At 65.8% G+C, this 57,214-nt stretch carries 46 protein-coding genes and 1 riboswitch (2 of these 47 only partly in view); of the genes, 31 read left to right on the top strand and 15 right to left on the bottom strand.

Annotated features, from left to right (window positions below):
* On the bottom strand, nucleotides 1–4,774 hold the 5' portion of the coding sequence (locus MH112_RS08890) for an alpha-2-macroglobulin (RefSeq protein ID WP_296566677.1). It extends 314 nt beyond the left edge of the window; only the first 4,774 of its 5,088 coding nucleotides appear in the window; it begins with the start codon at nucleotides 4,772–4,774; its stop codon lies beyond the left edge, outside the window.
* Between the two features lie 209 nt (nucleotides 4,775–4,983).
* Between MH112_RS08890 and MH112_RS08885 the strand changes: the two genes are divergently transcribed.
* Nucleotides 4,984–6,504, top strand: a complete 1,521-nt coding sequence (locus tag MH112_RS08885) for a pilus assembly protein (RefSeq protein WP_296566676.1) — start codon at nucleotides 4,984–4,986, stop codon at nucleotides 6,502–6,504.
* A 62-nt stretch (nucleotides 6,505–6,566) separates the two neighbouring features.
* Here the strand turns inward: MH112_RS08885 and MH112_RS08880 are convergent, their stop codons facing one another.
* Together MH112_RS08880 and MH112_RS08875 are read right to left on the bottom strand one after the other, a co-directional pair.
* Nucleotides 6,567–9,044, bottom strand: a complete 2,478-nt coding sequence (locus MH112_RS08880) for an ATP-binding protein (protein WP_296566673.1) — start codon at nucleotides 9,042–9,044, stop codon at nucleotides 6,567–6,569.
* Between the two features lie 85 nt (nucleotides 9,045–9,129).
* Nucleotides 9,130–10,065, bottom strand: a complete 936-nt coding sequence (locus MH112_RS08875) for a 2-oxoglutarate and iron-dependent oxygenase domain-containing protein (protein ID WP_296566672.1) — start codon at nucleotides 10,063–10,065, stop codon at nucleotides 9,130–9,132.
* Between the two features lie 114 nt (nucleotides 10,066–10,179).
* On the opposite strand from MH112_RS08875, the gene MH112_RS08870 reads away from it, so the two are divergent.
* The 4 genes from MH112_RS08870 to msrA all read left to right on the top strand — a co-directional run bounded on the left by MH112_RS08870 (nucleotide 10,180) and on the right by msrA (nucleotide 13,012).
* A complete protein-coding gene (locus MH112_RS08870) occupies nucleotides 10,180–10,854 on the top strand; it encodes an OmpA family protein (protein ID WP_296566670.1) in 675 nt (224 codons plus the stop codon).
* Between the two features lie 104 nt (nucleotides 10,855–10,958).
* Nucleotides 10,959–11,690 carry a CoA transferase subunit A gene (locus MH112_RS08865; RefSeq protein WP_296566667.1) on the top strand — a complete coding sequence of 244 codons (732 nt, stop codon included), beginning with the start codon at nucleotides 10,959–10,961 and terminating at the stop codon, nucleotides 11,688–11,690.
* Nucleotides 11,690–12,334: a 3-oxoacid CoA-transferase subunit B gene (locus MH112_RS08860; RefSeq protein ID WP_296566663.1), complete on the top strand. Its 645-nt coding sequence runs from the start codon at nucleotides 11,690–11,692 to the stop codon at nucleotides 12,332–12,334. Before MH112_RS08865 ends, MH112_RS08860 begins: the two co-directional genes overlap by 1 nt.
* A gap of 75 nt (nucleotides 12,335–12,409) precedes the next feature.
* A complete protein-coding gene (gene msrA / locus MH112_RS08855) occupies nucleotides 12,410–13,012 on the top strand; it encodes a peptide-methionine (S)-S-oxide reductase MsrA (RefSeq protein WP_296566660.1) in 603 nt (200 codons plus the stop codon).
* Here the strand turns inward: msrA and MH112_RS08850 are convergent.
* Complete coding sequence (locus tag MH112_RS08850) at nucleotides 12,987–14,549, bottom strand: glycosyltransferase family 39 protein (RefSeq protein ID WP_365786728.1); 1,563 nt, start codon at nucleotides 14,547–14,549, stop codon at nucleotides 12,987–12,989. The genes msrA and MH112_RS08850 overlap by 26 nt on opposite strands.
* A gap of 215 nt (nucleotides 14,550–14,764) precedes the next feature.
* Between MH112_RS08850 and MH112_RS08845 the strand changes: the two genes are divergently transcribed.
* From MH112_RS08845 to MH112_RS08830, 4 genes are all read left to right on the top strand, one after another.
* Nucleotides 14,765–18,109 carry a TonB-dependent receptor gene (locus tag MH112_RS08845; RefSeq protein WP_296566658.1) on the top strand — a complete coding sequence of 1,115 codons (3,345 nt, stop codon included), beginning with the start codon at nucleotides 14,765–14,767 and terminating at the stop codon, nucleotides 18,107–18,109.
* Nucleotides 18,110–18,272: 163 nt separating this feature from the next.
* Entirely contained in the window at nucleotides 18,273–19,277 is a 1,005-nt protein-coding gene (locus MH112_RS08840) for an agmatine deiminase family protein (RefSeq protein WP_296566656.1), read from the top strand.
* Complete coding sequence (gene aguB / locus MH112_RS08835; RefSeq protein ID WP_296566653.1) at nucleotides 19,277–20,155, top strand: N-carbamoylputrescine amidase; 879 nt, start codon at nucleotides 19,277–19,279, stop codon at nucleotides 20,153–20,155. The genes MH112_RS08840 and aguB overlap by 1 nt, the downstream gene beginning before the upstream one ends.
* 18 nt (nucleotides 20,156–20,173) lie before the next feature.
* Nucleotides 20,174–20,704 (top strand): GNAT family N-acetyltransferase, encoded by a 531-nt coding sequence (locus MH112_RS08830; RefSeq protein ID WP_296566650.1) that lies wholly within the window; start codon nucleotides 20,174–20,176, stop codon nucleotides 20,702–20,704.
* A gap of 10 nt (nucleotides 20,705–20,714) precedes the next feature.
* On the opposite strand, the gene MH112_RS08825 is transcribed toward MH112_RS08830, so the two are convergent.
* Complete coding sequence (locus tag MH112_RS08825; RefSeq protein WP_296566645.1) at nucleotides 20,715–21,602, bottom strand: MaoC/PaaZ C-terminal domain-containing protein; 888 nt, start codon at nucleotides 21,600–21,602, stop codon at nucleotides 20,715–20,717.
* A 198-nt stretch (nucleotides 21,603–21,800) separates the two neighbouring features.
* Between MH112_RS08825 and MH112_RS08820 the strand changes: the two genes are divergently transcribed.
* Complete coding sequence (locus MH112_RS08820) at nucleotides 21,801–22,613, top strand: SapC family protein (RefSeq protein ID WP_296566642.1); 813 nt, start codon at nucleotides 21,801–21,803, stop codon at nucleotides 22,611–22,613.
* Between the two features lie 30 nt (nucleotides 22,614–22,643).
* Here MH112_RS08820 and MH112_RS08815 read toward each other — a convergent pair whose 3' ends face one another.
* A complete protein-coding gene (locus MH112_RS08815; protein ID WP_296566639.1) occupies nucleotides 22,644–23,036 on the bottom strand; it encodes an acyl dehydratase in 393 nt (130 codons plus the stop codon).
* A gap of 146 nt (nucleotides 23,037–23,182) precedes the next feature.
* Between MH112_RS08815 and MH112_RS08810 the strand changes: the two genes are divergently transcribed.
* Together MH112_RS08810 and MH112_RS08805 are read left to right on the top strand one after the other, a co-directional pair.
* Nucleotides 23,183–25,291: a protein-disulfide reductase DsbD domain-containing protein gene (locus tag MH112_RS08810; protein ID WP_296566636.1), complete on the top strand. Its 2,109-nt coding sequence runs from the start codon at nucleotides 23,183–23,185 to the stop codon at nucleotides 25,289–25,291.
* Between the two features lie 50 nt (nucleotides 25,292–25,341).
* Nucleotides 25,342–25,962, top strand: coding sequence for a thioredoxin family protein (locus tag MH112_RS08805; RefSeq protein WP_296566634.1), 621 nt, complete (start codon nucleotides 25,342–25,344; stop codon nucleotides 25,960–25,962).
* A gap of 4 nt (nucleotides 25,963–25,966) precedes the next feature.
* Here the strand turns inward: MH112_RS08805 and MH112_RS08800 are convergent, their stop codons facing one another.
* A complete protein-coding gene (locus MH112_RS08800; RefSeq protein WP_296566631.1) occupies nucleotides 25,967–26,431 on the bottom strand; it encodes a hypothetical protein in 465 nt (154 codons plus the stop codon).
* Between the two features lie 145 nt (nucleotides 26,432–26,576).
* Here MH112_RS08800 and pgi point away from each other — a divergent pair, with 145 nt between their 5' ends.
* From pgi to hisG, 4 genes are all read left to right on the top strand, one after another.
* Complete coding sequence (gene pgi, locus MH112_RS08795; protein ID WP_296566628.1) at nucleotides 26,577–28,193, top strand: glucose-6-phosphate isomerase; 1,617 nt, start codon at nucleotides 26,577–26,579, stop codon at nucleotides 28,191–28,193.
* Between the two features lie 299 nt (nucleotides 28,194–28,492).
* Entirely contained in the window at nucleotides 28,493–29,968 is a 1,476-nt protein-coding gene (gene hisS / locus MH112_RS08790) for a histidine--tRNA ligase (RefSeq protein WP_296566626.1), read from the top strand.
* Complete coding sequence (locus MH112_RS08785; RefSeq protein WP_296566623.1) at nucleotides 29,968–31,110, top strand: ATP phosphoribosyltransferase regulatory subunit; 1,143 nt, start codon at nucleotides 29,968–29,970, stop codon at nucleotides 31,108–31,110. The genes hisS and MH112_RS08785 overlap by 1 nt, the downstream gene beginning before the upstream one ends.
* Nucleotides 31,110–32,066 carry an ATP phosphoribosyltransferase gene (gene hisG / locus MH112_RS08780; protein ID WP_296566620.1) on the top strand — a complete coding sequence of 319 codons (957 nt, stop codon included), beginning with the start codon at nucleotides 31,110–31,112 and terminating at the stop codon, nucleotides 32,064–32,066. Before MH112_RS08785 ends, hisG begins: the two co-directional genes overlap by 1 nt.
* Before the next feature lie 336 nt (nucleotides 32,067–32,402).
* Here hisG and MH112_RS08775 read toward each other — a convergent pair whose 3' ends face one another.
* Together MH112_RS08775 and MH112_RS08770 are read right to left on the bottom strand one after the other, a co-directional pair.
* Entirely contained in the window at nucleotides 32,403–34,490 is a 2,088-nt protein-coding gene (locus MH112_RS08775) for a M13-type metalloendopeptidase (RefSeq protein WP_296566618.1), read from the bottom strand.
* Nucleotides 34,491–34,585: 95 nt separating this feature from the next.
* Nucleotides 34,586–36,220, bottom strand: a complete 1,635-nt coding sequence (locus tag MH112_RS08770; RefSeq protein WP_296566616.1) for an acyl-CoA synthetase — start codon at nucleotides 36,218–36,220, stop codon at nucleotides 34,586–34,588.
* A gap of 166 nt (nucleotides 36,221–36,386) precedes the next feature.
* Between MH112_RS08770 and MH112_RS08765 the strand changes: the two genes are divergently transcribed.
* Together MH112_RS08765 and MH112_RS08760 are read left to right on the top strand one after the other, a co-directional pair.
* Nucleotides 36,387–38,162 (top strand): cation:proton antiporter, encoded by a 1,776-nt coding sequence (locus tag MH112_RS08765; protein WP_296566613.1) that lies wholly within the window; start codon nucleotides 36,387–36,389, stop codon nucleotides 38,160–38,162.
* 502 nt (nucleotides 38,163–38,664) lie between these two features.
* Complete coding sequence (locus MH112_RS08760) at nucleotides 38,665–39,852, top strand: OmpA family protein (RefSeq protein ID WP_296566609.1); 1,188 nt, start codon at nucleotides 38,665–38,667, stop codon at nucleotides 39,850–39,852.
* An 80-nt stretch (nucleotides 39,853–39,932) separates the two neighbouring features.
* Here the strand turns inward: MH112_RS08760 and MH112_RS08755 are convergent, their stop codons facing one another.
* Entirely contained in the window at nucleotides 39,933–40,496 is a 564-nt protein-coding gene (locus MH112_RS08755; protein ID WP_296566607.1) for a TMEM165/GDT1 family protein, read from the bottom strand.
* Between the two features lie 16 nt (nucleotides 40,497–40,512).
* Nucleotides 40,513–40,693: riboswitch (yybP-ykoY riboswitch) on the bottom strand.
* 319 nt (nucleotides 40,694–41,012) lie between these two features.
* On the opposite strand from MH112_RS08755, the gene MH112_RS08750 reads away from it, so the two are divergent.
* From MH112_RS08750 to MH112_RS08740, 3 genes are all read left to right on the top strand, one after another.
* A complete protein-coding gene (locus tag MH112_RS08750) occupies nucleotides 41,013–42,899 on the top strand; it encodes a ribonucleoside-diphosphate reductase subunit alpha (protein ID WP_296566604.1) in 1,887 nt (628 codons plus the stop codon).
* 181 nt (nucleotides 42,900–43,080) lie between these two features.
* Nucleotides 43,081–43,932: a lipid A-modifier LpxR family protein gene (locus MH112_RS08745; protein ID WP_296566601.1), complete on the top strand. Its 852-nt coding sequence runs from the start codon at nucleotides 43,081–43,083 to the stop codon at nucleotides 43,930–43,932.
* 166 nt (nucleotides 43,933–44,098) lie between these two features.
* Complete coding sequence (locus MH112_RS08740; protein WP_296566598.1) at nucleotides 44,099–45,142, top strand: ribonucleotide-diphosphate reductase subunit beta; 1,044 nt, start codon at nucleotides 44,099–44,101, stop codon at nucleotides 45,140–45,142.
* 57 nt (nucleotides 45,143–45,199) lie between these two features.
* On the opposite strand, the gene htpX is transcribed toward MH112_RS08740, so the two are convergent.
* Nucleotides 45,200–46,138 carry a zinc metalloprotease HtpX gene (gene htpX / locus MH112_RS08735; RefSeq protein WP_296566597.1) on the bottom strand — a complete coding sequence of 313 codons (939 nt, stop codon included), beginning with the start codon at nucleotides 46,136–46,138 and terminating at the stop codon, nucleotides 45,200–45,202.
* A 115-nt stretch (nucleotides 46,139–46,253) separates the two neighbouring features.
* On the opposite strand from htpX, the gene MH112_RS08730 reads away from it, so the two are divergent.
* Complete coding sequence (locus MH112_RS08730; protein ID WP_296566594.1) at nucleotides 46,254–47,705, top strand: AMP nucleosidase; 1,452 nt, start codon at nucleotides 46,254–46,256, stop codon at nucleotides 47,703–47,705.
* Nucleotides 47,706–47,707: 2 nt separating this feature from the next.
* On the opposite strand, the gene MH112_RS08725 is transcribed toward MH112_RS08730, so the two are convergent.
* Nucleotides 47,708–48,463: an alpha/beta fold hydrolase gene (locus tag MH112_RS08725; protein ID WP_296566592.1), complete on the bottom strand. Its 756-nt coding sequence runs from the start codon at nucleotides 48,461–48,463 to the stop codon at nucleotides 47,708–47,710.
* Nucleotides 48,464–48,539: 76 nt separating this feature from the next.
* On the opposite strand from MH112_RS08725, the gene MH112_RS08720 reads away from it, so the two are divergent.
* The 4 genes from MH112_RS08720 (at nucleotide 48,540) to MH112_RS08705 (ending at nucleotide 52,855) form a co-directional block, all read left to right on the top strand.
* Nucleotides 48,540–49,313, top strand: a complete 774-nt coding sequence (locus tag MH112_RS08720; RefSeq protein WP_296566588.1) for a tyrosine-protein phosphatase — start codon at nucleotides 48,540–48,542, stop codon at nucleotides 49,311–49,313.
* Nucleotides 49,314–49,493: 180 nt separating this feature from the next.
* Nucleotides 49,494–50,666 (top strand): alanine--glyoxylate aminotransferase family protein, encoded by a 1,173-nt coding sequence (locus tag MH112_RS08715; protein WP_296566585.1) that lies wholly within the window; start codon nucleotides 49,494–49,496, stop codon nucleotides 50,664–50,666.
* A gap of 39 nt (nucleotides 50,667–50,705) precedes the next feature.
* Nucleotides 50,706–52,088: an anthranilate synthase component I family protein gene (locus MH112_RS08710; protein WP_296566582.1), complete on the top strand. Its 1,383-nt coding sequence runs from the start codon at nucleotides 50,706–50,708 to the stop codon at nucleotides 52,086–52,088.
* Nucleotides 52,085–52,855, top strand: coding sequence for an aminotransferase class IV (locus tag MH112_RS08705; RefSeq protein WP_296566580.1), 771 nt, complete (start codon nucleotides 52,085–52,087; stop codon nucleotides 52,853–52,855). The genes MH112_RS08710 and MH112_RS08705 overlap by 4 nt, the downstream gene beginning before the upstream one ends.
* A gap of 14 nt (nucleotides 52,856–52,869) precedes the next feature.
* On the opposite strand, the gene MH112_RS08700 is transcribed toward MH112_RS08705, so the two are convergent.
* From MH112_RS08700 to MH112_RS08690, 3 genes are all read right to left on the bottom strand, one after another.
* Nucleotides 52,870–53,400, bottom strand: a complete 531-nt coding sequence (locus MH112_RS08700; protein ID WP_296566578.1) for a TadE/TadG family type IV pilus assembly protein — start codon at nucleotides 53,398–53,400, stop codon at nucleotides 52,870–52,872.
* The gene (locus MH112_RS08695) at nucleotides 53,400–53,969 is read right to left on the bottom strand and encodes a TadE/TadG family type IV pilus assembly protein (RefSeq protein ID WP_296566577.1); all 570 of its coding nucleotides are present in this window, start codon (nucleotides 53,967–53,969) and stop codon (nucleotides 53,400–53,402) included. The genes MH112_RS08700 and MH112_RS08695 overlap by 1 nt, the downstream gene beginning before the upstream one ends.
* 83 nt (nucleotides 53,970–54,052) lie before the next feature.
* Nucleotides 54,053–54,433 (bottom strand): pilus assembly protein N-terminal domain-containing protein, encoded by a 381-nt coding sequence (locus tag MH112_RS08690; protein ID WP_296566569.1) that lies wholly within the window; start codon nucleotides 54,431–54,433, stop codon nucleotides 54,053–54,055.
* A gap of 317 nt (nucleotides 54,434–54,750) precedes the next feature.
* Here MH112_RS08690 and MH112_RS08685 point away from each other — a divergent pair, with 317 nt between their 5' ends.
* The 5 genes from MH112_RS08685 to cpaB all read left to right on the top strand — a co-directional run.
* Nucleotides 54,751–54,918, top strand: coding sequence for a Flp family type IVb pilin (locus MH112_RS08685; protein WP_293319658.1), 168 nt, complete (start codon nucleotides 54,751–54,753; stop codon nucleotides 54,916–54,918).
* Nucleotides 54,919–55,190: 272 nt separating this feature from the next.
* Complete coding sequence (locus tag MH112_RS08680; protein WP_296566563.1) at nucleotides 55,191–55,358, top strand: Flp family type IVb pilin; 168 nt, start codon at nucleotides 55,191–55,193, stop codon at nucleotides 55,356–55,358.
* A gap of 268 nt (nucleotides 55,359–55,626) precedes the next feature.
* Nucleotides 55,627–55,794 carry a Flp family type IVb pilin gene (locus tag MH112_RS08675; RefSeq protein WP_293319658.1) on the top strand — a complete coding sequence of 56 codons (168 nt, stop codon included), beginning with the start codon at nucleotides 55,627–55,629 and terminating at the stop codon, nucleotides 55,792–55,794.
* A gap of 201 nt (nucleotides 55,795–55,995) precedes the next feature.
* The gene (locus tag MH112_RS08670; RefSeq protein ID WP_296566753.1) at nucleotides 55,996–56,520 is read left to right on the top strand and encodes a prepilin peptidase; all 525 of its coding nucleotides are present in this window, start codon (nucleotides 55,996–55,998) and stop codon (nucleotides 56,518–56,520) included.
* Between the two features lie 127 nt (nucleotides 56,521–56,647).
* Nucleotides 56,648–57,214, top strand: the 5' portion of a protein-coding gene (gene cpaB / locus MH112_RS08665) for a Flp pilus assembly protein CpaB (RefSeq protein ID WP_296566559.1). It continues 306 nt past the right edge of the window; 567 of the gene's 873 nt are visible here — the first part of the coding sequence; the start codon lies at nucleotides 56,648–56,650; its stop codon lies beyond the right edge, outside the window.

Raw genomic sequence — 57,214 nt, 5'->3', positions numbered from 1 at the left:
TGGACCTGGCCTGTTGGGCGCGGCCAGAGACCACCACGATCACCCGGTCGCCCTGAGTCAGACTGGCGGGGTCGACGGGTCCGCCGGTGAAGCTCAATAGGCGCTTCTGGAGGGTGAGGCCGTTGCTGGCCGCTGCCGGGGCCGCGACAGGAGCCCCGGACACCGTGACCGTCCGCCAGACGGCGCCGGCACCTGCATTGACAAAGCGGGACTCCGCCAGCTTGCCCACCGCCCAGCGGGGTCCGCCGGCGACCGCCGCCAGGGGAATGGCCCCCGCGCCCTCGATCTTCAGGGGACCGGCTGCGGCCATCATGGCGTTGGCGGCTTGCAGCAGCCGCGCCTGTTCCTGGGTGTTGAGGGCCTCGGGGTCTTCGACGGCGTTCTCCAACCGCCCCTGCAGCTCCCGGGCGATGTCGGTTTCGCCGGCCTCATAGGCCAGGGCGATCACCGCCGCCAGGTCCCGTAAGGGGCTCTGGTACCAGTCGCTCTCCTCGCGATAGTTGAGCGACCGGACCGCCTGACGGAAGGCCGAGCGCGCCCGGGCCTTGTCCCCCATCAGGGCCAGACCCGCGCCCACATGCGCCTTGGCCAGGGGCGAGGCCTCGGTCTTCATCTGCACATCGTGCCACCACCGCAGCCGGCCCAGATCGCCCCGTCCCCCCTTGGCCAGGACATAGAGAGCATAGGCCGAGGCCCGTCGACGCATGGTCGCCGTGGCGGTCTCTGAGGCTTCAGGCGAGCCCGCCCACCAGCTGGGATACTCCAGTCGGTAGGAGATATTGGCCCAGCCCTCGGGGCGGGAGATGTGCCGCATGGCGCCTAGGGCCCGCTCCAGGGCGGCCGCCGGGACCGGGGCCCCGGCTTTCTGGGCTTCCACCAGGAAGTCGGTGGCGTAGGCACCGAGCCAGGCGTCAGCCTCCCCATCCCCGACCCGCCACATGCCAAAGGCACCGTCCAGGGTCTGGCGGTCCAACAGGCGGCTGACCGCCTGGTTCAGGGCCAGACTGGAGCGCCTGGCCTTGGGGTCTTGGGAGACATTGGCCGCGTAAAGCAGGGGATAGGCCGCCGACACCAGCTGTTCGGTGCAGCCATAGGGATAGCGCAGCAGGGACACCGCGATCGGCCCGGGGTCAAAGCCCCGGAACGGTGAATAGCTGACCTGCAGGGTCGCATCGCCGGCCGCCAGCCCGGCCAGCAGGTCTGGCGCAGGGGTGTAGGCGCTACCCGGCTGTTGCAGGGCCACGGTGGTCCGGGTTACCCGGCTCCAGCCCAGGCGGGTCTGGAGCGGATAGTCCCGCGTGCTGGTGAACCCTGGCCCGGTGACGGTCAGACTGACCTTGCCGATGCCCGCCGTCCGTGGGGCGTCCAGGGGAACCCGCTCGGCCAGACGCTGGCCCACAACCAGCTCATAGGCCTTGCGGAAGGGGGCAAGGAGGCCGCCCTCTCCGGTGAGCTGGGCGATGTATTCCCCGGCGCGTCCCTCGATATTGTGCAGTTCAAGGGTGGCGAAGGCCTTGTCCCCTGGCGCGAGGAAGCGGGGCAGGGCCAGCTCCGCCACCACCGGCTCGCGCACCAACAGGGGCTTGGAGGCCGAGCCGACGGCGTCGTCGGTCCAGGCCACCGCCATCAGTCTCAGCTCGCCGTTGAAGTCGGGCGCCGGCAACTGGATGGTCGCCTTGCCGTCCCGCCCGGTTTCGACCACCCCAGACCACAGGGCGACCGTCTTGATCGGGGTGACGGTCAGACCCTCACCGCCAATCTCGTCGCCCCCGAAGTTCACATTGGCCGGTGCCCCCAGATTGGGATCCAGCAGGCGGCCATAGTCGTCTCTGTAGTCCACGCCCAGGGCGCGCTTGCCGAAGTACCACTTGGCGGGATCAGGGCTGTCGTATCGGGTCAGGCGCAATATGCCCTCGTCCACGGCCGCCAGGGTCACCCGGACCCGCTGTCCCAGGCCTGCGCCCTTGACGGTGATCGGCACGGACAGGGCCTCTCTGGCCCCGGCCTTTTCGGGCGTGCCCAGATCCACTTCCAGCTTGCGGCCCTTGGGATCGAGGGGAACATAGACAAGACCGAGGGCCCGCCTGGGCTTGGGGGTCCGCACCGGGTCCCGGGGCTGGACGACGGTGACCATTACGTAGGCCCCGCCCCCCCAGCTGGCGTCACTCTGGAAGCGCACCGTGGCGCCGTTTTCACCGACGGTCAGGGTGCGGAAATCGAGCACCCGATCGGTGGCCACGGCCACCTGGACCTCGCCGGCGTAGGGCGGTTTCAGGGTGATCTCCACCGTGTCGCCCTGGGCATAGGCCTTGTCGCCGGCGCTGACCCGGACGATGTCGGGGGCCTCGGCGTCTTCGGCGGGCGCCCCCCAGCCGGAGGTGAAGCGGATCACGCTGGCTGCGCCGTCCGGCCCGGTCAGTTCAATGCGATAGTCGCCCCAGCCGAGCCGCCGGCTCAGGCGGGCGGGGTCTGCGGCGGCGAGATTAATTTCGCCCTGGGCCACCAGGGCGTCTCGGCTGGTGCGCCGCCATTGCCAGCGGCCGTCCTGCTGGAACCAGTCATAGTCCCAGTTCTCTGAAACCAGCCGCCAGGTGACGCCCGGGGCGGCCACCCGTCGTCCGGCACGATCAACGGCGATCAGGTCGAGGCTGACCGTGGGATCGCCCCCCCGGGCGCCATCGGCCTGGCTGACCTTGACCCCGAGATAGGTTGCGCGGGGGCGGATCTTCAGATCCAGGGACTCCCGCACCGGTCGGCCCCCAGGCTCGAAGACGCTGACCGTGGTGGCCGCTACCAGGGGCTGGGCGCTGTCGGCAGCCTGGGGCGGCAGGGTGATGATCGCCCGGCCCTCCCCGTCGGTGACCGTCCGGCCCAGATCGACGAAGGCTTCCTGGAACGGCGTCCGCTGGTCGCCCCATTGATAGCCTTCGAAGGCGGGGAAGGGGTCGTTGTCGACGCGCAGCCGCGCCTCGCCCTCGGCCTGCAGGCCCGAACCCGGCGCCCCGTAGAGGAAGCGTGCGTTGATATCGAGATTGCGGCTCTGCCCAGCCGCAACGGGGCTGGCTTCCTGGCCAGTCAGGGTCACCGCCAGCCGTTGTGGGGCAAAATCCTCGACGGCGAAGGTGATCTCCCCGGCCGGGCGCTCCAGGCCCTCGATCTCCAGACTGACCCGCCAGCGCCCCCGGGGCGCGCTGCGCGGCAAGGCGATGTCGGCGGCGACTGAGCCCAACGGCGCGCCGTCAAAGGCAAGGCGCTTGAACTCGACCCCAGACGGTCGGCGCACGACGATGGCACCCTTGCGGCCCTTGACTGCCCGAGCCTCTTGATCGCGCAGGAGTGCGTTCAGGTGGACGGTCTCGCCAGGCCTGTAAACCCCTCGATCGGTATAGACATAGGCGTCCACCACAGCTGCCGCCGTGCGCCCGGCGGTGCTCGGGGCCGTCTCGGTGATCCGACCCCCGACCCCCAGCCGCGACAGGTCCGCCGGCGGTCGGTCGAGGTCGAGGAGCGCAAGATCCCCCTGTGGCCCATAGGCCATGATCATCTTGGCCCGCAGGGCACCCTCGCCCTGGGTCAGGGCGGCGGCGAAGCGCGCGCGGCCCTGGCCATCGGTACGCGCTTCGGCGAGATCTTCGCCATTGGCGGCCACCAGGGCCACCCGAATCCCGGACTGTGGACGGGCGCTTTTCAGAGAGCGGACCACGACATCGGTCGCCTCTGTGCCGGTGTAGGCGCTCAGGGCCATGTCGGTGAAGATGATCCAGCGACGGGCCTGGGCCGGAGGATTGGAGTCATCCCCCGCAGTCAGGGTTCGCCCCCCCGAGGCGTCCCGAGCCTTGATCACATAGCCGCCGGGCTTCATCTCCCGCAGGACAGCCCCCAGGGGGAAGACGGTGGTGGCCCGTCGGCCGGCCTCACTGGTGACGTCGATCTCGCCGCTCCAGACCTTTTGGCCCTCCTGGTCAGGGCTGTCGGACCCCCAGTCATAGGCCCATTCGCCTTCGGCGGTCGGCTCGGGCGCGCTGATGGAGGTGCGGACAAGGTTGCGATCCGCGACCCGCCAGACTTCGATGCCCAGGCGGGTCACATTGACGGTTTCGATCCCGACCCCGTCAGACTCCTCCCGGGGCAGGATCACCCCGTCCCCGGCAAACCCGACGAAGGGCGGCTTTTCTCCAAAGGTGAAGTCGATGTCGGCATTGGCCTGCAGGGTCTCCCCGCCCCGCCCGGGCAGGCCCTTCAGCAGGGTCACCCGGCGCTCGGTAAAGCCCAGGCCGGCCACGCAGAGTTCGGCCCCGTCCACGGCGATGGCAGGGGTCTCGCCGAGATCGGGCGAAACCAGGACATAGTCCGCATAGGCCACCTGCGGATCGAGCGGGCGGCTCATCTCTATGCAGGCGCGGGGCTGGGCTGTGCTGGTATCCACCCGCGTGCGCCAGACGGCGAAACCCTCTGGGGCCGGCGCGCCACGACGCGGGGCGTCCGCGCCCCGGGGGCGACCAAACAGGGACCAGCCCTCAGGCGCAGTATCCGCGCCTGACACCGCCAGCCGCGGGATCCGCAGGACGTCTACCCCTTTGGCGGTCAGGAAGCCGCCTCCAAAGGCCGCAACGATCAGGACGCCCGCCAGGACGACAGGTGTCCGACCCTGGGTCAGTCGGCTGCGCAGCCCTCGCCACCAGGGTGCCTTGGCTGGTGCCGCCTCGGGGGGCTCGGATTGAGGTGAGGTGGGCTCGGGGGCCGCGGGATCGTGCGTGTCATCGTTCGACGTCATCAGCTTTATCCCGATCTGGCCGCGCAGCGAGATTGACTGGAAGGCGGACCCCCGTCGCCGTCAATCATCCAATGCGGGTTATCATCGCGCGCCTGGGCTTCTGTTTACCCTGTTCTGCGGACGGTTCGTTTACCCTGAGCCGCCATAGTCCCCGTCTGATTGTGAACTTCAAGCGGGGCGCAGACGTGCGAACCTCTATCCTCAAGGGCATGATCGCCCGTCTGAGAACAGGCGCCCGCGATGAGAGCGGTGCCGCCGCGATCATTTTCGCCATGGCCCTGGTTCTGCTGGCCCCGCTGACCCTGGGGGTCTTCGATGTCTATATCGGGGCCAACCAGCGCCAGAAGCTCCAGGACGCCCTGGACGCTGCGACCCTGTTTGCCGCCCGGTCCTCGGCCCAGACCCAGGAGGATATCAATGAGGTTGGGCAAAGGGCGCTGCTGGCCAATCTGACCAGCTATCCCGGCGCAAGCCTGGTTAGTTCAAGCTTTGTGCTCGATGGCCCAAAGGTGGTGGCCTCGGCTGAAATGAAGCCCATGGCGGTGGCCACCGGTTTCTTCCAGCACGCCAATGTCAAGGCCGGGGCCGAGGCCCTGCGGGCCATGGACCGATTGGAAGTCGCCCTGGTGCTGGACAACACCGGCTCCATGAGTGGAACCAAGCTCAGCACGCTCAAGACGGCGGCCAAAGATCTGGTGGACAAGCTGGAGTCTGCGGGCAAGCGCAGCACAGCCAAGGACCCCATACAGATTTCCCTGGTGCCGTTTTCCAGCACGGTGCGCGTCGCCGAGAACGTCAGCGTTACAAACTACAACACCACCACCCGCACGGGCCCAGGCATCCCCAGCTGGCTCGATAGCCGAGCCCTCGGGCACAATGCCGCTGGTGTCGATATCTTCACCACCGCCAATACTGACCGGTTCGCCGTCCTCAAGTCGATGAAAAACAATCAGGTCTGGGGGGGGTGTGTCGAAAGTCGACGCCAGCCCTTTGACGTCCAGGATACGGCACCATACTCGGCGAACAACGACAGCTTCTTTGTGCCTTATTTTGCGCCAGACGAGCCTGACAATACCTGGAATCCGAACAATTATTTGAACGATGGTGTTTCAGGAAATGCCTGGGTACGCCAGGGCAATGTCGCCAAGTACAACAACGCGACGCCCAATGGTGGCGGGCCAAACAATGGCTGTAATCTTGAACCGATCATGCCGCTCACGACCAACATGAGCAATCTGAAGAGCGCTATCGACTCGATGAATGCAAATGGAACAACTAACATTGCTATGGGATTGGTCTGGGGCTGGCACACGATATCACCGAATGCGCCTCTTGCTAACGGCGTTGCGTATGGAACGAAAAATCACCGCAAGATCATCATCTTGATGACTGATGGTGATAACGTTGATAACGCCCTAAGCAATCATAACATGTCGTATTACAGTGGTTTGGGTTATATCTGGCAGGGCTTGCTGGGAATTACCTCGGGCAATGGTACGGCACGCAGAAATGTTATGAATGATCGTCTCTCGCTTCTTTGTGAGAACATCAAAGATAAGGAAATTGTTCTCTACACGGTGCGCGTTGAGGTCAAGACAGGATCCAGCAGTTTGCTGAGAAACTGCGCCACAGATCCTGACAAATTTTATGACGTGCAGAACGTCTCACAACTGGGTGCAGCCTTCGACGCCATCGCTGGCTCGATCGACAACCTGAGACTGACCAAATAGTGCGAAGGCCTGCGGGACTGGGGTGGCCGATCGGTCACCCCAGACCTGCGGCAAGCCGCAGATCAGCGGGCCCCGGTGGACTTCAGGGCGGGTTTGACAGAGGTCGCCGTGGTCTGAGCCGCAGCCCAGACGTCCTCTACCGCAGACAGCAGGCGCTCGGCGGTAACCGGCTTAGTCACATGACCATCAGCGCCAGCGACGGCAGAGGCCAGCCCGTGTTCGGGCATGGCGTTTGCCGTCAGCGTGTAGATCGGCGTACGGCGCAAGTCGCTGGCCTGCTCACGCCGCCGGATTTCTCCAATGGCAGTCAGGCCGTCCATGACGGGCATCTGCATATCCATCAACACCAGGTCAAAGGCTCCGGTCTCCCAGGCTGACACGGCCTGGGCGCCGTCCTCGACGCAGGTCAGCGCAACGCCGGCCGCCCCCAGGATCAGTTCAACCACACGACGGTTGGTGGGATGATCCTCGGCCAGCAGCACCTTCATGCCGGTGAGTGGGGAAAGGTGTTCGGTCGTCTCGGCCTCAACTTGCCAAACCTCTACCGCCCCGCTGCTGCGGGGCAGGTCGAGTTCGAGGATGAAGTCCGAGCCCTCACCGTGACGTGACTCTGCCGAGAGCCTGCCGCCCATGGCTTCGGCCAGGGAGCGGGAGATGGCCAGACCCAGGCCCGTGCCCCCGAACCGTCGGGTAATGGAGCCGTCGGCCTGTTCAAAGCGGCTGAACAAGCGCTGGCGGGTCTCTTCGTCAAAGCCAATGCCTGTGTCAGACACCTTGAAGATCAGCCGCGAACGCGTCTCATCGCGCGCGCCCATCACGTCCAGGCAAACCTTGCCCTGGCTGGTGAACTTGACGGCGTTGCCCAGCAGATTGGCCAGGATCTGGCGCAGCCTTGCGGCGTCGCCCTGGTAGGTGCCTAGGGCGTCTGGGTGAATTCTGACCTGAAAGCCTAGACCCTTGGCTTCGGCGCTAGGTCGGAACAGGGCTGCGCAAGCCGCCACCGAGGCGCTCAGATCAAAGGGCTCGGGTCGAAGTTCCAGGCGACCCGCTTCAATCCGGGCCAGGTCCAGTATGTCTGAAAGCAGCGCCTCCAGGGTCTGGGCCGAGGTCTCGATCAGGCCCACCATCTCGGCCTGACGGTCGGTCAGGTCGGTGCGGGCCAGGGCCCCGGCCACCCCCATGACACCGTTCAGAGGTGTCCTGATCTCATGACTCATATTGGCCAGGAATTCGCTCTTGGCGCGGTTGGCGGCCTCGGCGGCCTCCTTGGCCTTCAGCAGCTCGAACTCGTTATGCTTCTGACTGTCGATGTCTCGAATGACGCCCACAACCCGCGCGATCTGGCCCGACTCATCCTTGAAGGCCCGGGCCGCCGAACTGGCCCAACGGGACTGGCCACCATCGGGCGGCACCAGCCGATAGGTCTCATGGAATGGCTCATCGTGTCGCAGATGGCGGTCCCAGGCGGCCATCAAGCGAGGGCGGTCGCTCTCATGCACCGCCTTCCAGATGCCAAGCTCTACGTCCTTAAAGGTCGCGCCCTTGTGCAAGCCCTGGGCGCCGGCCGCCGTCAGGACACTGCGCCCGTAGTCCATCTCCCACATCTGCAGGTCGCCGATTTCCAGGGCGAACTTGAGTCGGTCTTCTGAACGGCGGGCCTCTTCCAGTGCGCGGACCGAGTCGGTGATGTCCACCGACATGATCAACAGGCCGCCGACGGCGCCCAAGCCGTCCCGCCAGGGGGTGATCTCCACCCGCAGCCAGCGTTGCTCACCGTCGAGGTTTGTCACCGCCACCTGCTCATGGTGGGTCGTATGGCCCTGCAGGCAGTGGTTATAGACCTCGCGCCACTGCACCGTCCGCGGGTGCACGTCATAGAGAATCTTGCCCTGGGGCTCGCTCACGCCCCGATCGCTGCGCCACCTGGGGCTGGCCTGGATGATCCGCATGTCGGCATCAGTCAGGCAGATGGCCACCGGGGCGGTTTCCACAAAGGCCGCCATGAGGGTACGGGCAGCCTGAGTCTGCAGGTGGGCCTGGGCGAGGTCGTTGAGTGCCTGGCGGCGACCGCACTCGCCGGCTGCCATGGCCGCAAGGTCCCTCAGACAGTCTGCCAGATCAGCGTCGAACGCTCGAACCTCTGGGCCGGCAACCACCACAGCACCCAGAACTGAGCCATCCTGAAGGGTGATCGGTGCGCCAGCAAAGAACCGCACATGCGGATCAGCCACCACATAGGGATGATCGAGGAAGCGGGGGTCTTCCCGGACATCGCAGACCCACTGAACGTCCTGGCTTTGGGCGACCTGGGCGGCGAACGACTGACCCGTCGGGATGCGCCTGGAAAAGCCGTCATCGGCGCTGGCGTGCCAGGTGAGGTCGCCGTTGATGAGGATCACGTCACCCAGACCGCCGTTCACCAGGGCCCGGGTGAGCCGGGCGATCCGCTCAAAGGGGGCTTTCAGGGCTAGGAGGTCCAGGGCCCCCATCGCCGCCATACGATGAACACCTGCCTCGATGGCGGCTGGGAAGTCGACCATGACCCTAAGCGTCTGCCCTCTGGTGGAAGGGAAGACTCGCCCAGGTTAAGTTAAATTTTGGCGCCCTACAAAAATCACCGTTCGGCTAAAGCAGTTTTATCTCGCGCAGGCGCTGCTGGAGATAGCCGTCAGCTGTGATCGGTTCAGGGTAGCGATCAGGTTGGGTCGCATCGACACAGCTGGGCAGGGTGCGGATCTCATAGTCCGGATTGAAGTGCAGGAAGAAGGGCGTCGAATAGCGGGCGACGCCACGCCGCTCTGGCGTTGGGTTGACCACCCGATGCGTGGTGGACGGCAGGCGGTGGTTCGTCAGCCGCTGCAGCATGTCGCCGATGTTGCAGACCAGGGAGCCGGCCGGCGGGTTGATGGCCAGCCAGCTGCCATCCCGACGCAGCACCTCAAGCCCGGCCTCTTCGGCCCCCAGCAGCAGGGTGATGACGTTGATATCTTCATGGGCTGCGGCCCGGATGTGGGGGCCCTCTCCTGCAGTTGGCGGGTAGTGGAGCAGCCGGAGCACGGAATTGCCCTGGTCGACGGTGGGGGTGAAGAACGACCGGTCCAGCCCCAGATAGACCGCCAGAGCCTCCAGGACCTTCAAACCCATGGTGTCGAGGGCGCCGTAGAGCCAGGTGACCTCGTTCTGGAACGCCGGAACCTCGGCGGGCCACACATTGGGCGGCATCACAGCCCCGTAAGGATGGCCCGGGGGCAGATCCCGGCCCATGTGCCAAAACTCCTTCAGATCGTGGTGGGTTTCCCCCTTGGCGGTCTCAACGCCAAACGGGGTGTAGCCCCTTTGCCCCCCTTGGCCGGCCACATAGGCACCCTTGGTGGCCTCCGGCAGGGCGAAGAACGCCTTGGTGGCGGCCAGCGCCCCCTCGATCCGGTCCTGGGCCAGGGGGTGATCGGCGATCACGGCGAATCCATAGCGCGTGAAAGAGTCCCCCAGGGCCTGGGCGAACCCCTCAAAGTCGGACTCATAGGCGTCAAATGAGACGGGATTGATCGATTCTGCTGACACAATGGAGCTCGTGGGGTCGGATGAGGTCGCCGTGACGGACTTAAATCCGCCATAACGGAACTTCGTAAGAGGGCCTAGCGTTGCTGTAGACATAACCACTCTTGGAGAGACCTCATGCGTCTTCTGACCGCAGCCTCAGTGGGGCTCCTCGGCGCCTTCGCCCTGGCCGCCTGCACCACCACCGATCCCTATACGGGCCAGCAGGTCCGCAACAACACCGGCACGGGTGCCCTGGCCGGGGCCCTGGGCGGGGCGGCGCTCGGCTACCTTACCAACACCAACAAGAGCTCCGAAGGCCGTAAGAACGCCCTGATCGGTGCCGGCGTCGGTGCCCTGGCGGGCGCTGCGGCCGGCAATTACATGGACCGCCAGCAGGCCGAGCTCCGCCAGCAGATGGCCGGCACGGGCGTCGATGTGATCCGCCAGGGTGACAACATCATCCTGAACATGCCCAGCGACGTGACCTTTGCGGTCGATCAGTCTGACATCCAGCCGCGATTCTATACCGTGCTCGACGACGTGGCCCGGACCCTGAACGCCTATCCCCAGACCCTGGTGGACGTGGTGGGTCATGCCGATTCCACCGGTGCCGACGCCTATAATCAGGCCCTCTCGGAGCGCCGGGCCGGGTCGGTGGCGGGCTACCTCGTCAATCGCGGCCGGCTCAATCCGGACCGCATCTATGTGGAGGGCCGCGGCGAGAGCCAGCCCCGCGCCACCAATGCGACCCCTGAGGGCCGCGCCCAGAACCGCCGGGTGGAGATCATCCTGCGTCCCCTGACCAACTGATGGCGTCTTAGCCCCAGCGAACGGCTCCCTGGGCGATGGCCCTGGGGAGCCGTTTTGCTGTCAGGAGGTTCCCAAATGCTGCGCTGCGGCGTAAAGGGATGGCTATGGCAAACAAGGTTCGCAAAGACGCCGCCGAGGCCCTGGACGGTCTCCTGTTCGACGGCATGACCATCATGGCCGGGGGCTTTGGCCTCTGCGGCATTCCTGAGAATCTGATCGCAGCGATCCGCGCCCATGGGGTGAAGGACCTGACGGTGATCTCCAACAACTGCGGGATCGATGGCTTCGGCCTCGGGGTCCTGCTGGAGAACCGGCAGATCAAGAAGATGATCAGCTCCTATGTGGGGGAGAACAAGCTGTTCGAGCAGCTCTATCTCTCCGGGGAGCTGGAGCTGGAGTTCAACCCGCAGGGCACGCTGGCTGAGCGTATCCGGGCAGGCGGCGCGGGCATTCCGGCCTTCTTCACCAAGACGGGCGTCGGGACCCTGGTGGCCGAGGGCAAGGAGGTCCGCGAGTTTGACGGCGAGCTCTATGTCATGGAGCGCGGCCTGACCGCCGATCTCTCGATCATCAAGGCCGATGTGGGCGACACCGCCGGCAATCTGGTGTTCCGCAAGACCGCGCGAAACTTCAATCCCATGATGGCCACAGCCGGGACGCGGACCGTTGTCGAGGTCGAGCGCCTGATGGTGCCAGGCGACCTGGATAAGGACCACATCCATACGCCGGGCATTTATGTGGATGCCATTTTCCAGGGGGCGGTCTTTGAAAAGCGCATCGAGCGGGTGACCACCCAGCCTCGCGTGGCCCAACCCGCCGCCGGGGAGACCGTCTGATGGCCTGGACCCGAGACGAAATGGCCGCCCGGGCCGCCCGCGAACTCCAGGACGGCTTCTATGTGAACCTGGGGATTGGCATTCCGACCCTGGTGGCCAACTACATCCCCGAAGGCGTCGAGGTGACCCTGCAGAGCGAGAACGGCATGCTGGGCATGGGCCCCTTTCCCTATGAGGGGGAGGAGGACGCTGACCTCATCAATGCCGGCAAGCAGACCATCACGGAGCTGGATTCCTCGTCCTATTTTTCGTCGGCCGATAGCTTCGCCATGATCCGCGGCGGTCACATCGACCTGTCGATCCTGGGCGCCATGCAGGTGGCGGCCAATGGGGATCTGGCCAACTGGATGGTGCCGGGAAAGATGGTCAAGGGCATGGGCGGGGCCATGGACCTGGTGGCTGGCGTCAAGCGCGTGGTCATCGTCATGGAGCACACCGAGAAGTCCGGCGCGCCCAAGCTGGTCAAGGCCTGCAACCTGCCCCTGACCGGCCAGGGTGTTGTGGACCTGGTGATCACCGATCTGGGCGTTTTCGAGGTGGATCGTGGGCGCTCGCCCCTGCGGCTGGTGCAGCTGGCCGATAGCGTGAGCCTCGACGAGGCCCGCGCCAAGACCGAAGCATCCTTTGAGGTCGCTCTGGCGTAACCCTTTCAGCTGGCGGTGACGAAGGAGAGGGGTAAGGCCCGCTCATCCGACCCGGCAGCTCTGCAAAGGATGCCCATGAAAACCTCGACCCTGGCCGCCATGGTGCTGGCTCCGCTGGCCCTGCTCACCGCCGCTGCCGCGCCGGCAGAGGCCCCTGCGCCCGCCAAGGCCGGCCAGGCCTCAGCGGTGTTCGCCGGCGGCTGCTTCTGGTCGGTTGAGCATGAACTGGAGCAGATCCCCGGGGTGGTGGATGTGGTGGTCGGCTATGCGGGCGGTGCGCGTTCCAACCCCACCTACCGCAGTCATGCCGGTCACCTGGAGGCGGTCCACGTCACCTATGATCGCACCAAGCTCAGCTATGAGCAGCTGGTGACGGGCTTTTTCCGGCGTATCGATCCCACAGATCCCAATGGTCAGATCTGCGACCAGGGCCCGTCCTATCGCACGGCGGTCTTCTATGCCTCGGGGCCTGAGCAGGATACCGCCCAGAAGGTCAAGACCCAGGTGGCCCGGACCCTGGGCCAGCCCGTGGCCACAGAGATCCGCCCAGCCGCCCGGTTCTGGATGGGGGAGGCCTATCATCAGGACTTCGCCGAAAAGAACCCCGGGCGCTATCAGGCCTACAAGGTCGGCTGCGGACGCGAGCGGGCGCTCAGGGCCGTATGGGCAGGCCGGTGACCGGGTCCCGGGGCTGAGGCGCGAAGCCTTCGCCCATGAACATCTCCGCCCGCCGGCTCCGCTCCCGGTCGAGCCAGACATTGACGATCTCGACCTCGCCGACCTTGTGGAAGTCAGCCTTCATCTCGGCGGTGAAATCAGGCTCAAGGCTTATGGCCAGCACGCGGTCGCCGTCGGCGGCGGTCAAGGCGGCCTCGGTCTCGGCCTGGTTCTGCGGCGTCGCGGTCCGCGCCCACATGCGCAGGGGCGCGGCGTCGGCGCGGGCGAAATAGTCCCGACCATAATAGGCCGCCGCATTGAACAGAAACCGGTCATCCACCGCGATGGCGGTGACTCGCAGATCATGCATGGCGCGGTTGGTCAGGGCTTCGGTCATCTGGGACCAGCCCTTGGCCCGCTTGAAGCTGTTGGCCATGCCAGCCCGCTCGGCCAGGTCTGGGGAGATCACAAAAGACAGGAACAGGGCCGCCAACACACCTTGGGTTCCGAGTGCCGCGATCAACCAGCCCTTGGCGCGCCAGCGCAACAGCCAGGCGGTGACCAGGATGACGCCCGCCACATAGCCTGCGGCCGTCCAGTTGGCGTTGGCCCGGCTCAGCAGGGCCTGCAGGGTCACGATCACAAAGGGCGGCAGGGCAAAGCACAGCAGCAGCAGGTCTGGTCCCGTCAGACGTCGACGCCAGATCATCAGGGCTGCGCCACCGATCAGCACCGCGAACGGAATGGGGCCAAACACCCCGAACTGAGATCCCACAAAATCCAGCAGCTCCCCAGGGTGGAACAGGTCGCTGGCGCTCCAGTTGGCATTGGCCGCCGTATGCTGGACCGTCGAGAACCCATGCAGGGCGTTCCAGACCAGATTGGGTGCCATCACGGCGAGCGCCGAGGCAAGCGCTGCGGCGATGACCGCCGGCCGCCATGGCGCGCGCGCTTCCCGGTCCAGAATCAGGTGCAGGCCCACCCCGACCAGGGCGTAGATGGCGGCATATTTCGACAGGAAGGCGAGGCCCAGGAGGGCACCCGCGCCGGCCGCCACACGCCACTGCCGCGGGGCATCGGTACCCGGCAGCTGGACATACAGCGCCAGGGACCAGACCAGGGCCGCCATCAGCGGCGCGTCCGTGGCCACCACCGCTGACGACAGCTGCACGCCGGGGGTCAGGTGATAGAGCGCGCAGGCCGCCAGGGCGACCTCCACCCCATAAAGTCGGCGGGCGAGAACAAACACCCCGAGCGCGGTCGCGGCCTGAAATAGCGGCGCCGAGAGCCTGACGAGGGGCTCGCCGTCGCCGGCCAATGTGGTCGCCCAGATGGCCCAGGCCACCATGGGCGGTTTCGAATAATAGCCAAAGTCCAGGGTGCGGGACCAAAGCCAGTACTGAGCCTCGTCGGGATAGAGCTCCAGAGGCGTGACAAAGATCGTCGCCAGCCGCACGGCCGTCAGGGCCACAGTGATCCACAGGGCCATACGCCAGGCTGCGCTAGCGGGATCGCTAAGCCGATGGGCGGACGGATTGGAGGGCGACAGGCTGGACAAGGGCGGCTCCCGAACGGTGCGGACCGTTGCTCGCAGGCGAGGCGCTGTAAAGGCCTAGGTGCCTCTCGGTGTGGCGCCGTGACAACAGTTTGGCGGCGTCATAAATCCATCACCTACAAGTGCCTCACTTGGCTGTATAGAGCGCCAGACTCGGGTTGTGTGCGTGCTCGCCTGCCCCGGGGCTGGATCGAGAGGGGATTCTCACAATGACGTCAATGAAGCGCCTCGCTGGCGGGGCTGCGCTCACTGCGCTCGTCTGCGCCATGGGCAGCGCGGTCTACGCGCAGGAAACCACGTCGGCCATCCGCGGCCAGGTGTTTACGGAAGCTGGAGCCCCCGTGGGCAATGCCAGCGTCACGGTGGTGCATACGCCCTCCAACACCCGGTCGGTGACCGGTACCAACGCCCAGGGCGTGTTCGACAGCCGCGGTCTGCGGGTCGGCGGCCCTTACACCATCACGGTCAGCGCCCCCGGCTTCGGCGAGCGCACCCAAGAAAACGTGTTCCTGACCCTCGGTGAGACCACCCGCCTGAGCTTCGACCTCTTCTCGCAGGTGGCTGAGCTGGTCGTGACCGCCGCTCCTGGCGAGGACAGCACCGGCGTCCGCCGCGTGCTCGACGAGACCGCGATCGAAAGCGTCGTCTCGGTCACCCGCGATATCCGCGACCTGGCGCGCCGCAGCGCCCTGGTTACCCAGAACACCCGCGGTGACGGCGGCATCTCCATCGCCGGCTCCAACCCGCGGAACAACCGCATCACCATCGACGGTGCCCAGGCCCAGGACGACTTCGGCCTGAACACCGGCGGCACTCCTACCCGTCGGGGCCCCATCTCCCTGGACGCGGTGGAGCAGTTCACCGTCGACGCGGTCCCGGTGGACGTGGAAAACGGCGACTTCTCCGGCGGCGCCCTGGACGTGGTGCTGAAGTCCGGCGAAAACGACTTCAGCGGCAGCGTGTTCCTCAACTATCTGAACGACGGCATGGTCGGCCGCTCGATCCGCGGCAACAACATCGGTTCGCAGGTCTCCCAGACCAACTGGGGTGCCTTCCTGTCGGGCCCGATTTGGCAGGACCGCCTGTTCTTCGCCGCGTCCTATGAGATCTACGAGACCAGCGACCTGACCTCCACCGGTCCCGAGGGCGCTGGCTTTGCCAACTCTGTCCGTGGTGTGAACCAGGCCCAGATCGACCAGGTCACCGGGATCTTCAACAGCAACTATGCCAGCAAGTTTGACGTCGGTACGATCGCCCGCACCAAGCCGGTCCTGGATGAGAAGTACTCGTTCAAGATCGACGCCAACCTGACCGATCAGCATCGTCTGGCCCTGACGGCGCGCTATGCGCTCTCCGAGCTGGTCCAGCGGACCAACATCACCACCTCTTCGGCCGGCCTGGACTCCCAGTGGTACCTCACCGGGGAAGAGGACTATTCCTACACCGGTGAGTTGAATTCAGACTGGACCGACACCTTCTCGACCCAGCTGCGGGTGACCCTGCGCGACTATGAGCGTCGCCAGCTGCCGCCGTCGGGCCAGGAATTCTCCCACGTTCAGGTCTGCCTGGCCCCCACCAGCGGTGGCTCGGTTACCGGCTGTGACCTGGCCGGCCAGGCGAACCCGTCGCTGCTGCAGTTTGGTCCTGACCAATTCCGTCACGCCAATGAACTGGCGACCGACAACCTGACCATCCAGTTCAAGGGCGAATGGGCTCTGGGTGATCACCTGCTGAAGTTTGGTGCGTCAAGCCAAAGGCAGGATGTCGCTAACCTGTTCCTGCCGACCCAGGACGGGATCTACTACTTCGACTCGATCGCCGATTTCGCCGCCGGTCGCGCCAACCGTCTGGGCTATACCGATGCCATTCGTGGTCTGACGGTGGCCGACGTAACGGCTGACCTCACTTACCGACTGAACTCGGTGTTCCTGCAGGACACCTATGACATCAACCCGGACCTGACGGTCTCGGCGGGCATTCGCTACGACTGGTACACCAACGACGATCCGCCGCCCTTGAATACCAATTTCCTGGCGAGAAACGGTTTCTCCAACCAGAAAAGCTATGACGGCCTCAGCGTGATGATGCCGCGCTTCTCGGTGGACTGGCGCGCTTCGGATCGTCTCAAGGTGCGGGTCGGTGGCGGCCTGTTCTCCGGCGGCGTGCCCGACGTTTTGGCCTCCAACTCCTATGGCGGCGGCGCGGGCTTCCTGACCTCCGGCGTGGTGTTTGAGCGAAATGCCGACGGCACTTTCCGCGAAACCACCGGTGCCCCGGGCTTCACCCAGGCGATCGGGGCCTCGGCCCTGAATGTGAGCCGGACGGATGCCCGGACCTTCTATGACATCCCGGCCGATGTCCGGGCCTTCCAGGGCGGCGCCAGCGCATCGCCGACCACCGAGGTCGGGGCTTTTGCACCGGGCTTCAAGTTCCCTTCGGAATGGAAGCTGTTCCTCAACGCCCAGTATGAACTGTGGGATGGCTGGAACCTTGGCCTTGATGTGGTCACCACCCAGGTCCGCGACGGGCTCTATCTCCGCGACACCCGTTCGGCCCCGCTAGTGGTCAACGGTGTGACCCAGCGCACGCCTGATGGCCGCCTGCGCTATGACGGCATCGGTGGGTCTGCGGCCCAACGCGCCGCCGCCGGCATCACCTCGCAGAACCTGGGTTCAGCCCGGGATCTGGTGGCCTACAACACCAACAAGGGGCGTGGTCTGGTTGCGGCGGTCTCCCTGCAGAAGACCTTCGACTTTGGCCTCGACGTGACGGGCAGCTACACCTACCAGGACATTGACGACTTCTCGTCCTCGTTCCGGTTCAGCTCGACCCAGAGCTCAATGTACCAGACTCCGGTGGGCCAGGACCCTGAACAGCCGGCCTACGGCTCCTCTTATGAGGAGATCGAGCACAGCTTCAAGTTCCAGGCGAGCTATGCCCGATCCTTCCTGTGGGATCTGGAAACCCGCGCGACCCTGTTTGCCGAAAAGCGCTCGGGTCGCGGCACCACCTTCACCATGAGCGATGCGACCGGCGGCCGTAGCCCGGTGTTCGGGGTCAACCGCGGCTCTACGCACCTCCTCTATGTGCCGGACATGTCCGGAAATGGCGGCGCCAGCGGCCTTGATTATGGTCTGGTTCGCTTTGCCGACACCTCGACGCGGGATAACTTCATCCGCGCCGTGCAGCAGTTCGGCCTGCCGCAGAACCAGATCGTTCCCAAGGGCTACTTCCAGAACGACGACATCCACATCGTCGACCTGCAGCTCAGCCAGGAGCTGCCGTCCTACTTCGCCGGCCATAAGTTCCGCGTCGTTCTGGACATGCAGAACGTGCTGAACATGCTGAACGACGAGTGGGGCATCGTTGAAGAGTATACCGACGTGAACTCCCTGGTGCGGGTCAACTGCGCCAATGCGGCGGGCACTGCGGTGGCCACAGGTGATCCCTCCTGCGCCCGGTATCGCTACTCCAGCTTCAGCGCCGATGGCCTGCGTGAGAACATCGACAACAACGGCAAGTCGGTCTGGGCCATCCAGGTCGGCCTGCGCTACGAGTTCTGATCTGACGTTCGATCAGACTGAGATTGGGGGGCGGCTTTCGGGCCGCCCCCTTTTTCGTGGGCGTCAGGGCGCGCAAGGCGACGCTTGACCTTGAGGCTGGCTGCGCCCATCTGCGCCGGTTCTGTCTGGGCGGGCGTCGGGCGCCTGCATGAAGGGATCTGGAATGAGCCTCGTTGTTCCCGCCGAATGGGCGCCTCATCGGGCTATGTGGCTGGGCTTTCCCAGCCACGGGGAACTGTGGGGCGACGATCTGGCTCAGGCCCAGACGGAGGTGGCAGACCTGGCCCGCGCCCTGGCTGGGCCTGGCGCCGAGCAGGTGCGCCTGATGACCGGGTCGCCGGCGGGGGAGGCCGACGCAAGGCGCCTGTTGGACGGTGTGGCCGGGATCGAGATCGTGGCCGGCGCCTTTGGCGACATCTGGCTGCGGGATACCGGCCCGATTTTCGCCCGCGAGGGCGAGGGCTTCAGCGCCCGGGGCTTTGGCTTCAACGGCTGGGGCGGCAAGTACGTCTATCCCCATGACGAGACGGTCGCCGGTCAGATCGCCGCCCATGCGGGCCTGCCCTTGGCTGCCAACGGCTTCATCCTGGAAGGCGGCGCCCTGGACCATGATGGCTTTGGTACGGTGCTCACCACCGGCCAGTGCCTTTTGAACCCCAACCGTAACCCCGGCTGGAGCGCCGAGGCCGCCGAGGCTGCCCTTTCTGAGGCGCTGGGCGTCCGCAAGACCCTGTGGCTGGGGGACGGCCTGCAGAACGACCACACCGACGGCCATGTGGATAACCTGGCCCGCTTCGTGGCGCCTGGCGTGGTGGTCTGTCCGGTCGCCTATGGCCGCGGCGACCCCAATATGGACGCCTATGACGACGCCGCCCGCCGGCTGTCTGGTATGGCGGATGCTCGGGGTGAGCGGCTGAAAGTGGTGCGAATTCCCTCGCCCGGCTGGATCGAGAACGCCGAGGGCGACTATGTGCCGGCCTCGCACATGAACTTCATCATCGCCAATGGGGCGGTGATTGTGCCCACCTATGCGCAGCGCCCCGGCGAGATGGCCATGGAGGCCCTCAAGACCGTGTTTCCAGGGCGCGAAGTCATCGGCCTGCCGTCGACCGCCATCCTCACCGGCGGCGGTTCCTTCCACTGCATCACCCAGCAGGAGCCCGCCTGATGGCCCGCATCATCAAGGTTGCCGCCATCCAGACCGCCTATGGTCTGGACCTCGCCGCCAACATCAAGAAGACCGCCGACTTCATCCGCGAGGCTGCCAGCCAGGGTGCCCAGGTGATCCTGCCGTCCGAGCTGTTCCAGGGCCCCTATTTCTGCGTCACCCAGGAGGAGCGCTGGTTCTCCTCCGCCCATCCCTGGCGCGAGCACCCTTGCGTCACCGCCCTTGCGCCCCTGGCGGCCGAGCTTGGCGTCGTCCTGCCGATCTCGATCTACGAGCGGGAAGGGCCGCACTATTTCAACAGCGTGGTGATGATCGACGCCGACGGTTCCCCCATGGGTGTCTATCGCAAGAGCCACATCCCCGACGGGCCGGGCTATCAGGAGAAGTACTATTTCCGCCCCGGGGATACGGGTTTCCGGGTCTGGGACACCCGGTTTGGCAAGGTCGGCGTCGGCATCTGCTGGGATCAGTGGTACCCGGAGGCCGCCCGCGCCATGGCCCTGATGGGCGCCGAGGTGCTGTTCTATCCCACCGCCATCGGCTCTGAGCCCCATGATGAGACCCTGGACACCGCCGCCCCCTGGCGGCGTGCCATGCAGGGGCATGCGGTCTCCAACGTGATCCCGGTGGTGGGGGCCAACCGCATCGGCTTCGAGCCCTGGGAGAATTACCCCGGCGGTGGCCAGCGGTTCTATGGCGCGTCGTTCATCGCCGACCATCGCGGGGATCTGGTGGCTGAGTTTGGGGCCGACGAAGAAGGCGTGCTGAGCGCCGCGTTCGATCTCGACTTCCTCACCACCCACCGGGCGGCCTGGGGCTTCTTCCGCGACCGCCGTACCGACCTCTATGGAGCCCTGAGCAGTCCGCGCCCGGCCTGAATGCTGTAGGCTTGCGCCATGATCGAAACCGAGCGGCTGATCCTGCGTCTATGGCGGGAAGAAGATCTTGACCCGCTTGCGGACATGTCCGCCGACCCTGAGGTCATGCAGTGGCTGGGGGGCGTGCTCACGCGGGACGGCGCTTTGGCCTTTATGGACCGCGCCCAAGACGCCTTTGCGCAACTGGGCATGGGAAGGTGGGCCATCGAACGGCGGTCGGACGGCGCCTTTCTCGGCGCCTGCGGCCTGATGCCCTCCCATCCAGCGGTCCCGCTGCCACCCTTTATCGATCTGGGTTGGCGGCTAGCGCGAGCGGCCTGGGGCCACGGCTATGCGACGGAGGCGGCCCGCGCGGTCATGCGAGATGGCCTTGCGCGCCTGGAGCTGGCGGAGATCACCGCCAAGACCGCGAAGATCAACCTGCGCTCCCGCGCAGTGATGGAGCGGCTGGCCATGGTTCGGGACGCGGCCAGCGACTTCGAGGAACCGGTGTACGGGGAAGACGACCCGATGCGCCCGACGGTGGTCTACCGGGCGTATCGGGCCTAGCGTTTGACTCTTACCGAAGGACGGCGAGGCCGTTCTTGATCACCGTGGCGTTGCGGGCCTGAACCCGGGCCTCGAAGCTGATCTCCTTGCCGTCTTTCCAGATGTCCACCGTGATGGTGTCGCCGGGGAAGACAGGCGCAGAGAAGCGGGCCTCGTGGCTCTTGATCTGGTCGGGATCAAAATCTGTTACCGCCTGCAGGATGGCGCGGCAGGTGATGCCATAGGTGCACAGGCCATGCAGGATCGGTCGCGGGAAGCCCGAGCGCTTGGCCGAGTCCGGATCGGAGTGCAGCGGGTTGCGGTCACCGTTCAGCCGGTAGAGCAGGGCCTGGTCCTCGCGGGTGGTGAAGTCCACCGACATGTCCGGCGCCCGGTCCGGGGCCTTGTGGGGCTCAGGGGCACCTTCGGTGGGGCCGCCAAAGCCGCCGTCGCCGCGGGCGAAGGTGGACGAGGTCAGGGTGGCGACCTTTTCGCCCTTTTCGTCGGTCCAGACCGATTCGTTGATGATGACGGCGCCCTTGTCCTTGCCCTTGTCATAGGCGGCGACCGTGCGGCCCTCGACGGTGAAGGTCCCCTTGGACGGCAGGGGCTTGTGCAGCTCCACCTTCTGTTCGCCGTGCACGACCATCAGGAAGTTGATCTGGCTGGGACGGTGGCCTTCCGGCATCGCGGGGGCGGGACCGGCATTGGCCAGGGCGCGGGCGCCGGCGGCCAGAACGGTGGCGGCGGTGGGGATGACCTTCAGATTCTTCTCATAGACGAAGGCCAGCTCCGTCTCGTTCATGGGGTCCTGGCCCATGCCGACGCCCAGGGCGTAGAGCATCACGTCCTTGTCGCCATAGGTGAAGGTGCGCGGACCCGTACGCTGATCGAGAATGTCGGGATAAAAGATAGGCATGTTGAAATGTTCCTCCGGAGCCCGTTCTTGGACGGGGCTGCTCATCTATGGGACTGATTGAACCGGCACAGCGGCCACAAGGCAAGCGTCCCTCCAGGGGTTTGCCGCCCTTGCCATGATCGGTTAGAAGCGCCCGACCGCTCCGTGCGTGGGTCCTCACCGGCCCCGGCTGGGCCCCTGAATCCTCGAAGGTTACCAATGACCGAGACGACCCCATCGGCCGCGGGCCAACTGACCGGCACTGTCCTGTATTACAACCGGCCCGAGCCGCTGAACCCGACCATGCACAAAGGTATGGGCGTCAAGCGCATCGACGGCCCCTTCAGCTTTGCGGCCAAGCACAATCTGGTGCCCCTGACGGCCTCTGAGTTCCAGCTGGGCGTGCTCAATGGCCCGATCATCTTCGTGGGCGAGGAAAAGACCCCCCTGCAGGTGATGGGTCTGAATCACGACGAAAACCTCTTCGTCCTGCCCACCGGCGTGTTCGATGCAGGCGTCTATGTCCCGGCCTATGTGCGCCGTTATCCGTTCGTGTTCGCCAATGACCCCAAGGCCGGTCAATCGATCCTCTGCGTGGACCGTTCGGCGGCTTTCTTCGCCGAAAGCGATCCCGAGCTGGCCTTCTTCGATGAAAAGGGCGAGCCCACCGAGTACACCCAGAACTGCATGAAGTTCTGCAATGACTACGAGATCGAGCGGCAGAAGACCCAGAGCTTCGTTCAGCTGCTCAAGGCGCTCGACCTGTTCGAGGCCAAGGAGTCCTACTACACGCCGAACAATGAAGACGGCACGCAAGGCGAGCCGCTCAAGCTGGCAGACTATTTCGGTGTTTCAGAGGATCGCCTGCGTGAACTGCCGGCCGACAAGTTCATGGACCTCCGCCAGTCGGGCGCCCTGAACCTGATCTATGCCCACCTGATGTCGCTGGCCCAGTGGGACCGTCTGGTCGCTCTGTCGATGAACCGCCAGATGCAGCTGCAGAATCAGGCCCCGCAGGCCGCCAACAGCTGATGATTGCGTCTCCCCGGTAGGCGCCTGCGCCTACCGGGCGAAGATGCTGCGGGTCAGGCAGGAAAACACCAGCCGGCCAGCCTCATCGAGCAGGTCATGCTGGGCGATGACGATGCCCTTGCCCTCGCCCACGGGATCCTTGCCCATGATGGTCATGCGAGCCCGCAGCAGCTCGCCGGGCGGCGGATTGCGCACCCAGCGCAGGGCATCGACCCCCAGGCGCTTGGTCTGAGGCCAGCCTGTGGCAGCCTGTCCGTCCAGCCGGGCCCAGATGGCGAACACCATGGCGTCAGGCGCCCCACGATCTGTGGTCCATCCCGGTGTAAAGGCTGTGATGAAGGCCTCCAGGGCCCGGGCGTCCACGGCAGCCGCCCCCAGGGCGACCACCTGTCCGATTTCGATGTCGTCGAAAGACCCCGGCATTGTCGCCCCTCTGCTGTCTCTCAATGTAACCACCGCCGTCTGCGCCGCGTAAAGCGCAAGGCGACCCACGCCGCGAATCAGATGTTTGCGGGGCAGGTCCATCTGGCCCCATATAGGGACGCCCCCAAACAGGTTCGGACGCCCCTATGACGCCTCGCCTTGCTGGCCTCGTGCTCGCCTTGATGGCCCTGACGGCCCCGCTTGCCCAGGCCGCGGTGGACACCGGTCATCTCCAAGCTGAACTGGTTGCCCAGACCTCGGCCATCGCCCCGGGCCAGACCGTTCAGGTTGCCCTGCGTCAGGAGATCGACAAGGGCTGGCACACCTATTGGCGCAATCCTGGGGACTCTGGCGAGGCGACCAAGATCACCTGGACCCTGCCCCCGGGTTGGACCGTCGGCGACTTTGTCTGGCAGGCCCCTCAGCCCTATCCGGTCGGGCCCTTGGTGAACTACGGCTATTCCGGCGAAGTGCTGCTGCCCATGGCGCTCACCGCCCCGGCCGGTGCCCCGGTGGGGCAGTCGGTGACCCTCCAGGCTCGGGCTGATTTTCTGGTCTGCGAGGACATCTGCATTCCCGAAAGCGCTGAGCTTGAGCTGGTTCTCCCGGTTCAAGCCCAAGCCGCCGAGGCCGCCGGCCGATGGGCTGCCCCCATCGCCCGCGCCCTGGATGCGGCCCCCAAGCGGGCTGACCTGACCGCGCGTTTTGAGAACGGCGACCAGGGCCTAAAGCTGGCGGTCACTGGTGCGGCCCTGGCGGGTCTGGACCTGGCCGGCAGCTACTTCTTTCCCTTTGATGGGGCCGTGATCGATCATGCCGCCCCCCAGTCGATCGAGCGGGGCCCACAGGGCCTGACCCTTGGCCTGACCGCCAGCTACGCCTTTCAAGGGCCAGAGCCGCCCGAGGTCCTGGTCGGTGTGTTGAAGGCCGGGGACGCCTTTTATGAGATCGAGGCGACGGTGGGATCCTTGCCAGTCGAAGCCGCTGGTCTTGGCCCCCCCGCCCCTCGCAGCAGTGGAGGCAGTGGCCTTGGCCTGCCTGTCGCCCTGGTGTTTGCCGCCCTTGGCGGGCTGATCCTCAACCTGATGCCCTGCGTCTTCCCAATCCTGGCCATGAAGGCCGCCAGTCTGGCTGGCCACGCCCATGAGGTCAGGGGTGCCCGCCGACAGGGTCTGGCCTTTCTGGCGGGCGTGCTGGCCACCTTCCTGGCCCTGGCCGGCGTTCTGATCCTCGCCCAGGCGGCCGGCGCTGCGGTGGGCTGGGGCTTCCAGCTTCAGTCTCCGCCGGTGGTGGCCGCCCTATGCCTGCTCATGCTGGCGGTGGCCCTCAACCTCTCAGGGGTGTTTGAAGTCGGAGCCTCGCTGCAGGGGGTTGGGTCAGGTCTCGCCACGCGGGGTGGGCTGAGCGGGGCCTTCTTTACGGGTGTCCTGGCGGTGGTCGTTGCCGCCCCTTGCACAGCGCCATTAATGGCACCGGCTCTGGGCTGGGCCCTGACCCAGACGCCTGCTGCGGCCCTGCTGGTCTTTGCCGCGCTTGGCCTCGGCTTTGCCGCGCCTTTTGTGGCGCTGGCCTTCGCGCCCAAGCTTCTGGCCCGTCTGCCCCGTCCCGGACCCTGGATGACTCATCTCCGCCGGGTGCTGGCCTTTCCGATGTATGGTGCTGCAGCCTGGCTGCTCTGGGTGTTGACCCTGCAGGCTGGCCCCACGGGCATGGCGCGGCTTTTGGCGGCGGCCATTGTGCTGGCGCTGGCAGCCTGGCTCTTTGGCCTCTCGCAATCTCGGTCGGGGGGGATTGGCCTGCGGGCCAGCGCAGCCGTGCTTGCGGGGCTGGCGCTGATCGCCACGGTCTTTCCGACCTATCCTGCGGCCCTGCCCACGGGCGCTGAGCCGTCGGGGCTGGTCGCCGAACTGCCCTACGAGCCCTACAGCGCAGAACGGCTGGCGCAATTGCAGGCGCAGGGCCTGCCCGTCTTCGTCAATTTCACAGCCGCCTGGTGCGTCACCTGCCAGGTCAATGAGCAGGTCGCCCTGGCGCGTCAGGGGGTAGCTGACACCCTGGCCGCCACAGGCACGGTCTATCTGAAGGCCGACTGGACCCGGAAGGACGATGTGATTGCCGCCGAACTGGCGCGCCACGGCCGCGCCGGCGTGCCCCTCTATCTCGTCTATGACGCCAAGGGGTCGGCACCGGTCATACTGCCGCAAATTCTCACCGAGGGCGCTGTGGTCCGCGCCCTGGAGGCCGCCGCCGGCTGACATCAGCTTCGCAGGTCACAATGCCACAATCCCCGCAGGAGACGCCCATAATGCCATTCGCCCCTCACCGCCGCCTGGCCTTGGCTGGCCTGGCCGCTGTCGCCGCCCTGGTCGCTGCCCCGGCCCAGGCCAATCCGACCCTGGGCAAGCCTGCCCCGGCCTTCAGCGTGGTGGATTCCACCGGCAAGACCCGGACCCTCTCGGAGTTCCGCGGCAAAACCGTGGTTCTGGAGTGGACCAATGAGGGCTGCCCCTATGTGCAAAAGCACTATGACGGCGGGGCCATGCAGGATCTGCAGAAGCGCGCCGCCCGGGACGGGGTCATCTGGCTGAGCATCATCTCTTCGGCACCGGGCAAGCAGGGCTACAAGACGCCTGCAGAGGCCAATGCCTGGAGGACCCGCACCGGGGCTGCGCCCGCCGCCATCCTGATCGATCCCAAGGGCCAGGTGGGCCGTGCCTATGGCGCCAAGACCACCCCGCACATGTACATCGTCAATCCTGCGGGGACCCTCGTCTATATGGGCGGCATCGACGACAAGAACAGCGCCGACCCCGCCACCCTGGCCGGGGCGAAGAACTTCGTGGTCGCCGCCCTGGCGGACATGAAGGCCGGGCGGAGCGTGGCCCAGCCGGTGTCGCCCCCCTATGGCTGCAGCGTGAAGTACTGAGGGATCAGCTCGCTTCGAGCGGCGCGATCCCGGAGGCTGGCCCCGGCGGGGCCAGGATGACCTCGATATTGTCGTTGAGCAGATAGATGAGCTCTTTCAGGGCGCTGTCGCGGGTGGTCGGGTCATTGGCCAGCTGCAGGGCTGCGAGCTTCACGGGGAGGTCTTCGGCGATCCCGCGCAGAATGCAGGCCAGGTCCCCATCATTCCCGCGCTCGCGGACGACCTTCTGCCCGGCCATGTCCAGGGCAGCCAGGTCAGCGATACCAGTCTTGAAGGCGTCAGTGGCCGGCGCGTTCGATGAGCCCATGGCCTCAGCCTCGGCCTTCAGGGCGCGGGCGCGGGTGACGATGTCGGCAAACAGCGGCTCCAGAGCTGAGGCGGCTGGGGGCAGGGGGGGCTCGGCCCGCGCCGGAACTGGTCCGGCGGTCAGCCACAGAAGGCTAGAGGCGGCAAGGGCGGCGCAGGGCATGGGTTTGACCTCCAAACGCAGTCTGGGCGGTAGGCGCCCGCCAAATCGCGGCGGAACAGAGACGAGACGCTGGGCTTTTGCTAACCGGCTTTGCCCCGGCGCGTACAGTCAGCATGTATGGCGTCGGTTGAATGGGGGATGAACCATGTCTGATCACCAGGCCGCCTGGCGGCGTCTGCGCGCCGCTGGCGCGGCGGCCGCAGCCCGCCCCATTGCCAGCCTGTTTGACGCCGAGCCTGACCGTCTCGAGCCGCTGACCCTGACCGCCTGTGGTCTTTATCTCGACCTTTCCAAGCAGCCATGGTCGCTGAAGGATCTGGGTCTGGCGCTCGATCTCGCCCGCGCCGCCGAGGTGGAGGTCGCCCGCGATCGCCTGTTCGCCGGTGCCATGGTCAATCCCTCCGAAGGCCGCGCGGCCCTGCACATGGCCCTGCGCGCACCGCAAGGGTCGGCGTTTTTCGCGCAGGGCGAACCTGTGTCCGCCGAGGTGGAGGCTAGCCGGGCGGCCATGGGCGCTTTCGCTGGTGCTATCCGGACCGGCACCCGAACAGGTGCCACAGGCAAGCCTTTCAAGGCAGTGGTCCATATCGGCATTGGGGGGTCGGACTTCGGACCCAGACTGGTGTGGGAGGCCCTGCGCGCGCCGGTTCCGAAGATTGAGCTGCGTTTCGCCGCCAATGTGGATCCCGCCGAAATCACCCAGGCCCTGGCCGGCCTTGAGCCTGCCGAGACCCTGGTGGTCGTGGTCTCCAAGACCTTCACCACCCAGGAGACCATGGCCAATGCGACCATCGCCCGGGCCTGGCTGCGGGATGCCCTGGGGGCGGGCGCAGACAGCCATCTGGTGGCGGTGTCGGCGGCCCCCGACAGAGCCCAGGCCTTTGGTGTGCGCGCCGATCAGGTGTTCGGCTTCCGCGACTGGGTCGGCGGCCGCTATTCGATCTGGTCGGCTGTGGGGCTGTCCTGCGCCATCGCCCTTGGCCCTGAGGTCTTCGAGGCCCTCCTGTCGGGCGGCGCGGCCATGGATGATCACTTTCGGCAGGCGCCGCTTGAGGCCAACGCACCGGTCCTTCTGGCCCTGGCCCATATCTTCAACCGCAATGCCATGGACCGCCCCGTGCGCGCCGTGGTCCCCTATGCCCAGCGTTTGCGGCTCCTGCCCAACTTCCTTCAGCAGCTGGAGATGGAGTCCAACGGCAAGCAGGTGCGGACCGATGGCCAGCCGGTCAGCCAGGCCACGGCGGCCACTGTGTTCGGCGACGCCGGCGCCAATGTTCAGCACGCCTTTTTTCAGCTGATGCACCAGGGCAGCGACGTCATCCCCGCCGACATCCTGGCCGTGGCCCGCAGCGCTGATGGACACCCTGAGTCCCAGACCAAACTCCTGGCCAATGCCTTGGCCCAGGCCGAGGCCCTGATGGTCGGCCGACCAGAGTCTGAGGTCCGTCGTACCCTGGCGCAGGAGGGCCTGAGTGCGGGGGAGATTGAGATCCTGGCCCCTCAGAAGACCTTCCCCGGCAATCGTCCTACGACCTTTCTGCTGATGGAGACCCTGAACCCCGAGACCCTGGGCGCCCTGATCGCGCTCTATGAGCACAAGACCTTCGTCGAGGGGGTGATCTGGGGGATCAACAGTTTCGACCAATGGGGCGTGGAATTGGGCAAGACCCTGGCTGGCCGCATCCTGGCTGACCTGGAGGGCGAGGCCCCGCAGGCCCACGATCCGTCCACCTTGGCGCTCATCGCCCGGCTGCGGAGCTAGGCCTGAAGGCTGGCCTTAAGTCTGCGCCTCGGCTATAGGGCCGCCCATGACCTTCGCCGCCCGCCCTCACGGCCATCATCACCATCCGATCTCCTGCGGGATCGGGCGGGGTTACGTGGCCTGAGATCAGGACGACGACCACGGCTCGAGCCCCCGCAGCGGACGGGGCTCGCCGCTGGATATCCCCGTCCGTCGCACCCCAAGTTTTCGGAGCGACGTATGACCCTAAATGCCTTCACCGTTTCGCCTGAGCCTGCCGCGTCCTTGTGGTGCCCGGCTCCTTCCATTAAGCGCGCCCCATGACCGACGAGACCGCTCCCCTTCGCCCGGAGGCGCGCAGCCCGCGCGGCTTCATCGATCGCCGCGCCCGAGACCTCGTGGCTGAGCGCCAGATCCTCACCGCCGTCTCGGCGGTCTATGAGCGCTACGGGTTTGAGGCCCTGGATACCGGCGCCTTCGAATATGCCGATGCCCTGGGCAAGTTCCTGCCCGACGCCGACCGTCCCAATGAAGGGGTTTTCGCCCTTCAGGATGACGATGAGCAGTGGATGGCGCTGCGCTATGACCTGACTGCGCCCCTGGCTCGGTTCGCGGCCCAGAACTGGGAGACCCTGCCCAAGCCGTTCCGTCGCTACGCCTTCGGCCCGGTCTGGCGCAATGAAAAGCCCGGCCCTGGCCGTTTCCGCGAATTCACCCAGTGCGACGCCGACACGGTGGGATCGGCCAGGCCCGAGGCCGACGCTGAGATCATCGCCATGGCCGCCGAGGGCCTCGCCGCTGCTGGTCTGCCGGCCGGCTCGGCGGTGATCCGCATCAACAATCGCAAGCTGCTCAACGGCCTGCTGGCCACGGCCGGCGTCAGCGACGAGCGCCAGAAGCTGGGGGTTCTGCGGGCGGTAGATAAGCTCGATCGCCTGGGACCTGATGGGGTCCGGCTGCTGCTGGGCGAAGGTCGCAAGGATGAGTCGGGGGCCTTCACCAAGGGTGCCGGGCTGAACGCAGCGGTGGCAGAGGCGGTGCTCGCCTTCACCGCCGCGGGCGGCGGCGACCGCGCTGGCGTCCTGGCCCGGCTGGCCGACATCATCGGCGGCTCGGCTGAGGGCGATGCGGGTCTTGCCGAACTGGCTGCTATCGACGGGGCGTTGAAGAGCCTGGGTGTCGCCGAGGACCAGGCGGTGTTCGATCCTGCCGTCGTCCGGGGTCTTGAGTACTATACCGGCGCGGTCTTCGAAGCCGAGCTGCTGCTGGAGACCACCGACGAAAAGGGCCAGCCCGTTCGCTTCGGCTCCATTGGCGGCGGCGGGCGCTATGACGACCTGGTGGCGCGCTTCACCGGGCAGCCGGTCCCGGCCACGGGCTTCTCCTTCGGCGTCTCACGCCTGGCCGCAGCCCTTCGCGCGGCGGGCCGCGACCTCGCCGCAGAGACGCGGGGGCCGGTGGTGGTCATCGTCTTCAGCCAGGATGACATGGCGCACTATTTTGCCGCTGCTGCGGAGCTGCGCGCTGTGGGTCTCGCCGCCGAGGTCTATCTCGGATCCTCAGGCATGAAGGCTCAGATGAAATATGCTGACCGACGGCGGGCCCCTGCGGCGGTCATCCTTGGGGGCGACGAGATCGCGGCGGGAACCGTGACCATCAAGGACCTCGACCTGGGTCGGGAGCTGGCCGCCGGGATCAGCGACAACAGCCAGTGGCGCGAGCAGCGTCCCGGCCAGATCAACTGCCCCCGGAGCGAGCTTGTCGCCACGGTGGCCAAGATCGTCAGGGGTGTCTGATGCGGGTGGAGCCGACCCTGCCGCCCGCCGTCCTCGCCGCCATCCGCGCGCCCTTTGAGGCCGTGGGGGCCACCCTGGCCGATGTGCCCCTGGTCCAGCCTCTCAACCTGATCCTCGACCTGGCAGGTGAGGGGCTGCGGGCGCGGCTGTTCGTGGTTCAGGCCGAAGGCGGGGCTGAGGCCTGCCTTCGCCCGGACTTCACCGCCCCGGTGGCCCGCAGCCATCTGGAATCCGGGGCCGTCGAAGGGCGCTACATCTATCAGGGCAAGGCCTTCCGGGCCGCGCCGGAACATTCCGAGCGATCCGAGGAGTTCCTGCAGCTTGGCCTTGAACGCTTCGACCCACCAGCCACGGACCCCGTTTCCGCCGACGTCGAGGTCACTGCCCTGGCCTGGCGGGCGGCCAGCGCCGGCGGCCGCGACGACCTGACCCTCTGGCTGGGGGATGCGGCCTTGTTTTCCGCCTTTGTGGAGACGCTCGATCTCGCGCCTATCCTGGCGGCGCGGCTGGTCCGGATCGCCAAGCGCCCCCGTCTCCTCCAGGCGGAACTTGCCCGGGCCGGCCAGGGGATCGCCGAAGCGCCTGGCGGCGGGGAACTGGCCGACCTTCTGGCCGATCTGCCTGGCGAGGGTGCTGCCAATCTCCTTCGGGAGGTCTGGTCCCTGGCCGGTGTCTCTCCGGTGGGCGGTCGCGGCCCTGCGGAGATCGCCGAGCGCCTGGTGGCCAAGGCCCATGCCCGCCGCACCCCGGCTCTCACCGAGGCCCAGGCTGCGGCGATCGTGGGTTTCCGGGCGGTCCAGGGCCCCCCCGATATCGCCCTTCAGGAGATTCGTGCCCTGGCGGGGTCTGCCGGACCGGCCCTTGAGGAAGCGGTGTCGGCCTGGGGCGCGCGTCTGTCGCAGCTGAAGGCCCTCGGGGTGCCCGAGGCCGCCTTCCGGTTCGCCCCAGGGGTCGGGCAGGCCTTCGACTATTATGACGGCCTCACCTTTGAGGTTCGTAGCCAGACCCTGGGTGCTGATCGGCCCGTGGCCGCCGGCGGGCGCTATGACGGACTGCTGGCCAGGCTGGGGGGGGCGTTGGACGCCCGGGCCGTCGGCTGCATGGTCCGGCCCTGGCGGGCCTTCGCGCAGGGAGAAGCCTGATGAACGGGCCTTTGATCATTGCCGTGCCCTCCAAGGGGCGTTTGAAGGAGCAGGTCGAGGCCTGGCTGGCCGATTGTGGTCTCAAGCTTGAGGCCGACGGGGGCTCCCGGGGCTATAGCGGCCATCTGAAGGGGCTCGATGGGGCGCAGGTCCGGCTCCTGTCCGCCGGTGACATTGCCGAAGCCCTGGACGCCGGTGAGGTGCATCTCGGGGTGACCGGCGAGGACTTGATGCGCGAACGGCCCGGGGACCTGTCGTCCCGCGCACTTTTGTTGCGTCCCCTGGGTTTTGGCCGCGCCGATCTTGTGGTGGCGACCCCCAAGAGCTGGCTTGACGTGGTGACCATGGCTGACCTGGAGGAGGTGTCCCACGACATCCTGGCGCGAACCGGGCGCCGGATCCGGGTCGCCACGAAGTACATCCTGCAGACCAGGGCTTACTTCGCCCGGCATGGCCTGGTGGACTACCGCATCGTCGAGTCCGGGGGCGCCACCGAGGGGGCCCCCGCTGCCGGCGCAGCCGAGCTTGTGGTGGATATCACCACCACCGGCGCGACCTTGGAGGCCAATGGCCTGAAGGTGCTGGACGATGGGGTGATCCTCAGGAGCCAGGCCCAGCTCGCCGCGAGCCTGCGCGCGGAGTGGACCCCTGGTCAGATGGCGACGGCCGAGGCCCTGTTGCGTCAAGTCGAGGCGAGGGCGGCGGCGAGGTCCAGCGCGACTCTGACCTGGCCAGCGACCAACGCGGCGGCTGAGGCCGTGGTGGCGGACCTTGTGGCGCAGGGGGCGTCCCGCAGGCCAAATGGACTTCTGGTCGCAGCCCAAGCGGTGGCTGACGCCGGTCGCGCCCTCTCAAGGGCTGGTCTTGGTCCGGTGACGGCAGCTCAACCCGACTTCGTCTTCGAAACAGACTCCCTTGGCTGGAGCCAGTTGAAGGCCGCTTTGCAGAATAATTGACGCATGAGTCAAAAGTCGCGGGAACGTGAGGCGCTTGGCCGCTAAATCTCGGGAAATGGGGGCGAATTTGGCTATGTCGCTGAATTGAAACATTGACACGGGCACGAAATTGCCGTTTTCTCACCCTGCGAGAGACAAGACGGCGACTTAAGTCCTGAAGTCTCCCGGCGTTTCGGGGAGGAAACGCCCTCTAAAACTGAGCGGCAGCTCACAATAAGAACAGGCCCGTTGCGATTATCCCCCGCAACGGGCCATTTCTTTTTGCCCGACCCCTAAAAATTGGCACTTAAGTCAAAAAAGCAAAGGGGCGGACCTTTACGCCCGCCCCTTCTTTTTTCACCAGATGCGGACCCGCGCATCAGGGGCCACGTACATCGGATCTTCCGGGCTGACCCCAAAGGCGTCGTACCAGGCGTCGATATTGGTGATCGGCACATTCACCCGGTAGTGGGGCGGGGAATGCGGGCCAGCGACCAGCTGCCGACGCAGGGCATCCTCGCGATACTTGCCCCGCCAGACCTGAGCCCAGCCCAGGAAGACTCGCTGTTCGCCGGTGAAGCCGTCGATCACCGGTGCCGGCTTGCCCTCCAGCGACAGGTTGTAGGCGTCGAGGGCCAGCAGCACGCCGCCCAGGTCGGCGATGTTCTCCCCCATGCTCAACTGGCCATTGATCGGCAGGCCCGGGATCGGCTCGATGGCTGAATACTGCGCGCCAAGTTTCTGAGCCTGGACGTTGAACTTCTCCGCGTCCTCGGCGGTCCACCAGTCGGTCAGCTTGCCGTCACCGTCGGACTTGCGCCCCTGGTCATCGAAGCCATGGGTGATCTCGTGGCCGATGACCCCGCCGATGCCGCCATAATTGATGGCCGGATCGGCTTCGGGATCGAAGAAGGGCGGCTGCAGGATGGCGGCAGGGAAGACGATCTGGTTCTTGGTCGGGCTGTAATAGGCGTTCACGGTCGGGGGCGTCATACCCCATTCCTTGTCATCCACCGGTTCATTGATCCGGCCGACCCGGAAGGCCCAGTCGAAGGCCGAGGCCCGCTGGACATTGCCATAGAGGTCGTCTGGGCGGATCTCCAGGCCGCTATAGTCGCGCCACTCCTCGGGATAGCCGATCTTGACGGTGAACTTGGACAGCTTTTCCAGGGCCTTGGCCTTGGTCTCGTCCCCCATCCAGGTCAGGCCCTTCAGGCGGGCCTCCATGGCGGCCTTCACGTCTCCCACCAGGGCTTCCATCTTAGCCTTGCTCTCTGGGGGGAAGTAGGCGGCCACATAGAGTGGTCCCAGGGCCTCGCCGGCCTGGGAGTCCACCAGGCTCACCCCTCGCTTCCAGCGGGGACGCTGTTCGGGCTGGCCCGACAGGGTCTTCTCCCGGAACTCGTGATGGGCCTGGACAAAGGCCTTGGACAGATAGGGTGCGGCCTGGTCGCTCAGGGTATAGGCCGCCCAGGCCTGGCGTACGGCCAGGGGGGTCTGCGCATAGATTTCGGCGATCTTCGGGAAGGCGGTGTTCTCGGCCGCCACAAGCTTGGTCACATCGCCGAGGTCGGCACCGGCCAGGAATTCTGCCCAGGGGAAGGATGGCGCGAACGCGCTGAGCTCGGCCGGGGTATAGGGGTTGTAGGTCTTGTCGTCGTCCCGGCGATCGGCCCGGATCCAGGAGACCTCGGCGATCTTGGTCTCCATCTCGACGATGGCCTTAGCGTTTGCCTCAGGCTCGGACCAGCCCGCCAGGGTCAGCAGCTGCGCCACATAGGCCTGGTACTTGGTCTTCTGTTCGGCGAACCGCTCGTCCAGGTAATAGTCCCGGTCAGGCAGGCCGATCCCGGCCTGGCCGAGATAGACGGTGTAGCGCTCAGGATCCTTGGCGTCGTCATAGACATAGGCGCTGAAAATCGAGCCGCCGAAGCCCTTCATGGTTTCACCCATCAGCCGGGCGAGGGCCGCGTCGCTGTCGGCGGCGGCGATCTTGGCCAGGTCTGCGGCCAGGGGTTTGGCGCCCAGCGCCTCAATGGCGGCCTCATCCATGAAGCTGCGATAGAAGGCACCGATCAGGGCCTCGTTGCCGCTGGCTGCGGGGTCGGCGGCCGAGCGCTCCAGCACCACCCGCATCCGCTCGACCGATAACTCGTTCAGGGCGTCGAAAGTGCCGAACCGCGAGCGGTCAGCGGGGATTTCCAGGGCGTCCACATAGGCCCCGTTGGCGTGCAGGAAGAAGTCCACACCTGGCCGGATCGAGGTGTTCATGCCCGTTGGGTCAAAGCCCCAGGTCCCCATGCGCTGGGCCTGGCCAGCCGCTCCCCCTCCGGCGGGGGGCGCAATGTCGAGCATGTGGAGGGGGCGCCAGTCGCGGGCCGCGGCCGGCGAGGCGGCGGCGATCAGGACGGCCGCCGCAGCGGCGCTGAACCAGAGGGTCTTCATGGGCAGAGATCAACCTTCAAGGGTCTGGAAAGGGATGGAACATGCCCCGCCCAGACCCTCAGGCGCTCATTACATTTTCGTTAGGTCCCTGAGGCCTAGGACTTGATCCCCAGCGCCTCCAGGGCCTGGCTGCGCACCAGTTTGTAGTCCAGCTTGCCGTTGGGCGCCCGAACCACAGGCGCCAGCACCAGGTCCCGGGGAACCTTGTAGTCGGCCAGGCTGGCCTTCACGTGGGCCTGCAGGTCGGCCAGGGTCGGCGTTGTCCCCTGGACCACGTCCACCACGGCACAGATGCGCTCGCCGAACCGCGGGTCAGGCAGACCAACCACAGCGGCGTCCCGTACCCCGGGGAAGCGCTTAAGGGCTTCTTCCACCTCTTCGGGAAACACCTTCTCGCCGCCGGTGTTGATCACCTGGCTGCCACGGCCAAGGAGCGTGATGGAGCCGTCCAGTTCCACGGTGGCCCAGTCCCCGGGCACCGACCAGCGCTGGCCGTCGAAAGTGCGGAAGGTCTTGGCCGACTTTTCCTCATCCTTGTAGTAGCCGAGCGGCGTATGGCCGCCGACGGCGACAAGGCCACGCTCCCCGGAGCCCGGCGTCACCCGTTGGCCGTCTTCTGTAAAGACCGCGGCGTTGGGGCCGGTGGCAAACTTCGCTGTAGCGGCTGAGACGCCGCCGCCAGAGGCTGAGGAGGCGAGGCCGAGGGCCTCCGACGAGCCCAGGCTGTCCAGCAGCATGATGTTGGGCAGGTGGCGGAGCAGGCCCTGCTTGTTCTCCGCCGACCACATGGTGCCCGACGAGACGATCCGCTTGAGGCTCGGCATTTTCCAGCGGCCGGGGTTGGCCTCCAGGCATTCCAGCATGGGGGCGGCAAAGGCCAGGCCGACAATGATCAGGCTGCTGACGCCGAGGCGCTCGACCTCGTCGAACAGGTTGGCAGGATCAAACCGGCGAGAAGGCAGGGTGGCGATGGCACCCCCGGCAATCAGCTGGCCAAAGGAGATGAACTGGCCGGTGGCGTGCATGAGCGGGGCCACTGGAATGGTAACAGTCTGCTCGGCTTCTGCAGCGGCGCTGGCCTTGGCCCGTTCGCCGGCCTCAGCCACGGTCTCCAGGGGGGGCAGGCCCGCCAGAAGATTGGCCCCGCCGCCCAGAGCCTTGAACAGGTCTTCCTGGCGCCACATCACGCCCTTGGGCATGCCGGTGGTGCCGCCGGTATACATGAGCAGGAGATCGTCAGCTGAGCGTCCCCAGGGGGCTTCGAGGTGCTCATGACCGCTGGCGACGACGGCGTCATAGTCCTCGGCCCAGTCAGGGACCGGGTGACCCTCTTCGGCGACGGCGATCCAGACCTTCACCTTGGGCAGGCGCTGGCGGACGGTGGCGGCGGTTTCGGCGAAAGAGGCGTGGAAGACCACCGCCTCGGCGTCAGCATTGTCGAACAGATAGACCAGTTCGTCGCCGCTATAGCGATAGTTGGTGTTGAAGGGGGCGAGGCCGGCCTTGAAGGCAGCGTAATAGGTCTCAATGTATTCCGGGCCGTTATAGAGATAGGCCGCCACTTTCGACTGGCGGGTCAGGCCCTTCTGCACCATGAGGCGCGCCAGGGCGTTGGCGCGGCCATCAAACTGCTCCCAGGTGAGCACACGCTCGCCGTGTATCAGGGCTGGCCGGGCCGGTGTGGCGCGCGCGACCGATTCCCACAGGTTGGCGTAATTCCAAACCTCCATAGGGCGTCCTCCATTTTTAAAATATGCGCTGCATAAACAGGAGGGGCCTGCACAGAGTCAACGCCGCCAAGGGTGATCTGGGCGGCAAGGGGGCTCGGGCCAATGCAGGTGGTTCTCCCGTGCCGCGACGCCTGCCATAACGGTCGGGAACTCGGCGGGGAGCAGCATGGACGCACACGGCTCGACCGAAGGGTACAAGGATGTCGTCCTGTTTCTGGCGACGGCTGGGGTGGTCATCCCCCTGTTCCGCCGCTGGAAGATCAGCCCGATCCTGGGCTTCATCCTGGCCGGCGTCGCCCTAGGACCCTTTGGTCTCGCCCAACTGGGGGATGTCGCGCCCTGGGTCGCCTACGTCACCGTCGATAATCCCGACGAGATCGCCCTTTTGGCCGAGCTGGGGGTCGTCTTCCTCCTGTTCATGATTGGCCTGGAGCTCTCCTGGGAGCGATTGCGCCTCATGCGACGTCTGGTGTTCGGCCTTGGCGCCGCCCAGGTGGGGTTGAGCTTTGCCGCGCTCACAGGCCTGGCCATGCTGATAGGCATGGATGTGGCGCCGGCTGCGGCCATCGGCGCGGCCCTGGCCCTGTCGTCGACAGCCATCGTCATGCCGGTCCTGATCGAGCAGCGCCGGCAGCATTCGCAGACTGGTCGAGCGACCTTTGCGATCCTGCTGTTTCAGGACCTGGCCGTGGCACCGATCCTGGTCACCCTAGCAGTCCTGGGGGCCCGGGGCGGGGAGGAGCTGTCCCCAGGGCTCCTGCTGGCCTTTGCCCCCGCGGTGCTGGGCATGGTGGCCCTGGTGGCGTTTGGTCGGCTGCTGCTTCGACCGCTGCTGCGGTCGGTGGCCCGGGCCAAGAGCGAAGAGATGTTCATGGCGGCCTGCCTCCTGGTGGTCATCGGGGCAGGCCTGGTCAGCGCCGTAGCGGGGCTGTCCATGGCGCTGGGCGCCTTCATTGCGGGACTGCTGCTGGCGGAGACCGAGTTCCGGCACGAGGTTGAGGTCACGATCGAGCCCTTCAAAGGCCTGTTGCTTGGTCTGTTTTTCCTGTCGGTCGGGATTGGTCTGAACCTGTCTCTGGTCGCAGAGCGGCCCCTTGAGGTCCTCGCCCTGGCGTCCGGGCTTCTGGTGGTCAAGGGAGCCTTGATCTTTGGCCTGGCCAGGATGACCGGACTGACCAGCCTCGCCGCCGCCGAGATCGCCCTGCCTCTGGCGGCCGGCGGCGAGTTCGCTTTCGTCATCCTGGATCAGGCCATGGGCCTCAGCGTTGTGCCCCGGGGCGTTGGCGAGTTCGTTATCGTCTCGGCCTCCCTGACCATGGCCCTGGTGCCCATCCTGGCCTGGCTTGGCCGCCGGATTGCCCGCCAGGCCCCGCCGGCTGCCGTGGCTGAGTCCCCAGAGGATGCCCCGCCGCCGGCCGGCGTCCTGATCGTGGGCTTTGGCCGTGTTGGTCAGCTGGTGGGCGATATGCTGAGCCGGCACGGGGCCAGTTGGGTGGCCGCTGAGCGGGACGCCCGCCTGGTGGAGCAGGCCCGGCGCGGTCGTCTGCCCTGCTACTATGGCGACGCCGCCCGCAGTGAGTTCCTCTTGCGATGCGGACTTGGGGAGGCCCGCGCCCTGGTGGTGACCATGGACAATCCCGAGGCCGCTGAGACCGTGGTGGCGGTGGCGCGCCGCATACGTCCTGATCTGGTGATCGTCGCCCGGGCAAGGGACGCGCTCCATGCCAAGCGCCTCTATGAGATGGGGGCCACGGACGCTGTGCCAGAAACGGTGGAGGCGAGTCTCCAGCTCTCGGAGACAGTGCTGGTGGAGATCGGGGTGCCCATGGGCTTGGTCATCGCCTCCATTCATGAGCGCCGTGATGAGTATCGTCAGGAGCTCAACCGGCCTGAGTCCCTGGGTGGGCGGGGCCGACGGAGCCGGGCGAACGACAAGACCTGAGGCGAGTTCTCAGGCGGCCGTTCTCCACTCCGGCGAGAAGGTCGTTGCGATTTTCTCTTTCGGGCTGCAACATTCCGATAATGGCTGAAATGCGGGCTTAGAACTTCTTCGGGCGGACCTAATGAGGGAACCATCTGCCCAGATCGACGTTTCAGCCCTGTAGCCAGGTATAGCGCCCGGTGGACTGGCCGACTGGCCAGAGCAGCGGGCGGCCAGCTCAGGCTTTGACGGCAAAGGGGGGAGAGCCCTCGTTGAAGCCGAAGTCAAGATGATCGGCCCAGCGGCCGAGGGGGCGGCGAGAGCCCCTGTAACCTCCCCCTATGCGGAGGATGGCGCTGGGGTTAAGGGAGGGGGACGACCAGAACTTTCTCGCGATACTCAACCCATCGGTCGCAGGATTGCGTGACGGTGTTGCCTTGGCGACACTTTCCGATCCCGGCGGCCTTGCTATAACACTGCTGGGTCATATGGCCGCAGCAGAGGGCATGAAGAGGGCTCAAATATGAAATTCAAACTCCTGGCAGGGGCCGCCTTGGCTGCGGTCTTCGCCGCATCGGCCGCCTCAGCGCAAGACGCCGGCTGGTACGGCGCGGCAGACCTGGGCTACCACTGGCCCCTAGGCATGGAAACCGGCTCGGCCAACAACGGCCCCGGCGGCGCGCCTTACAACTGGGAATTCAACCAGTCCGACGACTGGGCTGGCTTTGCCCGTCTCGGCTATCGCCTGAACCCCAACTGGCGGGTGGAACTCGAAGGCGGCTACCGTCCTGGCGACATCGCCAGCGTCCGTGGCGCCCCCGGTTCGTTCGCGGGTCTCTGCACCCCGGGCGTCGTCCGCACGGCCGGCGCGCCCCGTTGCGGTTCGCCCAACGGTGACATCGAAGCTTGGACCCTCATGGGCAATGTCATTTATGACATCGCCCCTGGTGCGGTGCTGAACCCGTTTGTCGGCGTCGGCATCGGTGTCAATCACGTCAAGATGGACGTGGTCGGCCAGTTCGCGACCATGAACGGTCCGTTCACGGTGGCTAACCCGTCGATCCAGAACCTGACCATCGACGACGACAACACGGCTCTGGCTTATCAGCTGCTGGCCGGTCTGGCCTGGAGCGCCTCGGAGCGCCTGAACGTCGACCTGACCTACCGTTATCTCGGTGGTTCGGACCTCGAGTTCTCGTCCCGTGGCAGCGCCGCGGCGCAGCCGGGTGAGTTCAATGGCGACTACCGCGACCAGTCGGTGACCGTCGGCCTGCGTTATTCCTTCGCTGCGCCGCCGCCGCCGCCCCCGCCGCCCCCGCCGCCTCCCCCGCCGCCTCCCCCGCCCCCGCCGCCCCCGCCGCCTCCGCCGGCGTATGAAGCTCGGCAGTTCGTGGTCTACTTCCCGTTCGATCAGTACATCCTGACGCCGGAAGCTCAGGCCGTGGTCTCCGAGGCGGCGAACTACGCCCAGGGCGGCTCCGCCACCCAGGTCGTCGTGATCGGCCACACCGACTCCTCCGGCTCGCCGGCGTACAACGTCCGCCTGTCGGAACGTCGCGCCAAGGCCGTGGCTGACCAGCTGGTCGGCCTGGGCGTCAACCAGGGCGCCCTGCAGGTCGACTGGAAGGGTGAGAGCCAACTGGCTGTCCCGACCGGTGACGGCGTGAAGGAACCGCTGAACCGTCGTTCGACCATCGACATCAACTTCTGATTTCGATTTCGAACCGACTGATCAGTCGATCGATGGGGAGCCCGGCCGCAAGGCCGGGCTCCTTTCGTTTGGGCTAAGGCTCAGCTGAAGATCAGGATCCAGAGTCCGATCAGGGCGAAGGCCAATGCGGCAAGGCCGCGGACGAGCTTGAGCGGGATTCGTCCGGCCAAGGCCTGACCCGCGAGCACCACAGGGGCATTGGCCAGCATCATGCCAAGCGTCGTACCCGCCGCGACCTGCAGCACATCTTTGAACTGCGCCCCCAGGGCGACCGTGGCGACCTGGGTCTTGTCCCCCATCTCCACGAGGAAGAAGGCCACGGTGGTGGTCCAGAAGATTGACGCCCCGGCCCGCGCGGCTGGCGCCTCCTCGTCCTCCAGCTTGTCCGGGATCAGGGCCCAGGCGGCGAAGGCCAGGAAGAGGCCCCCGAGCACCCAGCGCATCCAGGGGCCCTGGAGCCAGGCAGACGCCACAGCACCCAGGCCAGCCGCCAGGGCGTGGTTGGCCAGGGTGGCGACGAAGATTCCAGCGATGATCGGCCAGGGACGTTGAAACCGCGCGGCCAGGAGTAACGCCAGCAACTGGGTCTTGTCGCCGATCTCGGCGATGGCCACGAGGCCGGTGGAGATGAAGAAGGCTTCCAAGGTGGTGTCCCGGCGGGGTCGGACGGCAACCAATGGCGATCGACGCCCCCGACCCCGCATGGCCGACGCGCGAACGCCAAAGGTCTTGCCAAGTCCGATGGACCGAACGCGCCATATCCGGGGTCAGGAACCCGAGATAAGTGTGTTGACGCGCTCCCCGCTGGAGATACGGGCGGCTACTCCCCAATGACAGTTTGCTGTTTAGCGATACCCCTGGCGAAGGCAAGGTATGGCCTCAGGAAAACCAGCTGAACTGAGGGGGAGGGCTGACCAATTGTCACAGTCTCGTGAGCGGTTGGGGGTCCCGTCGCGGAAACCCCAGCAGGATCAGCGTCCGGCCTCTTGCTGTTAAGACCTCGTTAACGAAAATCTCTGGGGGCGAACCGCCTCAAGCCGTTGACGAGTCATTAGGCACTGTGGCCCCATATTGTGGTGTCCCGGGGTGGGGCAGCTACTATATGTAGCGGGTGGGGGGAATTTCGAGCACGGGCTCGAAGCCCCTGAAAGTAATGGGTTTTGGCCATGAGCGGCAGTGAAGCGGCGATGTTGAAGGTTTCAGAGGCGGCTTCGGCGGCTCAAAACCGCCCTGAGCGGCCCCAGCTTCAGCTGATCCGGAAGGTGGAGGTTGATCGCAGCCGCGACGCCCTGCTTACGGATTTTGGCAAGACCACCCTGGAAGACCGCTATCTGCTGGCCGGCGAGTCCTACCAGGACATGTTCGCCCGGGTGGCCACGGCCTTCGCCGATGACGCCGACCACGCCCAGCGCATCTACGACTACATCTCCAACCTCTGGTTCATGCCCTCGACGCCGGTGCTGTCGAATGGCGGTGCTGACCGGGGTCTGCCGATTTCCTGCTTCCTCAACGCCGTCCGTGATAGCCTCGACGGCATCCAGGGTGTCTGGAACGAGAATGTGGCGCTGGCCTCCAACGGCGGCGGCATCGGCACCTATTGGGGCGGGGTCCGCTCCATCGGCGAGAAGGTCAAGGGTGCGGGCCAGACCAGCGGCATCATTCCCTTCATCCGGGTGATGGACTCCCTGACCCTGGCCATCAGCCAGGGCTCTCTGCGCCGGGGCTCGGCGGCGGTCTATCTGGATGTCCATCATCCCGAGATCGAAGAGTTCCTCGAAATCCGCAAGCCGTCGGGGGATTTCAACCGCAAGTCCCTTAACCTGCATCACGGCATCAACATCACCGACGAGTTCATGGAGGCTGTCCGGGCCGGCGAACAGTTCGGCCTACGCTCGCCGAAGACCAATGAGGTGATCCGCGAGGTCGACGCCCGCTCGCTCTGGCAGAAGATCCTGGAGATCCGACTTCAGACCGGCGAGCCCTATCTGATCTTCTCCGACACCGTGAACCGGGCCATGCCGCAGCATCAGCGCGATCTCGGGCTGCAGGTGCGCCAGTCAAACCTGTGCTCAGAAATCATGCTGCACACCGGGGTGGACCACCTGGGCAAGGACCGTACTGCGGTCTGCTGCCTGTCCTCGGTGAACGCCGAGAAGTTCCTGGAATGGCGCGATCATCCGACCTTCATCGAGGACGTGATGCGCTTCCTCGACAATGTGCTGCAGGACTTCATCAGCCGCGCGCCGGGCGAGATGGACAACGCGGTCTACGCCGCCATCCGCGAGCGCTCTGTGGGCCTGGGTCTCATGGGTTTCCACACCTTCCTGCAGGCCCAGAACGTGCCGTTCGAGAGCGCGCTGGCCAAGTCGTGGAACATGCGCCTGTTCAAGCACCTGCGCCGCCATTGCGACGCCGCCAGCCGCAAGCTGGCCGAGGAGCGCGGCCCCTGTCCGGACGCCGCCGAGCGCGGCGTCATGGAGCGGTTCTCCCACAAGCTGGCCATCGCGCCGACCGCCTCGATCTCGATCATCTGCGGCGGCACCAGCGCCGGCATCGAGCCGATCCCGGCCAATATCTATTCGCACAAAACCCTGTCGGGCACCTTCGCGGTTCGGAACCCCTATCTGGAGCGCCTGCTCGAGGAAAAGGGCCTCAACACCCCAGCCGTATGGGACACGATCCTGGAGAACGAGGGCTCGGTGCAGCACCTTGATGGTCTGAGCGCCGACGAGAAGGATGTCTTCAAGACCGCCTTTGAAATCGATCAGCGCTGGGTGGTTGAGTTGGCCGCTGACCGCACCCCCGACATCTGCCAGTCCCAGTCTGTGAACCTGTTCCTGCCGGGCGACGTGGACAAATGGGATCTGCACATGCTGCACTGGATGGCCTGGGAGCGAGGGTGCAAGTCGCTCTATTACCTGCGCTCAAAGTCGGTTCAGCGGGCCGCCCATGCCGGCGCGGCTGTGGTTGACCCCAGCCTGCATCCCGCCATGGCGCTCGCCGCTCACGAGAAGACGGACTACGAGGAATGCCTAGCCTGCCAGTAGGCCGAAGGCCACACGACTGAAGAGCCGGGCGTGCCTTCACGGGGGCGTCCGGTTTCTTGTCTTTTCGGCCCAATTCGTGGCAATAAGTTGCCGCGAGGAACTCTCAGTATCTTCACGACATTCAGTCTTCATGGAATGGTGTCATGTGACCCTGCGGCAATGCGGGGCTCGAGAGGGAACGATGAGGCGTTCGGCTGGAATCATATTGGCTGTGGGTATGGGGGCCGCCGCAACTGGCGCGGTCGCCGAGACCCGGCTGAGATCTGATGCCGAGTTCACCCATTCGGCCTATGCGCTCATGGATGCGGCCTTTGCGCCCCAACCCCTGACCATAGACCCCGACCCGATCCAGACCCTCATCGACCAGGAAGCCTATGCTGCGGGGCAGGGCCCCGTGCGGTGGCGTACCAGCCAAGCGGTCGCCGTGTCGCCCAGCGGCGCCGTCATCGACAGCCTGAGGGTCAGCGTCGGTGGCCCCATGCGGGGTCCAGGTGGTCTGCCGCTCAACCCCGACCGAGCCGAATTCGACCCACAGGCCTATCAGGTCACCATGGTCCGCAACTGGCCCCGGGCCGTCCACTTTGCCGCCGGGGCCTATGACCTGGATGTCACGCCCCACGCGGGGCTTGGTTTTGGTGCGGGGGGCGGGCAGGCCGAGGCCGGGGCCGAACTTCGCCTGGGACAAAGCCGCGATAGCGAGGTCGAGGACCGACTGAACGCCATGGGGGTCCAAGACGGAGAGGCCTTTGGACAGGCCGGGCGATGGTACCTCTTCGCCGCCGCCAGCGGCCGCGCGGTTGGCCTCAATATGCTCCGCGACCAGGGGGGCTGGGACCAGGCCGGCTGGTCCACCGACCAATCCAGTGCCCTGATCGGCGACGCCCATGTGGGGGTTGGCTGGCGCAAGGGGCCCGTGCAGGCCTCGGTGGGCTATGTGCACCGCGAGGTGAAGGGGCAGCACATGATCTGGGGCCAGGAAACCCGAGACGACCAGGTGGTCGCCCTTTCGTTTGCCATCAAGCCCCAGGACTAGGGTAGAGCTTGTCCCCTGCAGTCTCGCAGACGCTGCATCTTGTGGCCACTCTTCAACGTCTAACAACATCTTGGGTCTGAGGGTCCGTTTCCCCCCTGGCGCTCCGGCGGTTCACTGGTATGGTCTGGACCGACACCGCTTCACCCAGATCCAGGGAAATTCCGCCGTGACCGACGCCCCCCACAGCTCCCTGCCAGGCCTCCTGACGCCGTCCTATGCGTACAAGCCCTTCCGCTATCCCTGGGCCTACGACTATTGGAAGAAGCAGCAGCAGGTCCACTGGATGCCCGAAGAGGTGCCCCTGGGTGAGGACGTCAAGGATTGGGCTGCCAAGCTGAATGACAAGGAGCGGGCCCTGCTGACGCAGATCTTCCGCTTCTTCACGCAGTCGGACGTCGAGGTGAACGACAACTACATGGAGCGCTACGGGCGGGTGTTCAAACCGACCGAGGTGAAGATGATGCTGGCCTCGTTCTCCAACATGGAGACGATCCACATCGCTGCCTATGCCCTGCTGCTCGAAACCATTGGCATGCCCGACTCTGAGTTCACCGCTTTCCTCGACTACCAGGAGATGCGGGATAAGCACGACTACATGCAGAAATTCGGCGTCGATTCGAACGCCGACATCGCCCGGACGCTGGCCATGTTTGGCGGCTTCACGGAAGGCCTGCAGCTGTTCGCCAGCTTCGCGATGCTGATGAACTTCCCCCGGCACAACAAGATGAAGGGGATGGGCCAGATCGTCTCCTGGTCAGTGCGCGACGAGAGCCTCCACTGCGAAGGCATCATCCAGCTGTTCCACGCCTTCAACGCCGAAACCAAGGTGGTCACCAAGTCTGTGGCCGACGACATCATCGACTGCTGCAAGACTGTGGTGGGGCTGGAGGACAAGTTCATCGACCTGGCCTTCGAGGCCGGTGAGGTCCAGGGCATGACGCCCGCCGACATCAAGGCCTATATCCGCTTCATCGCCGACTGGCGTCTGCGCCAGCTGCATCTGCCTGAGGTCTATGGGGTGAAGGAAAACCCCCTGCCGTGGCTGCAGTCGATGCTGTCGGGGGTGGAGCACGCCAACTTCTTCGAAGCCCGCTCCACGGAATATTCCAAGGCCGCCACCAAGGGCCAATGGCACGGGGACGCCGGCGTCTGGTCGGAGTTTGATCGTCTGCTGATCAAGCGCACCGAAAACGTCCTGCCGGCGGAGTAGGGGCGAAGCCGCCCCGCTTTCCTCTTAGGCCTGAAGGGAGCGCCCTGCGTCGGGGCCTTACCCCCAGGGGCCGTCCTTGGGCCGGCGGGTGATCGGCACAGCGGTACCCACCGCCCGAGCCGCCCGCTGGACCGGCGCCGCGACCTTACCGGCCATGTCCATCAGTGCCTTAACCCGGTTCTGGGTGGCCGGATGGGTGGAGAACAGGTTGTCCGCGCCACGGCCTGACAGCGGATTGATGATGAACATCTGCCCCGTGGCCGGATTGCGCTCGGCCGGCAGGTTCACCGTGCCTCGGGCATAGTGCTCGATCTTCTGGAGCGCGTCGGCCAGAGCCTCAGGATCACCGCAGATTTCCGCTCCGCCCCGATCAGCTTCGTATTCTCGCGCCCGGCTGATGGCCATCTGGACGAGGCCGGCAGCCATGGGGGCCAAGATCATCAGGGCGATGGTCCCGATCATGCCGCCGGGCCGCTCCTTGTCGCTTCCGCCGAAAAACAGAGCGAAGTTGGCCAGGGCCGAAATCGCGCCGGCCACCGTGGCCGTCACGGTCATGGTCAGGGTGTCGCGGTTCTTCACATGGGCCAGCTCATGGGCCATGACCCCGCGCACTTCCCGGCGATCGAGCATCCGCAGCAGGCCAGCGGTGGCCGCCACCGCCGCATTCTCCGGATTACGGCCGGTGGCGAAGGCATTGGGCTGGTCTGTGGACATCACATAGACCTTCGGCCGGGGCATGCCGGCCCCGTCGGCCATGTCATACACATCGCGCACATAGTTGCGGATCAGCGCCTCAGGGTGGGCATCATCTACCAACTGCGCCCCGTGCATCTTCAGCACGATCTTGTCGGAGTTCCAGTAGCTGAACAGGTTCATGCCGCCAGCCAAGACGAGGGCGATGAGCATGCCGCTGGCGCCGCCGATCATGAAGCCGATCCCCATGAACAGGGCGGTCAGGGCGGCCAGAAGCGTGAAGGTTCTCAGGTGATTGTGCATCTTGCATTCGACGATTGATCTGACGCCCAGATATGGGGAGTCAGGCCAGGTTTTAGCAAGATGGCCTGGTGATCTGACATCTCGAAACCTTCGCCGTGGGGCGCTATGATCGACCATGACAATGAAGAACGATCCCGCCGCCATCGTTGCGCGGCTTAGCGAGGAATACCTCGCCTCGGTAAAGGCCCTTCGGGGTGCCCTGCAGCGCTTTCTGGAGGTTGGCGAGGTTCCAGATCCGGCCCTGCGGGCCAGTGGTGCCTTCACCTATCCCGAACTGCGTCTGAGCTGGCCCCGGGGGGAGGCCTATCCGCGGCTGGCCAGGGCCTATGCCCGGCTCTCGGCGCCAGGCGACTATGCGGTCACGGTGACGCGGCCCGACCTCTTTGCCGATTATCTGGTGGAGCAGCTGACCCTGCTCATGGCCGACTTCAATCTCACCATCGAGGTGGGGCGCTCAGCCCAGGAAATCCCCTTCCCCTACGTGCTGGACGGCACCGTGGACCTCGCCAAGGCTGATGTTGGTGCCGCCGAAATCGCCCGGCATTTCCCGACCACAGACCTGGCCCATATCGGTGACGAGATTGCCGACGGCTTCTGGACTCCAGCCCTGGAAGAAGCCCGCCCGCTCGCCCTTTTCGATGGCCTGCGCACCGACTTCTCCCTCGCCCGCCTGGCCCACTACACCGGCGCTCCAGCCGAGCATGTCCAGCCCTACATCCTGTTCACCAACTACCACCGCTATGTGGACGAATTCGTCGCCTGGGCCTGCACCCAGTTGAAGGCGGGTGGGCCCTATACCGCCCTGTCGGCGGCGGGCCGTGTGGTCGTCACCGCTGAGACCGAAAATCCGGAACTTGTGGTGGCCGAGGCCGCCTGGCGGCGTCATCAGATGCCGGCCTATCACCTGATGGCCAAGGACGGCCGTGGGGTCACCCTGATTAACATCGGCGTCGGTCCGTCCAATGCCAAGACGATTACCGACCACCTGGCGGTCCTGCGCCCCCAGGCCTGGCTTATGATCGGCCATTGTGGGGGCCTGAGGGGCAGCCAGACCATCGGCGACTATGTCCTGGCCCACGCCTATCTGCGCGACGACCATGTGCTGGATGACGTGCTGCCCCCGGAGATTCCCATTCCGCCCATCGCCGAGGTCCAGGTGGCCCTGAACCAGGCCGCCGAGCGGGTCACCGGCGAGGCTGGAGACCTGCTTAAGCGCCGCCTGCGCACCGGCACGGTGGTGACCACAGATGACCGGAACTGGGAGCTGCGCTATTCGCTCTCGGCCCTTCGGTTCAACCAGTCACGGGCCGTGGCCATCGATATGGAAAGCGCCACCATCGCCGCCCAGGGCTACAGGTTCCGGGTGCCCTATGGCACGCTGCTGTGTGTGTCGGACAAGCCCCTGCACGGGGAGATCAAGCTGCCCGGCCAGGCCAATGCCTTCTATGAGCGGGCCATCGGCCAGCACCTGCAGATTGGTCTGGCCACCCTGGACCTGCTGCGCGAAGAAGGCCCCCGCCTGCATTCGCGCAAGCTGCGCAGCTTTGATGAGCCGCCGTTCCGCTGAGCCTAGCGGGCCATGAACTGGACGATCGCCTCGCCCAGCTCCGGCGTGCTGGCGGCGGCCCGATGGTCGCCGGGTACGATGACCAGTTCCCCCTGGGGCAGCAGCTCGACCAGCTCGTGGGGCGAGCCGTTGTCCCGGTCGGTTTCGCCGCAGACCACCAGGGTGGGTGTCCGGATGGCCTGGATTTCGGCCGCCGTCGTCTCCTGAAACGCGGCCAGGACGCCCAGCATGGCCTGGGGGTTAAGGCCCATCTCGGCCATCAGGGCCTGGATGAACTTGCCGGCCCTGGGGTCGCGGGCGTTCGCCCCGTTGCGGATGGAATCTTCAAACATCGCCGCCCGAGCCCCAGCCGCCATGACCCCGGAGGCACCCATGCCACCCAGGGCCATCTTGCTGGGGCGAAGCCCGCCGATCACCGCGCGCACAGAGGTCCGTGCGCCGAGAGAATAGCCCACCAGGTCAAAGTCCTTGAGGCCCAGATGGCCGATCAGGGCAGCCTGGTCCTTGGCCAGAACATCCTGGGGCCAGGCGTCAGCCTCGACTGGGGCACCCGACTGACCATGCCCGCGCAGGTCTGGGGCGAACACCTGAAAGCCCGCGGCGATCAGCCGGTCGGCGTGCCCGGGCAGGAACCAGTTCTGCTGGCCGCTGGAAAAGAAGCCATGCAGCAGGATGATCGGGCGGCCTTGGCCTGCGCTGTGAATGGCGATCTCGACGCCGTCAAAGCTCTGGAATCGGGTGGTCTGGGGCTCTGTCATGACCACCAGCCTGTGGCGCCGCCGGCCCGGCGTCCAGGCCCTGGATTTCATGGGCTAGCGGGTCTAGAGGCTGGCCATGGATCGACATATGGACTTCGAAGGCATCGAGAACTTCCGAGACTTCGGAGGTTACGACACCGCCTGTGGGCGCGGTGTGCGCTCTGGCGTTCTCTTTCGCTCCGCCAATCATGGACGCGCAACCCCGGCCGATCTGGCCCGCCTGCGGGCGCTGGGCCTGGCGGTGGTGGTCGACCTCCGGCGTCCGGCCGAACGGGCCAGGGAGCCGTCCCCACGGCCTGAGGGGTTCATGGCCCATGTGATCGAGAACGATCTGGGCGAGGCCGGCGACCCGTGGCTGGCGGCCCTGAAGGACTCTGACATCAGCGCCGACTTCTTCCGGGCCGACGGGGTCAGGTTCTATCGGGAAGCCCCATTTGAAGCCCGTCATTTGGACCTGTTTTCGCGCTATTTCCGCGCCCTTTCGGCCTCAGAAGGGGCCATTCTGGTGCACTGCGTGGCGGGCAAGGATCGCACCGGCATGCTGTGTGCGCTCACCCACCACATGGCCGGGGTCCATGACGACGACCTGATCTCTGACTACCTCTTGACCAATGACGAGACCCGTATCGCGCGGCGTATTCCGTTCATGATGGATTTCATCGCCGAACATGCGGGACGGGCCCCGACGGAGGCGGCGGTGCGCACCGCGCTCAGCGTCCATTCAGAGTATCTTGAAGCGGCCTTCAGCGTCATGCGCGAGCAGTGTGGATCGCTGGATGGCTATCTGGAGCAGGCCCTGGGGGTCGACAAGGCCATGCGGGCGGCGATCCAAGGCCGCATCCTGGCCTAGATCCGCCAGCGACCTGCGAACCGGCGCCCGGCGATGACCTCCACGTCTGCGCCGGACGCCTTATCGGGACTGAACCTCCGACAAGGTTCAGCGACAAGAATTGCGCTTCCGGGCCGTCTCGGCCTAATCACCTCCCCGTGAAATCAGGCCCGGACCAGGGGCCATCAGCGCGAGGCCGCCATGCAGAGCTTTCAACCTCCCCGTCGGGTCCTGATGGGGCCTGGCCCTTCCGATGTCAGCCCCCGGGTGCTGGCGGCCCTGTCGCGGCCGACCATCGGCCATCTGGATCCGGCCTTTCAGGGTCTGATGGAGGAGATCAAGGCCGCGCTCTCGCGGCTGTTCAACGCCCCAGATCACATCTGCGTGCCCCTGTCGGCGCCGGGCACGGCGGGGATGGAAGCGGCCCTGATGAACCTGCTGGAGCCTGGCGACCTGGCGGTGATCTGCGTCAATGGCGTGTTCGGCACCCGCATGGTCGACATGGCCGGCCGGGCCGGTGCCGAGGTGGTCACGGTGGAGGACGCCTGGGGGACGCCGGTGGACCCCGCCAAGGTCGAGGCGGCGTTGGCTGGGCGCAAGGCCAAGGTGCTGGCCTTTGTTCATGCGGAAACCTCCACCGGCGTGCGCAGTGACGCCGCCACCCTCAGCGCCCTGGCCCGCAAGTATGGGGCCCTCTCCATCGTCGACTGCGTGACCTCCTTGGGCGGCATCGCGGTGGACGCCGCGGCCTGGGACGCCGACGTGCTTTATTCGGGCACGCAGAAGTGCCTGTCTGCCCCCCCGGGCCTGTCGCCAGTGGCCTTTTCCAAGCGCGCCGTGGCGGCCATCGCCGCGCGCCAGGAAAAGCCCCGCAACTGGCTGTTCGATATCGGTCTGCTGATGAGCTACTGGGGGGGCGAAGGCGGTCGCACCTACCATCACACCGCCCCGATCAATGCCCTCTACGGCCTGCACGAGTCCCTGGTGGTGCTGTTTGAGGAAGGCCAGCAGGCCGCCTTTGTCCGCCATGCCCGGATGCATGAGGCCCTGGTGGCCGGTCTCGAGGCGCTGGGCCTGACCATGCTGGTGGCGCCAGATCACCGCCTGCCGCAGTTGAACACCGTCAGGGTCCCCGAGGGCATTGATGAGGCCGCCGTGCGCGACCACGTCCTGACCCACTGGAATCTGGAGCTCGGCGCAGGCCTTGGCCCGCTGAAGGGCAAGGTCTGGCGGATCGGTCTGATGGGCGCCTCGGCGACGCCTTGGCATGTGCGGCTGTGTCTGACGGCCTTGGGCGAAGCCCTGGCGGCTCAGGGCTTTGCAGGGGATCGGGCAGCAGCGCTTGCGGCCGCCGACGCCCAGCTGGTTGCCTGACGGCTTTCCAGCCAGCCCTTTGAGGGCTATGGCGCGGGGATGCGTCGTGTCGTCCAGATCGAAGCTCCCTGGCGGGATCCGGCCCTGGCCCTGGCGGCCTTGGCCGATGAGGCCTGGAGCCTTTGCCTGCTGTCGGGGGGCGGCGGGGCTCGGGGGCGCTGGTCCTATCTGGCAGCTCGCCCCCTGGAGGTCCTGTGGCTTGAGGCTGGGGCACCAGCCGATCCCTTTGCCGCCCTGGCAGTTCTGATCCCGCAGGGCGACATCCTGGCCGATGGCCCACCGTTCCAGGGGGGGCTGGCGGGGCTGGCCACCTATGAATTGGGCGGGCGGGCGCAAGGTCTGGCCCTGTTGCCCCACCCCGATTGGCCGCACTTGGCGGCGGGTCTTTATCCCGCCCTGCTGGCCTTTGACCATGAGCAGCGCCGTCTGCTGGCCATCGGCAGGGGTGACACCACGTCCCATGCCCGCGCCCGCGCCGCTGCGCTGCTTGCCGCCATCGAGGTCGAAGGAGAGAGTGCCGGCGTTGTCCCGCCACAAGGCTTGGCCGGGCCCATGTGCGCGTCCCCGGCCGAGGCCTATGAGGCGGCGGTGGCCGAGGTGGTGAGCCGGATCGCGGCGGGTGAGATCTTCCAGGCCAATGTCGCCCGGAGTTGGTCGGGCCAGCTGGCGCAGGGGATCAGGCCCTATGATCTGTTCGCCCGACTCGCGCAGGATTCCGTAGCCCCCTTCGCCGCCTATCTGCGGCTGCCCGACCGGGCGGTGGTGTCCAACTCTCCGGAGCGTTTCGTGTCTCTGCGCCAGGGGCCCAGTGGGCTGATGGCCGAGACCCGCCCCATCAAAGGCACCCGGCGAAGAGGGTGTGACAGCGCGCAGGACCAAGCCCTGGCCGCCGAACTCCTGGCCAGTCCCAAGGACCGGGCGGAGAACCTGATGATCGTTGACTTGATGCGTAACGACCTGGCTCGGGTCTGTCAGCCGGGGACCGTGAAGGCGCCTGAGCTGTTTGCGATCGAGAGCTTCACCAACGTCCACCATCTGGTGTCGACCGTGACCGGCGTCCTAAGGCCCGGGGAGGGGGCGGCGGACCTCCTGCGCGCCACCTTCCCGCCGGGCTCCATCACCGGCGCCCCAAAGATCCAGGCCATGAAGGTCATCGCCAGCCTGGAGCCGCCGCGCGGCCCCTATTGCGGCTCGATTTTCTGGGCCGGCGTGGACGGCGGCTTTGATTCCAGCGTGCTGATCCGGACGGCGGCCTGTGTTCTGGAAGCGTCCGGGGATGGCGCGCAGCGCTGGCGGGTGGAGGCCCGCGCCGGCGCAGGGCTGGTGGCTGACAGTGAGCCCGTCGCCGAACGCCAGGAGACTGAGGCCAAGATCTCCGCCTTGCTCAAGGCTTTGGGCGCAGACCCTCAGGACGCCTCATGAGCATTCCCCTGGACGATCGCGGCCTCCTGCTGGGGGACGGGCTGTTCGAGACCCTTTGGGTCCGCGACGGGGTTCCAGCCGACTGGGCAGAGCACATGGACCGTATGGCCCTGGGGTGCACAGCCCTGGGCTTACCCGCCCCCGACCCGGACACGGCCTGGACCTCGGCGCAGGACGCTCTCCGTCAGGCGGGGCTATTGTCGGGTTCAGCAGCCCTGCGGATGACCTGGACTGCGGGTTCGGGGGGGCGAGGCCTTGATCGACCGGCCGAGGCCATCCCGCGCCTGTTTGCCACCGCAGCCCCAATGACCCCGTCTCTGGGTCCCCTCCATGTGATCACAGCCCGTGTCCGGCGCAACGCCAGCTCCCTGACCTCCCGGCATAAGACTCTGTCCTATCTGGATAATGTCCTGGCCCGGCGAGAGGCGCGGTTGGCCGGTGCCGACGAGGCCTTGATCCTCAATACCGACGGCCATGTGGCCTGCGCATCGGCGGCCAATCTCTTCTGGCTCTCACAAGGGCGACTGCTGACACCGGCCCTGGACTGCGGCGTTCTGGCCGGTGTGACGCGGGCGCAGGTCCTGCAGCGGGCCTTGGAGGGCGGTCTGGAGACCGCTGAGGTCAAGCTGGGGCCTGACGCCCTTGCCGGCGCTGAGGCCATTTTCCTCACCAATAGCCTTATGGGCGTGAGGCCCGTTTGGTCCCTGGATGGCCGCCGGCTCGATCCAGCGGCTGTGCCCACGTGGTTGGCTCCGCCGAGGGCCTGATCCAGATTCCGGACTCAACAGTCTGTGCAGTTGACCATGTCGATCTTACGCGGCCTAAGATAGTATTTCTGTTTGAACACCATGGTATTTGGCAGGGCGTAATTCAGAGTCGAGTTGAAGCTATAGTTCATCTCGCTCATGATCAGATTATCGAAGGGTGCCATCAGATTGGCCGGCAAGCCGCTGACCGTGGACCCTTTGCCCAGGGCTGAGAGGCCCTTGCCATGGCTCCAGACCACCTTGGGTGAGCCGCTGGCATCGGCGCGGATCGCGGTAATCCGGATGCTCATCCCTGCGGCGTTAAACGGCGACAGGATTTCCTCGGCGACGGAGAAGGTGTCGGTGAGCTCAGACCGGCTCGTCAGGGTGTCCTGTGACACCAGATCGGCCACAACGGCAGTGGCGTGGCTGGACCGGCGCTCGGCCATCAGGGCCATGGTGACTTCCGCCAGGCCCATATAGAGCAGGATCAGCACTGGAGCGATCAGGGCGAACTCGACCGCTGCGACTCCTCGGCGATCCCGGATAAAGCGCCAGACGGTCATCAGCACTTGGCTCCCGTGGGCGGGCTGTCGCTGTAGGGCTCGTTGCGGAACGCCGCCACAGACGAAATCATGCGCTTATTGCCGGGCGCATTGACCAGGGCGCTGGAGAGCAACGGCGTGAACACGGTCCAGGTATAGTAGGTGCGGACCAGGACGATGTCGGTGGGGCCGCCGGGGGACCAACAGGTCTTGGCCGGGTCGAAGTTCCCCCCATTCATCGAAGGATCGTCCCGCAGACTGGTGAAGTCCGAATAGGTACGTACATCCACGTTCAGGTTTGAGGTGCAGCCAGACCCCAGCCAGCTCATGCGATCACAGACCGCCTTTCCAAAGGCTGCTTTGTCCCCGCCACCGGTCTGCATCTGGCCGGTGCGCATGGGCCGTGACGCTGAGGCGGTAGCGCCCTCAAGCGTGGCCGACACCATGAACACCAGGGCCAGTTCCAGGACACCGAAGATCAGCATCAGGAGAGGGCCGGCGATGAAGGCAAACTCCACCGCCGTCGCCCCCTTGCGGGCGTGCGCGAAGTTGCGCAGGACTTGGATCAGATTTCTGGTGGCGCGCGACATTCTGCGGGTTCATCCGAGTTTCCCCAGACCCTAGCGCCACGTGCCTAAGTCTTGTTTAAGCGCAGAAGGATTAGCCCAAGGCCCTATGGGGTTGGGATCCGACCATCTTCGTCGATGCGCTCACAGCGCGGCGCGCAGGCAAAGGTCCGGGCTTCGCCGCCGCGGATATAGGACATCTGACCATAGTCTGGCGTGCTGACCACGATGTCGCGGTCGAACAGTGTCCGGCCGGCAGCGTCCGTCACCACGACGTTGGTGACCCCAAATCCCTTGCCGATGACCACCAGGTCGTGCGGCCCCACGAGGTTCACATCTGCGATCCTGGGATTGGCCACCACCACATTGCGGGCTGTCCCAGCCAGCCGGACCTTGGCGGCCTGATCCAGGTGGACCGACAGGGACGATGCCGATGCCGGTGAGGCGATCAGCAGGGCGATGATGGCGCTGGCGGCGAGACGGCGCATGGCGGTGTCCGGAAACTTTGGGGAACGGTGACCCGAGCCCCAGGGTCGGCGGGAATGGTCAAGAAACCCTGAATCCGACCGACTCGCGCGCGCACGTGAATCATAAAGCAGGATTGGCTGTTTTCCGCCTGAATCGACGGCGTGGTTAATGAAAGCTAATAGTAAACACAAGTAAACCAAAACAATTTTGAATCGAATACTCTTCAGTTTACTCGCCATTAAGCGAGCGGGTGCATTGTGAGGCTGTAATTCGGGGCGAGCAGACCAGCCAGGCCTGATCCCCGATCAATCTGCTCGCCAACATAGGAGATCGAGCAATGTCTAAGTTCGTCACGCGCTTCCTGAAGGATGAGTCCGGCGCCACCGCCATCGAGTATGGCCTGATCGCTGCCCTGATCGCCGTCGTGCTGATCACCGCCCTGAACACCCTGTCGGGCAAGATCGCCGGCACCTTCACCAAGATCGGCACCGCAATGCCGCAATAAGTCATTCGCCGCACTCAAGCGGCGAAGACAAAGACCAGACTTCCAGGGGCCGCAGTGGAAACGCTGCGGCCCCTTTCTATTTTCTTCAATTTTGGCAAACGGCTAGAAGTAATGAGAAACGAAAATGGTCTGATAAAATAAAACGGCAAATCAGAGCGACGCTTCATCAGTGATTAAGCAGGGTGCAACAAAATGACCACTCAATTCGGGGCGAGCAGACCTGACGGGCCTGATCCTCGACACAACTGCTCGCCAGCATAGGAGATCGAGCAATGTCTAAGTTCGTCACGCGCTTCCTGAAGGATGAGTCCGGCGCCACCGCCATCGAGTATGGCCTGATCGCTGCCCTGATCGCCGTCGTGCTGATCACCGCCCTGAACACCCTGTCGGGCAAGGTCGCCGGCACCTTCACCAAGATCGGCAACGCGATGCCGCAATAGGTCACGCGCCGCAGTGACGCGGCGAGGATCGAGACCGGGGAAGGGGCTGTCGCGGGGACGCGACAGCCCCTTCTTCGTTCCCGACCGCCAAATATAAACGCACCATTCATAGTAAATAAAAATAAAACAATACAGAAAATGCGGCAATAACTGCGATATTTACTGTAAGTTAAGTGACCTGCGACATTCTGCCCCTGTAATTCGGGGCGAGCAGACCAGCCAGGCCTGATCCCCGATCAATCTGCTCGCCAACATAGGAGATCGAGCAATGTCTAAGTTCGTCACGCGCTTCCTGAAGGATGAGTCCGGCGCCACCGCCATCGAGTATGGCCTGATCGCTGCCCTGATCGCCGTCGTGCTGATCACCGCCCTGAACACCCTGTCGGGCAAGATCGCCGGCACCTTCACCAAGATCGGCACCGCAATGCCGCAATAAGTCATTCGCCGCACTCAAGCGGCGAAGACAAAGACCAGACCTCCAGGGGCCGCAGTGGAAACGCTGCGGCCCCTTCTTCATAAGCCTGGGCGATGACCTCCGGCGCGGTTCTTCACCTGCGGGAAACCAAGCGTTCATTCCCTTTGGGCAGATTGGCTCGACGGCGGCGCAGGCCGCCAACCACCCGAGAGCTCGCCCGTGATCACTCAAGTCCAGACTGTCCTGCTCGTCATCTGTCCGGCCCTGCTGATCGTGGCGGCCCTGAAAGACGTGACCACCTACACCATTCCGAACTGGATCTCCCTGGCCCTGATCGTGGCCTTCTTCCCGGCGGCCCTGTTGCTGGGACTGCCCTTTGAGGGGATTGGCCTGCACCTGGGTATCGGTGTGGCGGCCCTGGTGGCGGGCATGGTGATGTTCGCCCTGGGCTGGATCGGCGGCGGGGACGCCAAGGTATTTGCCGCGACAGCCCTCTGGCTCGGCTGGCCGGCCAGCGCCACCTTCCTCCTGGTGACAGCCCTGGCGGGGGGCGTGCTGGCCATGACGCTCCTGGCCATGCGGTCAATGTTGTTGCGCCGCTACGTATCGGCCGGACCCAGCTGGCTCAGCCGTCTGGCCGAACCGGGCGAAAATGTCCCCTACGGCCTGGCCATCTGTATCGGCGGCCTCGCCGCCTTTCCCGCCAGTACCCTGGTCCGCGCCATGGCTGCCGCGCCGCCCCTTTAGCGGCTGTTAACCATGGGCGCGGCAAAACCGGCTGATCGCCAGAAGGCGTCAGCAGAAATTGAGTCGCGGCAGTTCGCCTGAAGTGGCGCCCCGCCCTTTCCCCAAGTGGGAGCGTATCGGAAACTTCATGGGCGCCGTCCGCATCGCTATCTTGGCTGCCGCTGCCGTCGCCGCCATCCTGCTGGCCTTCATTGTGCGCGGGATGATGACCGGAGGCGACGCGCCGATCCAAGCCGCAGCCCCTGAGGCCAAGCCCATGGCTCAGGTGCTGGTGGCCAAGGAGGATCTGCCTGTCGGCACCCGCATAAAGTCCACGATGATCGGCTGGCAGGCCTGGCCCGTTGAAGCCCTGAGTCCATCCTTCATCACCGATGGAGCTGTTGCCCGTCCCTCAGCCCCGGCCAGCGCAGAGGGCGAGCCGGACGAAGCAGCGACGTCTGACCCTGAACAAACCGATGATGCCCCCAATCTGGGCTCCAACCCTATTCAGGCCCTCGACGGGGCCATCGTCCGTGAGGCGATGCTGGCTGGTGAGCCGGTTCTGGCGCGGAAGGTGATCCGCGGCGGTGAAGGCGGCTACATGTCGGTCGTCCTGGCGCCCGGCATGCGCGCCATCGCCGTACCTGTGGCGGCAGAAACCGCTGCTGGCGGCTTTATCCTGCCCGGGGACCGGGTTGATGCCCTGCAAAGCCGT

The organism is Phenylobacterium sp., from assembly GCF_022402485.1.
Lineage (GTDB): Bacteria > Pseudomonadota > Alphaproteobacteria > Caulobacterales > Caulobacteraceae > Phenylobacterium.
This window is presented reverse-complemented; position numbering and strand designations above follow the sequence as displayed.

Excerpts from the sequence above, each read along its gene's own strand:
- MH112_RS08765 (WP_296566613.1), top strand. The coding sequence starts at position 36,387 with ATGGACGCACACGGCTCGACCGAAGGGTACAAGGATGTCGTCCTGTTT.
- pgi (WP_296566628.1), top strand. The coding sequence starts at position 26,577 with ATGTCTGATCACCAGGCCGCCTGGCGGCGTCTGCGCGCCGCTGGCGCG.
- MH112_RS08725 (WP_296566592.1), bottom strand. The coding sequence starts at position 48,463 with ATGACAGAGCCCCAGACCACCCGATTCCAGAGCTTTGACGGCGTCGAG.
- hisG (WP_296566620.1), top strand. The coding sequence starts at position 31,110 with ATGAACGGGCCTTTGATCATTGCCGTGCCCTCCAAGGGGCGTTTGAAG.
- MH112_RS08760 (WP_296566609.1), top strand. The coding sequence starts at position 38,665 with ATGAAATTCAAACTCCTGGCAGGGGCCGCCTTGGCTGCGGTCTTCGCC.
- MH112_RS08715 (WP_296566585.1), top strand. The coding sequence starts at position 49,494 with ATGCAGAGCTTTCAACCTCCCCGTCGGGTCCTGATGGGGCCTGGCCCT.
- aguB (WP_296566653.1), top strand. The coding sequence starts at position 19,277 with ATGGCCCGCATCATCAAGGTTGCCGCCATCCAGACCGCCTATGGTCTG.
- MH112_RS08810 (WP_296566636.1), top strand. The coding sequence starts at position 23,183 with ATGACGCCTCGCCTTGCTGGCCTCGTGCTCGCCTTGATGGCCCTGACG.
- MH112_RS08680 (WP_296566563.1), top strand. The coding sequence starts at position 55,191 with ATGTCTAAGTTCGTCACGCGCTTCCTGAAGGATGAGTCCGGCGCCACC.
- MH112_RS08800 (WP_296566631.1), bottom strand. The coding sequence starts at position 26,431 with ATGCCCTGCGCCGCCCTTGCCGCCTCTAGCCTTCTGTGGCTGACCGCC.
- MH112_RS08675 (WP_293319658.1), top strand. The coding sequence starts at position 55,627 with ATGTCTAAGTTCGTCACGCGCTTCCTGAAGGATGAGTCCGGCGCCACC.
- MH112_RS08700 (WP_296566578.1), bottom strand. The coding sequence starts at position 53,400 with ATGACCGTCTGGCGCTTTATCCGGGATCGCCGAGGAGTCGCAGCGGTC.
- MH112_RS08710 (WP_296566582.1), top strand. The coding sequence starts at position 50,706 with ATGCGTCGTGTCGTCCAGATCGAAGCTCCCTGGCGGGATCCGGCCCTG.
- MH112_RS08745 (WP_296566601.1), top strand. The coding sequence starts at position 43,081 with ATGAGGCGTTCGGCTGGAATCATATTGGCTGTGGGTATGGGGGCCGCC.
- MH112_RS08865 (WP_296566667.1), top strand. The coding sequence starts at position 10,959 with ATGGCAAACAAGGTTCGCAAAGACGCCGCCGAGGCCCTGGACGGTCTC.
- MH112_RS08685 (WP_293319658.1), top strand. The coding sequence starts at position 54,751 with ATGTCTAAGTTCGTCACGCGCTTCCTGAAGGATGAGTCCGGCGCCACC.
- msrA (WP_296566660.1), top strand. The coding sequence starts at position 12,410 with ATGAAAACCTCGACCCTGGCCGCCATGGTGCTGGCTCCGCTGGCCCTG.
- MH112_RS08840 (WP_296566656.1), top strand. The coding sequence starts at position 18,273 with ATGAGCCTCGTTGTTCCCGCCGAATGGGCGCCTCATCGGGCTATGTGG.
- MH112_RS08695 (WP_296566577.1), bottom strand. The coding sequence starts at position 53,969 with ATGTCGCGCGCCACCAGAAATCTGATCCAAGTCCTGCGCAACTTCGCG.
- MH112_RS08805 (WP_296566634.1), top strand. The coding sequence starts at position 25,342 with ATGCCATTCGCCCCTCACCGCCGCCTGGCCTTGGCTGGCCTGGCCGCT.
- MH112_RS08785 (WP_296566623.1), top strand. The coding sequence starts at position 29,968 with ATGCGGGTGGAGCCGACCCTGCCGCCCGCCGTCCTCGCCGCCATCCGC.
- MH112_RS08775 (WP_296566618.1), bottom strand. The coding sequence starts at position 34,490 with ATGAAGACCCTCTGGTTCAGCGCCGCTGCGGCGGCCGTCCTGATCGCC.
- MH112_RS08705 (WP_296566580.1), top strand. The coding sequence starts at position 52,085 with ATGAGCATTCCCCTGGACGATCGCGGCCTCCTGCTGGGGGACGGGCTG.
- MH112_RS08815 (WP_296566639.1), bottom strand. The coding sequence starts at position 23,036 with ATGCCGGGGTCTTTCGACGACATCGAAATCGGACAGGTGGTCGCCCTG.
- hisS (WP_296566626.1), top strand. The coding sequence starts at position 28,493 with ATGACCGACGAGACCGCTCCCCTTCGCCCGGAGGCGCGCAGCCCGCGC.
- MH112_RS08870 (WP_296566670.1), top strand. The coding sequence starts at position 10,180 with ATGCGTCTTCTGACCGCAGCCTCAGTGGGGCTCCTCGGCGCCTTCGCC.
- MH112_RS08770 (WP_296566616.1), bottom strand. The coding sequence starts at position 36,220 with ATGGAGGTTTGGAATTACGCCAACCTGTGGGAATCGGTCGCGCGCGCC.
- MH112_RS08825 (WP_296566645.1), bottom strand. The coding sequence starts at position 21,602 with ATGCCTATCTTTTATCCCGACATTCTCGATCAGCGTACGGGTCCGCGC.
- MH112_RS08830 (WP_296566650.1), top strand. The coding sequence starts at position 20,174 with ATGATCGAAACCGAGCGGCTGATCCTGCGTCTATGGCGGGAAGAAGAT.
- MH112_RS08820 (WP_296566642.1), top strand. The coding sequence starts at position 21,801 with ATGACCGAGACGACCCCATCGGCCGCGGGCCAACTGACCGGCACTGTC.
- MH112_RS08880 (WP_296566673.1), bottom strand. The coding sequence starts at position 9,044 with ATGGTCGACTTCCCAGCCGCCATCGAGGCAGGTGTTCATCGTATGGCG.
- MH112_RS08720 (WP_296566588.1), top strand. The coding sequence starts at position 48,540 with ATGGATCGACATATGGACTTCGAAGGCATCGAGAACTTCCGAGACTTC.
- MH112_RS08845 (WP_296566658.1), top strand. The coding sequence starts at position 14,765 with ATGAAGCGCCTCGCTGGCGGGGCTGCGCTCACTGCGCTCGTCTGCGCC.
- MH112_RS08730 (WP_296566594.1), top strand. The coding sequence starts at position 46,254 with ATGACAATGAAGAACGATCCCGCCGCCATCGTTGCGCGGCTTAGCGAG.
- MH112_RS08690 (WP_296566569.1), bottom strand. The coding sequence starts at position 54,433 with ATGCGCCGTCTCGCCGCCAGCGCCATCATCGCCCTGCTGATCGCCTCA.
- MH112_RS08860 (WP_296566663.1), top strand. The coding sequence starts at position 11,690 with ATGGCCTGGACCCGAGACGAAATGGCCGCCCGGGCCGCCCGCGAACTC.
- htpX (WP_296566597.1), bottom strand. The coding sequence starts at position 46,138 with ATGCACAATCACCTGAGAACCTTCACGCTTCTGGCCGCCCTGACCGCC.
- MH112_RS08885 (WP_296566676.1), top strand. The coding sequence starts at position 4,984 with ATGATCGCCCGTCTGAGAACAGGCGCCCGCGATGAGAGCGGTGCCGCC.